General features: G+C 40.1%; 55 protein-coding genes, 4 tRNA genes and 2 pseudogenes (1 of these 61 running past the window's edge). 23 read left to right on the top strand and 38 right to left on the bottom strand.

The features are described 5' to 3' along the window. Positions 1-73: pseudogene (locus FTV04_RS03390) on the bottom strand (IS5/IS1182 family transposase); the annotation flags it as partial. Positions 74-160: 87 nt separating this feature from the next. Continuing rightward, positions 161-544 (bottom strand): DUF962 domain-containing protein, encoded by a 384-nt coding sequence (locus FTV04_RS03385; protein WP_180049401.1) that lies wholly within the window; start codon positions 542-544, stop codon positions 161-163. Positions 545-865: 321 nt separating this feature from the next. On the opposite strand from FTV04_RS03385, the gene FTV04_RS03380 reads away from it, so the two are divergent. Both FTV04_RS03380 and FTV04_RS03375 read left to right on the top strand, forming a co-directional pair. Then, positions 866-2,326 carry an inorganic triphosphatase gene (locus FTV04_RS03380; RefSeq protein WP_180049435.1) on the top strand — a complete coding sequence of 487 codons (1,461 nt, stop codon included), beginning with the start codon at positions 866-868 and terminating at the stop codon, positions 2,324-2,326. A 224-nt stretch (positions 2,327-2,550) separates the two neighbouring features. Then, positions 2,551-2,982 carry a hypothetical protein gene (locus FTV04_RS03375; protein WP_180088627.1) on the top strand — a complete coding sequence of 144 codons (432 nt, stop codon included), beginning with the start codon at positions 2,551-2,553 and terminating at the stop codon, positions 2,980-2,982. 100 nt (positions 2,983-3,082) lie between these two features. On the opposite strand, the gene FTV04_RS03370 is transcribed toward FTV04_RS03375, so the two are convergent. After that, entirely contained in the window at positions 3,083-3,253 is a 171-nt protein-coding gene (locus FTV04_RS03370; RefSeq protein ID WP_168378944.1) for a hypothetical protein, read from the bottom strand. Between the two features lie 460 nt (positions 3,254-3,713). Further along, positions 3,714-4,346, bottom strand: coding sequence for a hypothetical protein (locus tag FTV04_RS03365; RefSeq protein ID WP_168378943.1), 633 nt, complete (start codon positions 4,344-4,346; stop codon positions 3,714-3,716). 107 nt (positions 4,347-4,453) lie between these two features. On the opposite strand from FTV04_RS03365, the gene FTV04_RS03360 reads away from it, so the two are divergent. After that, positions 4,454-4,855, top strand: coding sequence for a DUF3144 domain-containing protein (locus FTV04_RS03360; protein WP_180088625.1), 402 nt, complete (start codon positions 4,454-4,456; stop codon positions 4,853-4,855). A gap of 172 nt (positions 4,856-5,027) precedes the next feature. Continuing rightward, positions 5,028-6,092, top strand: coding sequence for an amidohydrolase (locus FTV04_RS03355; protein ID WP_180007295.1), 1,065 nt, complete (start codon positions 5,028-5,030; stop codon positions 6,090-6,092). 80 nt (positions 6,093-6,172) lie between these two features. Here FTV04_RS03355 and FTV04_RS03350 read toward each other — a convergent pair whose 3' ends face one another. Continuing rightward, positions 6,173-8,941: a pitrilysin family protein gene (locus tag FTV04_RS03350; protein ID WP_180088623.1), complete on the bottom strand. Its 2,769-nt coding sequence runs from the start codon at positions 8,939-8,941 to the stop codon at positions 6,173-6,175. 149 nt (positions 8,942-9,090) lie between these two features. Further along, a complete protein-coding gene (locus tag FTV04_RS03345) occupies positions 9,091-9,912 on the bottom strand; it encodes a PhzF family phenazine biosynthesis protein (RefSeq protein WP_180088620.1) in 822 nt (273 codons plus the stop codon). A 104-nt stretch (positions 9,913-10,016) separates the two neighbouring features. Between FTV04_RS03345 and FTV04_RS03340 the strand changes: the two genes are divergently transcribed. Together FTV04_RS03340 and gloB are read left to right on the top strand one after the other, a co-directional pair. Beyond that, the gene (locus FTV04_RS03340; RefSeq protein WP_180088618.1) at positions 10,017-10,625 is read left to right on the top strand and encodes a flavin reductase family protein; all 609 of its coding nucleotides are present in this window, start codon (positions 10,017-10,019) and stop codon (positions 10,623-10,625) included. Between the two features lie 109 nt (positions 10,626-10,734). Beyond that, the gene (gloB, locus tag FTV04_RS03335; RefSeq protein ID WP_180026842.1) at positions 10,735-11,466 is read left to right on the top strand and encodes a hydroxyacylglutathione hydrolase; all 732 of its coding nucleotides are present in this window, start codon (positions 10,735-10,737) and stop codon (positions 11,464-11,466) included. A gap of 89 nt (positions 11,467-11,555) precedes the next feature. Here the strand turns inward: gloB and FTV04_RS03330 are convergent, their stop codons facing one another. After that, entirely contained in the window at positions 11,556-11,780 is a 225-nt protein-coding gene (locus FTV04_RS03330) for a hypothetical protein (protein WP_171263794.1), read from the bottom strand. A gap of 482 nt (positions 11,781-12,262) precedes the next feature. Here FTV04_RS03330 and FTV04_RS03325 point away from each other — a divergent pair, with 482 nt between their 5' ends. After that, a complete protein-coding gene (locus tag FTV04_RS03325; RefSeq protein ID WP_078188846.1) occupies positions 12,263-12,466 on the top strand; it encodes a hypothetical protein in 204 nt (67 codons plus the stop codon). Positions 12,467-12,772: 306 nt separating this feature from the next. Here FTV04_RS03325 and FTV04_RS03320 read toward each other — a convergent pair. The 6 genes from FTV04_RS03320 to FTV04_RS03295 all read right to left on the bottom strand — a co-directional run bounded on the left by FTV04_RS03320 (position 12,773) and on the right by FTV04_RS03295 (position 15,668). Then, positions 12,773-12,857 (bottom strand) — tRNA-Leu (locus tag FTV04_RS03320). Positions 12,858-12,930: 73 nt separating this feature from the next. Beyond that, a tRNA-Leu gene (locus tag FTV04_RS03315) sits at positions 12,931-13,015 on the bottom strand. A 36-nt stretch (positions 13,016-13,051) separates the two neighbouring features. Then, positions 13,052-13,125: transfer RNA gene (locus tag FTV04_RS03310), tRNA-Trp, on the bottom strand. Between the two features lie 37 nt (positions 13,126-13,162). After that, positions 13,163-13,247: transfer RNA gene (locus FTV04_RS03305), tRNA-Leu, on the bottom strand. A 107-nt stretch (positions 13,248-13,354) separates the two neighbouring features. Next, complete coding sequence (locus FTV04_RS03300) at positions 13,355-14,179, bottom strand: protein kinase (RefSeq protein WP_180088616.1); 825 nt, start codon at positions 14,177-14,179, stop codon at positions 13,355-13,357. After that, entirely contained in the window at positions 14,157-15,668 is a 1,512-nt protein-coding gene (locus FTV04_RS03295; protein ID WP_180002994.1) for a DUF3336 domain-containing protein, read from the bottom strand. The genes FTV04_RS03300 and FTV04_RS03295 overlap by 23 nt, the downstream gene beginning before the upstream one ends. A 189-nt stretch (positions 15,669-15,857) precedes the next feature. On the opposite strand from FTV04_RS03295, the gene FTV04_RS03290 reads away from it, so the two are divergent. Next, the gene (locus FTV04_RS03290) at positions 15,858-16,730 is read left to right on the top strand and encodes an ATP-binding protein (protein ID WP_180088614.1); all 873 of its coding nucleotides are present in this window, start codon (positions 15,858-15,860) and stop codon (positions 16,728-16,730) included. A gap of 120 nt (positions 16,731-16,850) precedes the next feature. Here the strand turns inward: FTV04_RS03290 and FTV04_RS03285 are convergent, their stop codons facing one another. Continuing rightward, the gene (locus FTV04_RS03285) at positions 16,851-18,317 is read right to left on the bottom strand and encodes an amidase family protein (protein ID WP_180088611.1); all 1,467 of its coding nucleotides are present in this window, start codon (positions 18,315-18,317) and stop codon (positions 16,851-16,853) included. A 114-nt stretch (positions 18,318-18,431) separates the two neighbouring features. Here FTV04_RS03285 and FTV04_RS03280 point away from each other — a divergent pair, with 114 nt between their 5' ends. After that, complete coding sequence (locus FTV04_RS03280) at positions 18,432-19,388, top strand: AraC family transcriptional regulator (protein WP_180088609.1); 957 nt, start codon at positions 18,432-18,434, stop codon at positions 19,386-19,388. A gap of 124 nt (positions 19,389-19,512) precedes the next feature. Here FTV04_RS03280 and tsaD read toward each other — a convergent pair whose 3' ends face one another. Continuing rightward, on the bottom strand, positions 19,513-20,529 hold the full coding sequence (gene tsaD, locus FTV04_RS03275; RefSeq protein WP_180088607.1) for a tRNA (adenosine(37)-N6)-threonylcarbamoyltransferase complex transferase subunit TsaD: 1,017 nt from the start codon (positions 20,527-20,529) through the stop codon (positions 19,513-19,515). A gap of 146 nt (positions 20,530-20,675) precedes the next feature. On the opposite strand from tsaD, the gene rpsU reads away from it, so the two are divergent. Further along, positions 20,676-20,891 (top strand): 30S ribosomal protein S21, encoded by a 216-nt coding sequence (gene rpsU / locus FTV04_RS03270; RefSeq protein ID WP_001136722.1) that lies wholly within the window; start codon positions 20,676-20,678, stop codon positions 20,889-20,891. 39 nt (positions 20,892-20,930) lie between these two features. Then, positions 20,931-21,377, top strand: coding sequence for a GatB/YqeY domain-containing protein (locus FTV04_RS03265; RefSeq protein ID WP_078193617.1), 447 nt, complete (start codon positions 20,931-20,933; stop codon positions 21,375-21,377). Between the two features lie 103 nt (positions 21,378-21,480). On the opposite strand, the gene FTV04_RS03260 is transcribed toward FTV04_RS03265, so the two are convergent. From FTV04_RS03260 to FTV04_RS03195, 14 genes are all read right to left on the bottom strand, one after another. After that, the gene (locus tag FTV04_RS03260) at positions 21,481-22,038 is read right to left on the bottom strand and encodes a GNAT family N-acetyltransferase (protein WP_180007304.1); all 558 of its coding nucleotides are present in this window, start codon (positions 22,036-22,038) and stop codon (positions 21,481-21,483) included. Positions 22,039-22,084: 46 nt separating this feature from the next. Then, complete coding sequence (locus tag FTV04_RS03255; RefSeq protein WP_111885700.1) at positions 22,085-22,444, bottom strand: hypothetical protein; 360 nt, start codon at positions 22,442-22,444, stop codon at positions 22,085-22,087. A 121-nt stretch (positions 22,445-22,565) separates the two neighbouring features. Continuing rightward, positions 22,566-24,005 (bottom strand): M48 family metalloprotease, encoded by a 1,440-nt coding sequence (locus tag FTV04_RS03250; protein WP_180088605.1) that lies wholly within the window; start codon positions 24,003-24,005, stop codon positions 22,566-22,568. 85 nt (positions 24,006-24,090) lie between these two features. Beyond that, positions 24,091-25,062 (bottom strand): D-glycerate dehydrogenase, encoded by a 972-nt coding sequence (locus tag FTV04_RS03245; protein ID WP_180088603.1) that lies wholly within the window; start codon positions 25,060-25,062, stop codon positions 24,091-24,093. A 20-nt stretch (positions 25,063-25,082) separates the two neighbouring features. After that, a complete protein-coding gene (locus tag FTV04_RS03240; protein WP_180088601.1) occupies positions 25,083-25,730 on the bottom strand; it encodes a hypothetical protein in 648 nt (215 codons plus the stop codon). Positions 25,731-25,904: 174 nt separating this feature from the next. After that, positions 25,905-27,794, bottom strand: a complete 1,890-nt coding sequence (locus FTV04_RS03235) for a M48 family metalloprotease (RefSeq protein ID WP_180088599.1) — start codon at positions 27,792-27,794, stop codon at positions 25,905-25,907. A 91-nt stretch (positions 27,795-27,885) separates the two neighbouring features. Next, on the bottom strand, positions 27,886-29,424 hold the full coding sequence (gene purF / locus FTV04_RS03230; protein WP_180088597.1) for an amidophosphoribosyltransferase: 1,539 nt from the start codon (positions 29,422-29,424) through the stop codon (positions 27,886-27,888). A 24-nt stretch (positions 29,425-29,448) separates the two neighbouring features. After that, the gene (locus tag FTV04_RS03225) at positions 29,449-30,036 is read right to left on the bottom strand and encodes a CvpA family protein (RefSeq protein ID WP_078188866.1); all 588 of its coding nucleotides are present in this window, start codon (positions 30,034-30,036) and stop codon (positions 29,449-29,451) included. Positions 30,037-30,041: 5 nt separating this feature from the next. Further along, on the bottom strand, positions 30,042-31,043 hold the full coding sequence (locus tag FTV04_RS03220; protein WP_078188867.1) for a quinone-dependent dihydroorotate dehydrogenase: 1,002 nt from the start codon (positions 31,041-31,043) through the stop codon (positions 30,042-30,044). Positions 31,044-31,133: 90 nt separating this feature from the next. After that, positions 31,134-31,613 (bottom strand): type II secretion system protein GspM, encoded by a 480-nt coding sequence (gene gspM, locus FTV04_RS03215; RefSeq protein ID WP_078188869.1) that lies wholly within the window; start codon positions 31,611-31,613, stop codon positions 31,134-31,136. Next, entirely contained in the window at positions 31,613-32,752 is a 1,140-nt protein-coding gene (gspL, locus tag FTV04_RS03210) for a type II secretion system protein GspL (RefSeq protein ID WP_180088595.1), read from the bottom strand. Before gspL ends, gspM begins: the two co-directional genes overlap by 1 nt. Before the next feature lie 27 nt (positions 32,753-32,779). Next, positions 32,780-33,235 carry a histidine phosphatase family protein gene (locus tag FTV04_RS03205; protein ID WP_180059042.1) on the bottom strand — a complete coding sequence of 152 codons (456 nt, stop codon included), beginning with the start codon at positions 33,233-33,235 and terminating at the stop codon, positions 32,780-32,782. Between the two features lie 79 nt (positions 33,236-33,314). Further along, positions 33,315-34,388 carry an NAD(P)H-dependent glycerol-3-phosphate dehydrogenase gene (locus FTV04_RS03200; RefSeq protein WP_180003016.1) on the bottom strand — a complete coding sequence of 358 codons (1,074 nt, stop codon included), beginning with the start codon at positions 34,386-34,388 and terminating at the stop codon, positions 33,315-33,317. Between the two features lie 60 nt (positions 34,389-34,448). Further along, a complete protein-coding gene (locus tag FTV04_RS03195) occupies positions 34,449-35,039 on the bottom strand; it encodes a nitroreductase family protein (RefSeq protein ID WP_171525909.1) in 591 nt (196 codons plus the stop codon). A gap of 212 nt (positions 35,040-35,251) precedes the next feature. On the opposite strand from FTV04_RS03195, the gene FTV04_RS03190 reads away from it, so the two are divergent. Then, positions 35,252-35,641 (top strand): hypothetical protein, encoded by a 390-nt coding sequence (locus tag FTV04_RS03190; RefSeq protein WP_078188876.1) that lies wholly within the window; start codon positions 35,252-35,254, stop codon positions 35,639-35,641. Between the two features lie 98 nt (positions 35,642-35,739). On the opposite strand, the gene rhlB is transcribed toward FTV04_RS03190, so the two are convergent. Together rhlB and FTV04_RS03180 are read right to left on the bottom strand one after the other, a co-directional pair. Then, positions 35,740-36,891 carry an ATP-dependent RNA helicase RhlB gene (gene rhlB, locus FTV04_RS03185; RefSeq protein ID WP_180003018.1) on the bottom strand — a complete coding sequence of 384 codons (1,152 nt, stop codon included), beginning with the start codon at positions 36,889-36,891 and terminating at the stop codon, positions 35,740-35,742. A gap of 99 nt (positions 36,892-36,990) precedes the next feature. Beyond that, positions 36,991-37,203 carry a cold-shock protein gene (locus FTV04_RS03180; protein WP_005014923.1) on the bottom strand — a complete coding sequence of 71 codons (213 nt, stop codon included), beginning with the start codon at positions 37,201-37,203 and terminating at the stop codon, positions 36,991-36,993. Between the two features lie 415 nt (positions 37,204-37,618). Between FTV04_RS03180 and FTV04_RS03175 the strand changes: the two genes are divergently transcribed. From FTV04_RS03175 to FTV04_RS03150, 6 genes are all read left to right on the top strand, one after another. Further along, complete coding sequence (locus FTV04_RS03175; RefSeq protein ID WP_078189214.1) at positions 37,619-37,813, top strand: sulfurtransferase TusA family protein; 195 nt, start codon at positions 37,619-37,621, stop codon at positions 37,811-37,813. Between the two features lie 143 nt (positions 37,814-37,956). Then, a complete protein-coding gene (gene rpoH / locus FTV04_RS03170; RefSeq protein ID WP_078188879.1) occupies positions 37,957-38,826 on the top strand; it encodes an RNA polymerase sigma factor RpoH in 870 nt (289 codons plus the stop codon). Positions 38,827-38,996: 170 nt separating this feature from the next. Next, a complete protein-coding gene (locus FTV04_RS03165) occupies positions 38,997-39,362 on the top strand; it encodes a DUF423 domain-containing protein (RefSeq protein ID WP_111885687.1) in 366 nt (121 codons plus the stop codon). Between the two features lie 57 nt (positions 39,363-39,419). Continuing rightward, positions 39,420-39,617 carry a sulfur carrier protein ThiS gene (gene thiS, locus FTV04_RS03160; protein WP_111885686.1) on the top strand — a complete coding sequence of 66 codons (198 nt, stop codon included), beginning with the start codon at positions 39,420-39,422 and terminating at the stop codon, positions 39,615-39,617. A 12-nt stretch (positions 39,618-39,629) separates the two neighbouring features. Then, positions 39,630-40,415, top strand: coding sequence for a thiazole synthase (locus FTV04_RS03155; RefSeq protein WP_111885685.1), 786 nt, complete (start codon positions 39,630-39,632; stop codon positions 40,413-40,415). Between the two features lie 181 nt (positions 40,416-40,596). Beyond that, on the top strand, positions 40,597-41,169 hold the full coding sequence (locus FTV04_RS03150; protein ID WP_180088593.1) for a hypothetical protein: 573 nt from the start codon (positions 40,597-40,599) through the stop codon (positions 41,167-41,169). Positions 41,170-41,236: 67 nt separating this feature from the next. Here the strand turns inward: FTV04_RS03150 and FTV04_RS03145 are convergent, their stop codons facing one another. Next, positions 41,237-41,848, bottom strand: a complete 612-nt coding sequence (locus tag FTV04_RS03145; RefSeq protein ID WP_078188886.1) for a glutathione binding-like protein — start codon at positions 41,846-41,848, stop codon at positions 41,237-41,239. A gap of 215 nt (positions 41,849-42,063) precedes the next feature. On the opposite strand from FTV04_RS03145, the gene FTV04_RS03140 reads away from it, so the two are divergent. The 3 genes from FTV04_RS03140 to trmB all read left to right on the top strand — a co-directional run bounded on the left by FTV04_RS03140 (position 42,064) and on the right by trmB (position 46,628). Continuing rightward, a complete protein-coding gene (locus tag FTV04_RS03140) occupies positions 42,064-43,506 on the top strand; it encodes a SulP family inorganic anion transporter (RefSeq protein WP_180088591.1) in 1,443 nt (480 codons plus the stop codon). A gap of 289 nt (positions 43,507-43,795) precedes the next feature. Continuing rightward, entirely contained in the window at positions 43,796-45,736 is a 1,941-nt protein-coding gene (locus FTV04_RS03135) for a sensor histidine kinase (protein WP_257220954.1), read from the top strand. A 175-nt stretch (positions 45,737-45,911) separates the two neighbouring features. Beyond that, positions 45,912-46,628: a tRNA (guanosine(46)-N7)-methyltransferase TrmB gene (gene trmB / locus FTV04_RS03130; RefSeq protein WP_180023891.1), complete on the top strand. Its 717-nt coding sequence runs from the start codon at positions 45,912-45,914 to the stop codon at positions 46,626-46,628. 103 nt (positions 46,629-46,731) lie between these two features. Here trmB and FTV04_RS03125 read toward each other — a convergent pair. The 6 genes and pseudogenes from FTV04_RS03125 to FTV04_RS03100 form a co-directional block, all read right to left on the bottom strand. Next, positions 46,732-47,439 (bottom strand): annotated as a pseudogene (locus tag FTV04_RS03125) (GMC family oxidoreductase); the annotation flags it as partial. A 39-nt stretch (positions 47,440-47,478) separates the two neighbouring features. After that, positions 47,479-48,162: a class I SAM-dependent methyltransferase gene (locus tag FTV04_RS03120; RefSeq protein ID WP_180007317.1), complete on the bottom strand. Its 684-nt coding sequence runs from the start codon at positions 48,160-48,162 to the stop codon at positions 47,479-47,481. 62 nt (positions 48,163-48,224) lie between these two features. After that, the gene (locus FTV04_RS03115) at positions 48,225-49,001 is read right to left on the bottom strand and encodes a Rossmann-like and DUF2520 domain-containing protein (RefSeq protein WP_180049378.1); all 777 of its coding nucleotides are present in this window, start codon (positions 48,999-49,001) and stop codon (positions 48,225-48,227) included. 225 nt (positions 49,002-49,226) lie between these two features. Further along, positions 49,227-49,439, bottom strand: coding sequence for a hypothetical protein (locus tag FTV04_RS03110; protein WP_180003031.1), 213 nt, complete (start codon positions 49,437-49,439; stop codon positions 49,227-49,229). A 332-nt stretch (positions 49,440-49,771) separates the two neighbouring features. Further along, on the bottom strand, positions 49,772-52,381 hold the full coding sequence (gene pepN / locus FTV04_RS03105; protein WP_180088587.1) for an aminopeptidase N: 2,610 nt from the start codon (positions 52,379-52,381) through the stop codon (positions 49,772-49,774). Positions 52,382-52,734: 353 nt separating this feature from the next. Then, positions 52,735-53,010, bottom strand: coding sequence for a hypothetical protein (locus FTV04_RS03100; RefSeq protein WP_180088585.1), 276 nt, complete (start codon positions 53,008-53,010; stop codon positions 52,735-52,737). Positions 53,011-53,501: 491 nt separating this feature from the next. On the opposite strand from FTV04_RS03100, the gene FTV04_RS03095 reads away from it, so the two are divergent. Both FTV04_RS03095 and FTV04_RS03090 read left to right on the top strand, forming a co-directional pair. Next, on the top strand, positions 53,502-53,765 hold the full coding sequence (locus FTV04_RS03095; RefSeq protein ID WP_111885040.1) for a hypothetical protein: 264 nt from the start codon (positions 53,502-53,504) through the stop codon (positions 53,763-53,765). Positions 53,766-53,914: 149 nt separating this feature from the next. Beyond that, on the top strand, positions 53,915-54,437 hold the 5' end (the start) of the coding sequence (locus FTV04_RS03090; protein WP_180088583.1) for a hypothetical protein. The gene runs 635 nt beyond the window's last position; only the first 523 of its 1,158 coding nucleotides appear in the window; its start codon is at positions 53,915-53,917; the stop codon falls past the right edge of the window.

The raw sequence follows: 54,437 nt of genomic DNA, 5'->3' as shown, positions 1-54,437 counted from the left end.
GATAAATATTAAAGTGACGGAAAATAGCAAGTAACTTGGACCAGTGTTGATCATTTAGCATTGTTCGAGGCATAGCGAGTGTAAAATTGGGTTTGGCGATTTAATTTTACTATCTCGCTATTTTTTTAATCAACAAATGTCAACAGACCCTAATAAATAGTTAACTATCAATCTTATCTAAATTACGGTCTTTTAAGCTTAAGTTCCCCTTCACAATATCAGACAGCATGCGCCAATCGGAAATAAAGCTGTATAAAGGCTGCTTGAAACTTGCCGGCTTATTTTTTTCAAAGAAAAAATGTCCGACCCATGCACAGGCATAGCCTGAAACCAGACCATAAGCAAAATACTTTGGTTGTTTTTTTAAAATTGCTTTCATGAAGAAATAGAGTCCTATACTGCTGCCTGTGGCATGTAAACGTCGGCTCATGATATTTCGATGTTCAGTCAAATAAAATCGATAAAATTGCGAGTAGTCACGAATAGGCAACTGAAATTCGGGCTTTAAATCTCGATTAAACTCGGGTTGTACTTGTGAATTCATGTTGTGCTCATCCTGAACTTATTTTAATCAACATAGCTTAAAATTCGTCCGCGTTAAAGGCGTAAAATTTTATTTTGATCCCATGAAAGTCGAACCATTGTGAATTATACAATTGATGGAATATCCATCTTTTAAAACTTTTCTTAGTCCAAAAGCAGAGTTTTCAAATCCGTCAAGTCTTACTTCTCAACTGTTTTTCGCTACAATCGATACGCGTTTAACTCATAGAAAATTTACGCACATTTTAGTTTTTCATTTTTATAAAAATTTAAAGATCGCTTCATGCCAGATCATGAAGTTGTGACATCAGGACAGAAAACCATGGTTGAAGTTGAATTAAAGTTCCAGATTCCAGAAGCACGTCGAACTGCATTATTAAAAGCACTCGATCCAAAAAAATCGGAACAAATTCAACTTAAAGCTAAATATTTTGATACCCCAGATCGAAAAATGGCACAGCAGCATGCAGCCTTGCGTCAACGTTTAGAAGGAACGCGCTGGATTCAAACCCTGAAAGCTGCAGGTAAAAGTCACATTGAACGCTTTGAACATAACTTAGATTTGGGTGAAGTTGAACAAGCTCCTGCTTTAGATTTATCGGTCTATGCCAATGAAGCTGAAGTTCAATCGGTTTTAAAAACCACTTTAGGCGATCAGCAAAATTCTCTACAACTTCAGTTTGAAACTGACATTCTGAGAACTTATCGTGTCATAGAGTTTGAAGATGCCAAGATCGAAGTTAGCTTAGATATCGGCTGTATCCGTAGCAACAATACAGAAACAGAGGTTCACGAAGTCGAATTTGAGCTTAAAAGTGGCTCTATTCAATCACTCCTTGCCTTTAGTTTTGAATGGGTTAAAAAGTACCATTTGTGGTTAGACGTTCGCAGTAAAGCGGAAATCGGGAATTTGCTGGCGTTTAATCAAACTGTGAGTCCAGCAGTTGAGGCTAAAGAATTTCAACTCAGTAAAAAAGACACTGCCGCAAAAAACTTACGACTTTTAATTGCACAGGACATGCAGCACCTTCTGCCTAATATTGCCGCAATTTCTGCAGGTGTTGCTCAGGCCGAGCACATTACACAAGCTCAAAAAGCACTCCATCATTTACAATTAACCATTTCGCTGTTTAAAGATTGGAACAGCGATATCGTTGAAAAATGGGCTGTGCAATTGGGCGCATTTAAACAGCAGTTTGAACAATTACACCATTTTGAGCACATGCAAAATACCTTGGGTGGCCTTTTACAAAACCCAACGACCTCAGAAAATTTAACCAAAGATATTTTGTATGCCAAAGAGAAGTTAGGCAATTTGGTTAAATCGACTCAAAATGTGCATCATTATCTTGAGCTTTTAATGTTTAGTTTGAAAGTCGATGAAGCACCGCAACAACATGATTTTAAATGGTATGCTCAAACTACCCTTCAAAACCAATATAAAGCCCTGCAAGAGGCTTTAAATGATGCCGACATTAACAATTTTGAAAGCTTAGATGTGCTTTCTCAGCGCATACAAGAGCTTAAATTTAGCTTCCCAATTTTGACGTCTATTTATGATGTAAAAAACTTGCAGAAATATAGTAAAGCGCTCAATGATGCACAAGTCGCGGCTCAGGAATATCAAGTCCTTTCCTCTTCTGCACAATATATTCAGCAAACAGAGCTGGAAGCTAGTGATTGGTTTGTTCTCGGCTGGTTGACTGCAAAACAAGAGGTTTATGCAGATAAGCTATTAGAAGCGACCGAGCAATTCCTTGTCAGTCGAAAACTCATTAAATAAAACCTAAGGGAGATTCAATGAGTCTCCCTTTTTTATTTGTATCCTACATTGTCATATAGATATTCATTTGTTGAACATTCAGGTTCATAGTCGGCTATTTTCAATTCATCATTTCCTTAGTTTGACTCAGTTACATTGAAATATTTTGAGAACCTATTATTTTTGTTTTCTGGATAAAAACTTTTAAAATAAGCTATCTGAAAACTTAGATTCAGGGTGGTTTTATGTTGAAAAGTCACATACCTGTAATTTATCCCCTATTTTCATTTTCACTTATTTTTATCTTTTTCCCATTACTAAGTGCTTGTAGTGAACAACATAAGCCTGTGCAAAGCACCGAATTAAGGCGCACGGCATCCTTACAAGTCGAAAAGCCGCTTTCTCCAACTCAAAACTTTGATCAGACACGAAGAACCTTTAAAGTCCTGCGCAATAATAATGAGGACTATGGTGATGAGTCTTACCAAATCAAAACCGATGCTGGCACACTGAGTATTTACAGCATGAACTTGAATCCGCAACAAGGTCAGCTACTATCTAGCGTCAAGTCTGGAGAATGTCTCACCCTATCGAGTCAAAGCGACAATTTAATTGCGGTTGACGGTTATATCAGTGTGATGGAATTGGGCGACATTAAAATTCATCCCTGCAAATAAACTTCAATATAGTATTTGCATATCAGTCATTCAAAAAAACTAAGAAAATTGCCTTAAGGCTACACTGCTATTGGGGGTTTAATTCATAATCCATACTGATTTAACCTTGTGCTAATAACCCCCATGATTTCATAGCATTACTCACCATGCGTTGTAATTGTGTCAAGGCCATACCATCACGTGCTTGCATGGTCATCCCTTGTAATAATGGCATATAAAAATCAGTCAATTGCTCTGCATGGGCCAAACTTTCAATTTCGGCATTTGCCATAGTGGCTATTTTCACATTAGGGCGTGGATTACATAATCCAAAGCATCCTTGTGCAGCGAACTAAATTCACGTTCTAAGTAATATCGTCAACATATTTAATTAACTGATGTTACGCACGTAAAAGTAATTACGCATTTTTAAAATGATTTTTAAGTCTATTCGACGGAGTCTTACATCTAGGGTTTAAATAAAGGGATTAGCCTTCGGCTGGAAGTACTTTTGTTTCGGCAAAATGAGAAGCGAAGCTTCGCAAGGAAACCATCTTGCGGAGCAATGCTCCTCACCGCAAAACTCGTTCACTAGCGTCTACTTATTCAAAGTATCGCAAAAACATCTTTAAATAGATGTAGTTCTGTCTCAAACACTTGCGGATGACGTTGCCGCGTATCGCTCTTTTATTTGAATCAAATGGCGCTTCTGATGTTACTGCGTAACATCAGTAATTAACGATATTTATTAATTAACGATATTTCCCAAAGATTTTCCACGTATTGTTATCTGCTAAAGGGTCACTATAGCTATCGCTACGGGCTTTACGTGGTTTGTCACGGGCATCCACCAATTTAAACTCGTTTTCGACACTAAGTACAATGCCATTCACATAAAAACGAGTACGGGTATAATCACTTTGTCCATGTTGAAATACATAGGTTCTGAGGTCAATAAATTCACGGTGTGCGACCAAAGCAGCCGTATCATCGCTGTCTAGCCATAGCCGCATCGCTTGAATTTGATCTGCTTCAAACTGCCCACATTTTTCAACCAAACTTGCAATACCACGAAAGGTTTTAGATTCTTTCGCACGTGTTTTGTTGATTCGAATACGATCCACATGAAAATAAAAAAGCGGCAGATTCAAATGACTCGGCAAATGGATTGCATCAAGGACTTCATCTTCCACAAAGGGTTGAAATAAGTCTTGAGCACGTTCAATTAAGCCTGTCCACTGTGCATAATATTCGGCTACTTCAGACTGTGTACCATAATAAATGGGCAGCCCTTCTACATTGGCTAAGGTTGAGGGCGGCCAAATATTTTGTCGAAGTAATGCAATATCACTTTTCAGACTTTGCACTGCGATTGCGTCTTGCATGAAGCATTCCATTTTACTTAGGCTATTTTTTAGATTAAGTCAAAGGTTTAGTTTCTGCAAGGCTTTGCCTATAATACTGCATTAGATTTTTATGCTAGGACACATTCATGGTTCAAAAGATTGAAGCTACTGATGTAACCGAAGAAGAAGCGTTGAATGCAGCTTTCTTTGAACGTGCGGATGAATTTATTAAACAAGCCAATGAATTTTGTCGTGTTGAAAAAGGTTCTCAAGTTAAACCTGCAGAAATGCGCGGCCAAGTGAGTGCTGCCATGTTATTTGGTACTGCTCGCTTTAATACTTGGGTTGCTGCAAATGGCTTCAAAGATGGCAAAGAAATGCGTGATGCCAAAGATCAAGTGATGTCTTATATTCTTCAACAATTTCAAATGATGCTTGAAGATAATTATGATGAATATTGCGAACAGTTTGAAAACTATCTTCGCTTCCGTCATAACGAAGAATTCCATGCAAATAAGCATGATCACGACAACGATCATCAGCATTAATCAAAAGCCCTTCGGGGCTTTTTTTATACAACTTCTCTTTCACAAAGCTTTGATTTAATATTCAGTCATAACGTTGTATTTTCATCATTCAAACTATTTTCAGTACCTTGCGTATTCGGAAATACAATGAAATACGCAAGAAATGGACATGGTTTTAAGGACAAGGATAGCAATGCAGACGCTCGATTTTGCCATCGTGGATTCACATATACATCAATGGGATCCATACAATACCCCACATGCCGCTTCACTTGCCGTGAAATTATTGGGTAAACATCCCTACTTGCTCGACAAAATGATGCGCTTAGTTAAGCCGCAAGAGTTAATTGACACAGTTGGTTTAACCAAACATGTGACGACACCGTATTTGCCTGAAAATTATAAGCAAGATGCAGGACATTATCTGGTCGATCAAATCGTACATGTAGAAGCGAGCTGGCATGACCATAAAGGCAAAGGGGTGGTTGGTGAAACAAAGTTTATTGAATCTTTAGACTTTAATGCTCAAAAGATTAAACTTGGCGCCATAGTCGGCACTGCAGACCCATGTGACAGTAGTTTTAAGAAAATTCTTAAAATGCATAAACAAGCTTCCCCACATTTTCGTGGCATACGAAAAATGGCAGCTGTACATGAAGACCCGAAAGTTCATGCATGGACCAATGAACCGCATCTCTATACCAATAAAAAATTTATGAAAGGTTTTGAAGCCCTCGCTCAAATGAACTTAAGTTTTGATGCATGGGTTTATTCAGACCAAATTCGTGATTTAACCGCTTTAGCACGTGCTTTCCCTGAAACATCTATCGTGCTGGATCATTTTGGGACACCTGTGGGTGCCTTTGGACCTGTGGGTTCACATACAGGCTTAACCCAAACTTCACGTGACAATATCTTGTTTCGTTGGAAAGATGATTTAGCTGAACTGGCAAGTTGCCCAAATGTTTATACCAAAATGTCTGGTTTATTCATGCCGGTGCTGGGTCATCAGTTTCATAAAGAACAACGCCTGGCTTCCAAACAAGAGATTTTCGATTGTGCCTTCCCGCTTATTTCGCATGCTCTACAATGCTTTGGGAAATACCGTGTGATGTTTGGCTCTAACTTCCCGATGGATAGTGTGAGTGCATCCTTGGTGAATATTATTGACGCCTTTTCAGATGCGGTCGCGAGTTATGATCCTGATGCGCTGACTTTAGTCTTCCAACAAAATGCGCGTCAGTTCTACCGCCTATAAGTTCATTAAGCTATTTTGCTATCAAGCTATCCATTGCGGCTCAAAAAAAATCCTCCATCTGGAGGATTTTTTTATTCGGTTTATTTTTGAGTAGATTTTACGGCTTGACCATATTGGTCAGACATCACCTCAACCAAATGTTCAGGTTGAATATATTTTGTGATGACAGCATCAACATCCGCTTTGGTCAAACTAGCAATGCGTTGATCACGCTTTTCACGATAGTTTAAATCACGACCTTTTTCTAACTGTGGAATCAACATACTATGAATGCGACGGTCATCTTCAAGTGCAGTTAAACGCTTTTTCAAAATACTGGCTTTGGCCGCTTCTACTTCCTGTTCCGTCACGCCATTTTTCAATAAGTTTTGCAACACTTTATGAACAGACTGAGAAACTTGTGCTGATTTACCCGCAGTGTAGTTTGCATCAATACTCAGTACACCTGAATTCACCCATTCATCAAAATTAATGTCTGCACTAAAACCATAAACCAGTGCATTCTTTTCACGTAACTCTTGGGCTAGACGTGAAGACAACTGTGAATCACCAAGTATGTGGCGTAATACTTGTAACGCAGGAGAATCGGTATGCTCTACACCTACAGGTAGAGTCATAATGGCTTGGTAACTACCAAACTCACGCTGTTCAGACAATGCATGCACTTTCTGTGCAGGATACGCTGTAAATGTAGACTCTAAGCGTTGATATGGCTCGCTGGTTTTCCAATCTGCAAATTCTTTTTTCAGAATTTTTTCTATTTGCTTGGTATCAAAATCACCTGTTACCGCAATTTGTGCATGCTGTGTTTTAAAGAATTTTTGATGTAACTGCTGCACTTGATCACGTGTAGCTGACTCAATTTGTTTTTTCGCAAGTTCAGGTTCGAAGTGATAACGAATATCCCCCGGCTGATAGATCTCAACAATACGCGACAGCGTCATTGCTGCAACGGTATCAGGCTCTGTATAAGGTCGATCCAAACTCGACAAACTTTGCGCTTTGATTAAATCAAATTGTGACTGTTCAAATGCTGGTGCTTTAATAACATCAATGACATATTGCAAAAATTCTGCAAATTTTTCTTTACGAGCAACCACTTGAATCATGAGGCCATTATCATTTGCACTAACCGTTGCACCGCCACCGACATCAATAATTTTATCGGCAATTTGCTGTAAGCTTTGATCTTTAGATGCACGGAACATGAGATAAGCTGTTAAATCTAGCAACTCCCCTTTATTCATTAAGCTTTGTGCTGTACCAAAATCCAATGCAATTGTTGCATAAGTCTTGTCATCACGAGTTTTGGTTGGAAACAATGCATACTGAATGCCGTTTTTAAATTTAGCTCGCTGAATCTGTTTTTCTTTCTGATTTAGATATTGCTTAGACTCAGCTACATATTGCTTCACTTCAGCTCGATAAACACTCGCATCTTTCAATGGCTCTTCTGCAGGCGCTTGCTGATCTAAAGTTTCAGCAGGTTTCGACGCTGCTTGTTGCTGTGCTTTCTTTTGATCTTCAGGTGTAGGCAGAATATTTCCTGTGACACGGTATTCAGGCTTTAGAAAATCCTTATACACCTGATTCACGTCGCTTACATTCAGCTTTTGTACTTTATCTAAGTCTCGGAAATATTGAGTCCAGTCTCCGTTATAAGCCACAGTATAAGAACTGAGACGTTCGCCAAGTGCCGTAGCGCTATTCTTAACATTGTCAGCCATATTTCGAGTCAGGCTTTTAACACGGTTTAGCTCGAGGTCATTAAAGGCTTTATTCTGCTCTACACCTTGTGCCAGACTGGTTGCCACTTTGTTAGCATCATGACTTGGGCCATATATCGCCCCCATAAACACCAAATTAAAATCTTTATCTAACCATGTGGTGGATTGAACTGCGGTTGCTGTCCCTGTTTCCACCATGCTTTGATACAAATGCCCACTTGGCTGTAAGGTATACAAAGTTGGAGATACCGCCAAAGCGGTTTTAATCGGTTCGACTGCACCATTTAAATAAATATTAAATTTACCAAAGTCACTGCCCTTATGAACGGTAAATTCGCGTTGCTTTAATTTCGTTCCATCTAATTTAGGGACTTTGGCCTGTTCAGGAATTTGGCGTGCGGCAATTGGGCTAAATTGTTGATCAATTTGTTTTAATACAGCAGCTTTATCAAACTTACCAGAAATCACCATCACTGCATTATTTGGCGCATACCAACGGCGATAGAACTGGTTTAATTCGTTCATATTGATGGATTGAAGTTCTTTCAAATCACCTATCGGTAAGCGGCCTAAAGATTGATTGCCATAGGCTTCTTTTAAAACTTGGTCGATTAACACTGAAAATGGCTGATCTAAACGAATTTCACGTTCACGCTTAACGATATCAATTTCTGTCGGTACAAATTTTTCCTGAAGTACCAATTTGTCCATCCGTTCTGCTTCTAAATGCAAAACTTGATCGATTGAACTTTGTTCAGGACGAATCACATTGGTGTATTTCGTTGAATAATAATCCGTACTGGCATTGGTCATCAGCGTGAATTGGTCTAAGCGACGCTGAAATTCATCACCTTTGACATTTTCAGTGCCTTTAAAGGCCAAATGTTCGAGCAAATGTGCCAAACCACCTTTGTCCGCAGGGTCATTTAAAGAACCCGTGAAATACACCGTATTCATAAACACTTTGCTTTCTTTATCGTTTTGCGCCAAAACCACACGAAAACCGTTATCTAATTTATATTCTTCAATGGCTTGTTCAGTTTTAACCAATACAGGTTGAGCAAAGAGGCTTGTACTTAAACCTGCAAAAAAAAGTGAAAGCGTTAAATGTTTAATACGCATGTAATTCAAGTGTCCTTTATATTTAGTATCGATCAGCGCAGTGCTGTCGATCAGATTGGTTTTGATTTTATGCTGAGCTTTTCAGGATTAATAGTTACTTTTTATTAAATACATGCCGCAGATTTCGACAGCATGTATTTGATTTATGTTCAGATATAAATGTCCGACTGCATATACAAACACGCATAGCCTGAGATTTCTATACGGTCATTTTCAAGCATTTGACAGTGTAGTTCACCACCACGACTTGATGCTTGATATGCCAAGATCTGACGCTTGTGTAGAAGTTTTGCCCAAATAGGCACGATTCCGGTATGAATAGAACCCGTAACAGGATCTTCATTGATGCCATTACCCGGTGCAAAATAGCGTGAAATGCAGTCATATTGCTGGGCTGCCGCAGTGATTGCAACATCAGTAATCGTACCCGGCGCTGTAATTGCAGTGCGGATTTTGCCGAGTCGTTTTAAAATTTCAAAATTCGGTTGTTCATCCAAAACCTGTTGAGCCGTTTCGTATTCCACGATATACGCCTGCGCATTCAGATAAACCTGCTTAAAAGGTTGACTCAACCCTAGACGTAGCTCTTCAGGATATTCGCTCACGACCTGTGCCCGACGCACAGGGAAATTCATCAGAATTTTTCCATCTTCAGCTTTATTTACACTAAAAATACCGAGATTTTTGACATGAAATTGGATGTTTTTTTCTACAGTATAAAACTCAAAAAGCACATAACTGCTGGCCAATGTCGCATGTCCACAAAAATCCACTTCAGTGGTCGGCGTAAACCAACGAATTTCATAATTACTGCTGTCAATTTTTTTCACAAATGCAGTTTCAGACAGATTATTTTCCAAAGCAATCTGTTGCATCAAGTGTTCATCTAACCATTCATCCAACACCAAAACCGCCGCTGGGTTGCCTTTAAATAACACTTGGGTAAATGCGTCCACTTGATACATTTTCATTGATAGAACTCCTGATTTAGTGATTTATATTAAAGGCTTTTGAAAATATTTCATGCGTTATATGCTATGTAGCAACACTTTTTAATAAAACATCTAAGTTTTAGATGAACTTAAATATAGGTACAATTTTGAAAACGCATATTCACCCTGTTCCTTTAGAAAAATCATACCGACTTTTAAATCATGGGCCGACTGTGCTCGTCTCTGCTCAGGATCAAACCCATACTGGTGTGATGACTGCTGCATGGGCATGCGCCTTAGAGTTCAACCCTGCAAAAGTGACGGTAGTACTGGATAAATCAACTAAAACACGTGAGATTATTGAAAATTCAGGTTATTTCGCCTTACAAGTACCAACACTGAAACAACTCAAACTGGTCTATGCACTTGGCATGATGAGCCAACGTGATGCGCCAGAAAAATTGCGCCAATGTGGCGTAGAATTATTTCAATTTAATCACTCAGATATTCCTGTAGTTGAAGGTTGTGCTGCTTGGCTACTGTGCAAACTTATTCCTGAGCCGCACAATCAACAAGCGCACGATCTGTTTATTGGCGAAGTCATTGCTGCCTATGCAGACGACCGCGTCTTCCGTAACGGACATTGGTATTATCATGAAGTAGCAGATGAATGGAAAAGCCTACACCATGTTGCTGGCGGGCACTTTTATACCATTGGTAATCCTGTATCTGTAGACGAGACACCAGACTAAAATAGTGCTATGAACTCTGTCGTTTATTTAGGGTTGAAAATCGATAATCATACCTTTTGAGCATTTTCATGCTAACTTTAACTTAATTTAAAATATTGAATGAATGGATATGACGTTTAAAATACATACATTGGATGTCAAAAATTCACTGCAAAATTATATTTGGCTGCTTGAGCACACCGAAAGCCATGATGTCATTGCAGTAGATCCTACTGAAGCCGCTTTGGTCGAGCGCTATTGTCAGGTATATCAGCTCAATCTTACGCAAATTTGGCTAACGCATTGGCATAAAGATCACGTCGGTGGTGTACCTGAACTTATTCAAAATAAAAACATTGCCGTTTACGGCCCCCGTGCAGAATTAAGCCGTATTCCATGGGTGAATTTTCCTCTCGATCATAATGACCGTTTTGAATTTCATGGTCTTGAAGTTGAAATAACAGCAACGCCCGGCCACACCCTCGGTCATATCGTATATTTTATCGATGACATTCATACACTTTTCTGTGGCGATGTATTATTTGCTATGGGCTGTGGACGTGTATTTGAAGGCACCTTTCAACAAATGTACGATTCCTTGAACCGTATAGCCGCATTCCCTGCTGAAACTCAAGTGTATTGTACTCACGAATACACCCTATCGAATGCGCAGTTTGCGCGGCATGTTGAACCTGACAACCTTGCCATACAACAGCGGTTTGATGAGGTTGAATCCCTACGCATGCTCGGGAAATGTACTTTGCCAAGCAGCATTGAATTAGAACTAGAAACCAATCCATTTTTACGTGCAGAAAGTGTTGAAGCGTTTCAGCGCTTAAGAGAACTCAAAGACAATTTTTAATTGGATTGCGAGTTATAAGCATTTAAGATTTCATCACAAATAAACTGTTTTATTTGTGATGAATATTTCGGGCCGATTCATCATTTTATTTATAAAATTTGATTGGTGGCAGCAAACTCATCCAATTCAGCTTGTGTTACAACTCGAACGGCTTGCATTTCATCGATACGTACCATCAATAAACCACCTAATGCCGGCTGATAACGTCGTGCACTACCAAATGGTGTATATGCCACTTTGGATTGCTCCGAAAAGACCAACCAATCTTCATGTCCAAGCATCACCGCAACAGGCGTCTGCCCTGCTTGTTGCATCTGTTCAATTTTTGCTTTGACAGCGTGCTCAATGTTTTGCATGCATTCAATCTATATATACCGATGGGGCATAGTATAAAAGCATTTCGACAAATCTTGATGAGAAATAGCTTTGCATGCTCACCTATCGAGTTAATTTGGCTGTGAACAAGTCTTTATTTGCAATCAATAGCGCACACCTTATCCACTATACTTTCTAAGTTAAGTCATCGCTTATTTTGCACACAGCTTCTCTATAGGCATAGGATAGATTTTAAGCCAGCAGTTAAAACCCAAATTTCTAAAATACGTTATATTTACTTACATTAAGTTTAGCTTGTTATAAAACAGCGAGTTAAATGAATTTGTACAGTTTACAAGCCGATAATCTGTTTATTTATCCATCAAAATTTCATATTTTAAATAAAAGTTTTCCATTTCCCCTTTAAAAAATATTTTGACACCCCTATTTAATATTTTAATGATTGATAAGGAGTTCGCTCGTGAAAAAAGTGGTTAAAGCAAAAAATTTAGTTGCCTTCCGTCTTTGGTTAGAAAAGTTAGGATATTCTGTTCGCACACTGGCAGATAATCGTGGATTTACATTCAGTTTTAAAAAAGAATATGGTCTAGTGACTGTAGATTTGTCTGGTAATGCTTTGGCCATGCAGCTCGGTGAAGAGTTTGAAGATCATTTAAAGGCATAATCTGCTCTATAATTTATTCGAACGATTTGAAATAAATGATTTAATTCGATTGATTCGAATCCGCATTTCAAAATTTGCCCGTTTATTCGGGCTTTTTTTAACCTTTGTTTTACCGATTCATTTTTAACGAGATAAATTTCAGACAATAAAAAAGCAAGATAAGACATCTTGCTGTATCTCTGGTTCATCATTCTTTCATTAGATTTTTTTATTAGAATTAGTCTTCAAAAAAGACCATGTTTAAGACACTGATTTTTTCGAATTTCAAAAACAAAAAAGCAAGGTATAAAACCTTGCTTAATCTAATGGTGGGGACGGAGAGACTCGAACTCTCACACCTCGCGGCGCTGGAACCTAAATCCAGTGCGTCTACCAATTTCGCCACGTCCCCAACTCGGGTGCTGACAATGTCAGACTTTAATTTGTTTTAAAAACCTGTTTATTTGGCAACTTAATAAATTAAGTGGTGGGGACGGAGAGACTCGAACTCTCACACCTTGCGGCGCTGGAACCTAAATCCAGTGCGTCTACCAATTTCGCCACGTCCCCAACAGGGTTGCTGACAATGTCAGACTTTTTAAAACTTGGCAGAGGATCAAGGATTCGAACCTTGACGAACGGTTTTGGAGACCGTCATGCTACCATTACACCAATCCTCTGTGACCTTCACTACTAAACTCATGTTTAGTAATTCAGTGGTGGGGACGGAGAGACTCGAACTCTCACACCTCGCGGCGCTGGAACCTAAATCCAGTGCGTCTACCAATTTCGCCACGTCCCCGATGGCTGTGTATATTATAGAGATCACCCCTACATGACAAGCCTTTTTTATAAAAAAGCATCTTGTTTGTTTAAATAAAAAACAATAGTGCTTTTTTTGTATTTTTCTTAAGCAAATTCAGCAACTAAGTCGCTTTTTAAGCGATAAAAATCCACCAATCTGTCATTTTTTTGCTTCATCAACATGTGTTGCAATAGCTGAGTAAACCCTTGATATTGCATTGGCAGATCAAGCTTTAAGCGTTGGCAATGTAAATAGGCCCAATCTTCATAGTTTTTCGCCTCTAAACGCTGTGATGTCAGCCATTCCAAGAAAATAATCCCCAAAGCATAGATATCACTGTGCAAAGATTTCGCTTGTCCATGGAAAAGTTCGGGAGCCATATAACGTGGTGTCGCAGTTAAGGCATCTAACTGATCAAATTCTAAAGGTAGCGCTTGCTCAAAATCGATGAGTCTGCACTGCCCTTGCCAATCCACAAAATGCTCTTGTTTTAAATCTGCATGTATCCAACCGTGCAAGCTTAATCGTTCAACCACATCGAGAGCTTGCCATAGCACCTGCCTCACCTGTTCGATGCTCAAACTCGATGCAGGCTGTAAGAACCAAGGCTCAGCATTGGGCAGTATTAATAGGCGATCAATAAGCTCTTGCTGAATACTGAGATGCGACTGTTTTATCACTTGAAAAGGTAGCGTGATACTGTTTTGTGTAGACGCTTGATTGAATAGCTGGTACAGCTCAATTTCTCGACCAAAACTAGCTACATGTTCAGGGCTGCTGTCACTGACTTGCGCCTTGAGCCAATGACGTTGTTGGTTGAATTGAAATTGATATAGACGACGGCCAAAAACCAAACTTTTGGTTTTGGTTTTTGGCTCGCAAATGGTTTGCGCTAAATCTGTGGATTTAAACCGCAATAAATTCTGCATGTCGTTGACTGGGTTCATTTTGATAATTTAATAATTCCAAACAATGCTGAATGGTCTTACCAATGCGGGCTTGCGTTTCGATTAATGAAATCTTCGGCCAAGTGGCTCTTTCACCTTCACGTTGCAATACTTTAAACAGATAAGGTCGAGGATTTTGCAACATATAACTATAGTGTCTTAAGCCATATTTCCCCACAATATTGACATCACCATAGTAACGCTGATCCACCACGCCATAACCATGATCAAGCAAACGTCTTACAGGTGGGATACTTCCTGCACGCTCACGGGCAAAATCCATCACCCCTTTACTAATCACCTTACCTTGACGACGAACGATCCGCTCAGGCCAACTCAACATGCTTTTACGAAAGCGTGAAGCATCATCCTGCATAAACGGCACAATATGCGGATTGACCTGACTAGCGATACTGTAATTAATATTATACAAACGCGCCATTTTCTCCTGTGGGAAATCACTGCGCACACTGCCATCCACCCAACGCGTTGCCGACATATATGGCGTAAATTGCCCGTCATAACGCTTACTGGTCAGTCGTACCGGTGGAAATAGAATGGGCACTGCACAAGATGCCAACACTGCACTCCAAACCAACAAATCGGGTGATGTATACGCATTCATAATTCGTGCATCTTGGGATGCATCATAAGGCGCAACTGCCACATTGATATGCAGACCAGATTGCTTATAAGCTTCGGCAAAAGTTAAGTCACCTAAGTTTTCAACCAAAAACTTTTTCAGATATTTTACATCTGCCAAACCGCCATTACCCTGCACTAACTCAGTCAATTTACGAAAATGAAATGCCTCACTAAAGAAATTTTGTCCGTTTAATAAATTGGTAAACTCTGACGGTTTAGAGACACCCAACATCCCGGTCATAATTGCGCCAGCACTGGAACCAGACAGAACTTTTGGCATTAAATCTTGTTCCATCAGTGCTTTACACACACCGGTATGAAACAAACCTAAAGTTGAACCGCCTGAAAACATCAAAACAGGTTGACCATAGGCTTTTTGGCTTTGTTCAAAGAATTCAATTTTTTGTGCAGCATCAAGACAAACGCATTCTTCAGATGCGATAAATGCCAAACTTTTACTCACCTCATCAACATAGTCTTCAATAATTTTTTTGGTGCCGACGTAGGCTTCTGTAAACAGTAAAGGATGAGCAATATTGCCAACATCATAAGTTAAACCTTCACTTAAAATGTACATCAAATCTCGAGTACGTTTCTGAGCACGATATCGTCTCAGTAACCCTAAACGATGTGTGATGATTTCTGCATCAAAATACGGTGAACTATTATCGAATTTCCATTCTTGCGCACCCGATTCTTCATCTATTTTAAGTGCGATATCTTTCCATTCTTCATAACATTCAGCACGGTCGAGCTGACGCTTTAATTTTTTTATCCGATATGCCTGATGTGGATTAATACTTTTTGAAAACCCTGTAAACAACATGACTATCCCTCAGCACACTTTAAACTGTTCACTCAGCTAGATTTATAACAACTTTTTGGTTGTTCGAATAGCGTAGATCTGCCAGAACAATCATTAAACTTTGACATATTTAGGCGATTATAACTGCATTATTGATGTACACTGCTGTCATATACCAACCAACAACAAGACACGACACGCTGACTTATCATGGCTACAATTGATTTACCTGACAATATCCTTCAATCGCTATCTACTGTACTCTTAAAACTACAGCACAGTTTGCCTGAGCTTAAACAAGCACCCGATTTTTCGAGTATCGCGTTTAAATGGCAAGATAAACAGCTTAAAGCTATTCAACAGCCCAAAGTCATGTATTTAGAAGATTTAAAAGGAATTGAGCGTCAAAAAGAAAAAGTGATTCAAAACACTTTACAGTTTATAAAAGGCTTACCTGCCAATGATGTTTTACTCACTGGCTCTCGTGGTACAGGTAAATCATCCATCGTCCGTGCCCTACTGACCCATTATGCAGATCAAGGTTTACGTTTAATTGAAATTGAGCGTGATGATTTATCTGATTTGCCAGAAATCCAAAAGTTAATTGAAAAGCGCCCTGAAAAATTTATCGTGTATTGTGATGATTTGGCATTCAATGCTGAAGATGAAAACTATCGCAGTTTAAAAAGTGTTTTGGACGGTTCATTACAATCAGGTTCAAGTAATTTTATTATTTATGCTACCAGTAACCGTCGTCATTTATTGCCTGAATTCATGCATGAAAATACACCTGTAACTAAGGTAGATGTTCCTCAATATACCGAGCTCCACCCACAGGAAGCGATTGAAGAAAAAATATCTCTTTCTGACCGCTTTGGGATGTGGCTGTCGTTTTACCCAATGGATCAAAATTTATATTTAGAAATCGTTGAACACTATTTGGCAAAAGCTGCAATGCCTTGGACAGATGAAGCGCGTGCTGAAGCACTGCGTTGGTGTCAAGGTCGTGGGCAACGTTCAGGGCGTGCTGCTTATCAGTTTTCAAAGCATTGGATTGGCTCGCAGCGGCTGCAGCACCTATAAGGGTACGCTTTTGACACTTATATGACGCGCAAGATGCGGCACAAGAATCAATCTGCGTTTAAAAAATCAATATTTTTATCTGTAAAGCCCTGACATCATTTCAGGGCTTTACTTTTACGCTTAAACTTCAGGAGGCTGAAATCCCCCTGACAGTTCTGCCAGCAATGATGCGAATTGAATAGTGACTTTATCTGCATACGGCTTAGAAATAATCTGAATATTTACAGGAAGATTATCTTCAGATAGGCCAATTGGGGCACAAGTTGTTGGTAATCCCAAAACCGTCGCAGGCGCGATCCATTTAAATAAATCCAAATAAAACCGTTTTTGCCCATCCACATTCAAGCTGCGCATCACCATCGGTTCCTGATGATTGTGTTCAAAGGCTAAAGTAAAAATCGGCGGGCACAGAATCAAATCATAATCCGCAAAGATTTTTAAACATTCCTGTTTGAGATGCAGCGCCCGTTCATGTTCCGCAGCCCATTCGGCATGCGATAAATTGGCGCCGCGGGCATATGCATATAATTGCGCAGGCATTTTTACTTTCCCTTGCAGCAATTTGGTCCAAGGCGACAGCCATGACAAAGACATTTTCTGCAATTTTGAATCAGCGATCATCATCTGACTGACCAGCTTAGAGCTGTAACTTGCATATATCTCATCAAAATCCCAGCCCTGAGGACGGCCTGTATCGACCTGAATATTGGCTTGTTTTAACTTTAACAGCAGTTCTTCATACTTTTTCTTCATCCTTGAGTCAATTGGACAGGCGTCATCGTCTAGCCAAAACAGAACTTTAAATTCCTCAAGGCTTTGTTTCTCGCACTCTTTTAACTGAAAATCCCGAAACTCTTGAGCATCCGGCTGAACCAAAATATCCAGCATTAATTTTAAATCCCGCGCTGAACGCGCCATCGGCCCGATCACAGCCAAATCCGGTTCACTCAGCTCATCTGTTGTATTGAGAATATGCCCATTAAAACTGACCAAGCCGTATGTGGTTTTATGTCCATATACACCGCAAAAATGCGCAGGGGTTCGAATCGATCCACCTATATCACTGCCCAACTCCAATGCGCTAAAGCCCATAGCCAGTGAAGCCGCCGCTCCTCCCGATGAACCGCCGGCAGTTAAACTGACATTCCAGGGATTATTGCACGTCCCATAAATCTGGTTATAGGTTTGAATATCTGCGCACTTCAAGGGCACATTGGTTTTTGCAAATGCGATCGCGCCGGCATTTAATAATTTTTGCACCGCCGCAGCATGCTCTGAAGGCATATAGTCTCGAAATAGCGGATTGCCGTCTGTACATGGCATACCCCGGACCTTAAATGCATCCTTAATGGTCATTGGCAGCCCATGCAGCGCACCTAAGGAATGCTGTTCTCTGACTGCCAAATCCGCCTGATCTGCAGATTTTCTCGCCTGCTCAAAATCAAATGCCACGCAGCTGTTGATATTAGGGTTATATTGCTCAATACGCTGAATTTGCGCCTCCAGCAAATCACGGCTGCTGCACTCTCCTTGCGCTATCGCCTGAACCAATGCCGTTGCATCTTGATAAATCCATTTATTCTGCATGATGTTCTCCTTGAATGGGCTGTGTTGATTTTGTGCGAAGTCAATGCCATAGTGAAGATCAGCAATAGACAGATCATCTGTCATTTTCGGACATAAAAATAAAAAGGACAGTGTATGTTTTTACCATCTGTATTGGTTGAAACTTACTTAGATTATGCGCAGCAACATGGCGTGCATCTTGATGATTCAAGCATTGGCTTTCACCCTTTTGAGAATGTCAGCCGGATCGATTTAATTCAGTATCTCAAGTTAATCGACACCATTCGGACACAATTGCCTGAGCATGATATTGGTGCGGATATTGGCTGGCGCTTCAGCCCGCAATTATTTGACCCCTTGGGCACAGCCATTGTTTCAGCGCCAAATGTACAGAGCGCTTTAGATACAGCCCACAGGTTTTGGGATCTGTTTGGCTTGGGCCTAGCGCTCAGCGTGCATGAACATTCAGATAATATTGAACTAGAAATTCAGTCGGTTTTTTGCATTGACCAAGCTTTGCAGCGCATCATTTTAAAATCCGCTGTCATTTGCCTATATAAAATACTGGTTCAATTGCTGCCGTATCATCAGGCAGATTTTATATTGTCTTTTAAAGATTCCCTGCAAACCGCGGATTTTTTAAACCGCAGAATCCAAATTCAGATGAATGCTGAGCGATGGCAAATTTCATTTCCGAAAGACCTAATGCATGAAGTGAATTTCTGCGCCAATGCGCTGCGCTTTGATCAAGCGATTGCGGAATGCGAATCCAGTTTAAAGCTTTCTCAAGCCGCTGATCTGCATTATTCACTGCATGAAACACTGAGCACTCTTGCTTCACAGCAGATGGTCTCAACTAAAACCATTTACCGCCGGATGCAGCAGAAAGGGCAAAATTTTCAGCAATTAAAACAGCGTAAGAAATATGCGGCTGCATTAAATCTGCTGAATAATCCTGAGATATCTATTGAGCAGATTGCAGAACAGCTAGGCTATACCAACCCCTCAAATTTCAGCCGCGCTTTCAATCGCTGGGCCAATATGTCACCTAGTCAATTCAGAGAAAAAAGCTTTAAGCCGGAAGAGTCTTAATCCGGCTGATTGCCGCATTAGGCTACGCATATAAAAAACGTATTTAAAATAAGCTTTGCAGGATCAGATAAAAAAAATCCGGCCTAAAGCCGGGATTTTTTAATAGTTCAGCTGAACACGATTTTCACGCTTCGTTTGGATTACTTAATTCCGTCATCGGCCAACGCGGTGTCGTCGTAACAGACAAACCATCATGTTGCCCTGCTTTTAAACGCTGATAACCAGCAAACGCAATCATTGCACCATTATCTGTACAAAGCGCAGGTTCTGCATAAAACACATTTGCACGGATTTTTGCCAAGTCAGTTTCTAAGCGCTCACGTAAACGTTTGTTCGCACTTACACCACCAGCAATGACTAAACGTTTTAAACCAGTTTGTTTTAAGGCCTTCACTGATTTTTTCACCAAAGTATCAACTAACGCTTCTTGGAAAGATGCAGCGATATCCGCCTCACGACCTTCGCCTTCAACTTTTTTCAATTGAACTGAAACGGCAGTTTTTAAACCACTAAATGAAAAATCTAAACCTTGGTGTAGCATTGGACGTGGAAATTCAAAGGCATTGATGTCGCCATTGATCGCCAATTTCGAAATATTTGGACCACCTGGGTATGGTAGACCCATCATTTTAGCGACTTTATCGAATGCCTCACCTGCTGCATCATCAATCGACTCACCCAATAATTCATATTGACCAATTCCATAAGCAGCCATCAATTGAGTATGTCCGCCAGAGACTAAAAGTGCCACAAATGGAAATTCTGGTGGAGTTTTAGACAACAGCGGCGCCAACATATGACCTTCCATATGATGTACACCAATTGCAGGTTTATTCAGTGCAAATGCCAACGTACGACCAAACAATGCGCCTGTCATTAATGCACCCATCAAGCCCGGCCCGCGAGTATATGCAATGGCATCAATTTCTGATTTATCAACTTTACTTTCTTCAAGCAGTTGTTTTAATAACGGAATTAACTTACGCACATGGTCACGTGAAGCTAATTCAGGTACCACACCACCATATTCTGCATGCAGTTTGATTTGGCTATACAATACTTGTCCGCGTAATCCTTGCTCACTATCGTAGAGTGCGAGTCCTGTTTCATCACACGAAGTTTCCAAGCCTAAAACGATCATTAAACTGCCTTTTGCCCATTTCAAAATATTGCGAAACCTATTATAGACTTGTGATATGAGATGTAAATGAGTAAAATACTGACCTTCACTTGTGATCAAGGGTAATTCGACCCGAGATCTTATCCATAACTTAATGAGGATTCTTCATGCCACAAGTTAAATTGAAAGAAGGCGAACCAGTAGACGTAGCTATCCGTCGTTTCAAACGTTCATGCGAAAAAGCGGGTGTTCTTGCTGACGTTCGTAAACGTGAATTCTACGAAAAACCAACTCAAGAACGTAAACGTAAAAAAGCTGCTGCTGTTAAACGCTACCAAAAGAAATTGGCTCGCGAATCAGTACGTACTACTCGCCTTTACTAAGATTAATTTGTGATTGATTGACTAACCTGGACAAGATAAATGACTACTTTAAAAAACCAAATAACTGAAGTTTTAAAAGCCGCTATGCGTGCTAAAGAAATGGACAAGTTAACGGTAATACGTAGTCTACAGGCAGCAATCAAGCAAATCGAAGTCGATGAGCGCATAGAGCTTGACGATAAGCAAGTTCTTGCGGTCATTGAAAAGCAAATCAAACAACGCAAAGAATCGGTTAAAGCCTTTTTAGGTGCAAATCGAGATGATTTAGCTAGTAAGGAACAAGCCGAGATTGAGGTGTTATCTCAATTTCTACCAGAAGCTATGACTGAGGAAGAACTTGATTCCATCATTGCGCAAACAATTACTGCGCAAGAAGCTACTAGCATGAAAGATATGGGTAAGGTGATGAACTCTCTACGTCCGCTCATAGCCGGACGTGCCGATCCTGCACAAGTTTCAGCTAAAATTAAAGCGAAACTCTCTTAATCTTTCATCTATATTGTTTGATTTGGTCTATTTAAGTACGCTGATGACTTAAATAGCCAAATTATCCAAATTCAAATTTATTCATCATTTATAATTTTCTTTCTTATCTAACGATTTCATACTTACAAATATCTCGCCAACTTCCATCTACTGGATTTTGAATTGCAGCTTGTTCGATTTCAATCAATTTAAAATTTGCTCGTTCACATAGACGTCGTGCTTGCTTGTTTTCTACATCTACAAAAGCGTTTAATTGCTGAAATCCTAGATCATTCAATAATTGATCCACAAATAACTGCAAAGCTTCTGTCATCAAACCCTGCCCTTTAAATTCAACATTTCCCCAAAACCCAACGTTAGCTTGGTTTTCCATCCAATTGATTTGATGAATATCCATGACACCTAGAAAGTTATGCGACTGTTGCTCACGAATCACATAAACAAAATTTTCCTGATTTAACGCAGCCAACACTCTCGAATCACAAAATGCCAATGAAGCATCTAAATTAGGTTCTTGTAAGGACCAAGCCAAACTTGCAGGAAACATTCGTAAGGTCTCTATACTTTGACAGATCGCTTCATAAAGTGCTTTTGCATCGTGACGCTGAATCAACTGAAGCGTGATTCTGCCATGACTTATATCAAAATCATCGAGTTTCATTTTTTTCAGTTTCTCGCAATGATTTAAAATGTTTGTAAAACCAATTTTAATTTAGGGCACACTGCACATTATATTTTTTTAATAATTGCATCTCTTTTGATGCGATCACCTGCTGAATCACATCCTGCTTATTCATATTACGGTACTCACGATCTAAAAATGCACGATTTTCGTCTGCAGCACGATAAAGATCATTCACATAAGTCTGAACAATACCGCAGTATTTCACTTGCTGGTCTGCTTTAAATCCCTGTTGCTGCGGGTCTAACTGACTAAAAAATTGGCGTACATCAGTTTTATATTTTTCGTTAATATCATTCACAGCAATCACATATTGTTCTGCGCTAGCTGCTGCAATATTCGTTGCTAAGCCCAACAGACAGGCCGCCAAAATCATATTTTTCATTTGTAAGTTCTTAATCATAAACATTTTACATCCAGCTAGTTTACACTGATTAATCTAAGCCACTAAAACTACAATTTGCACTTTATAATCGACATAGATAAGTGCATCACAGTTGAAATCTTTATATTTTTAATTTCCGTTCATTTTGCATTTCGTCTACACGCTGCTTGATTTTTGCAGAAAGACTTTTCGAGTCTTTGGTGATGCGCTGCGCCTGTAGCAAAGATTTAATCGCACGTTCTTCATCCCCGCCCCAATACTCTACTTCAGCTCGATAGCGCAGCACATTAATAGAACGGAAGCTTGCGTCTTTGTCTGCATCAGCCATTTGCAACATCAGTCGCCAACCACTCAAGTCACGTGGGTTCGCTTGTAAAAATCGCTGTAGAATCAGTTGTGCTTGCGCATATTTTTTGTTTCGAATCAAAGCCTCTGCATATTTATAATTTAATGCACGATTTTCAGGCATGATGATTGCCGAACTTTTCACAGCGTTCACGGCATCGGCTGCTTTATTTTGGCCCAACAGCACATCGGTCTGCAAAATAGTAAAAAGTGCATGCGATGCATTTTGTTTTGCTGCTTCATTTAATAACTTTTGAGCAGCACTAAAGTCACCTTGTTTAATATGCAAGCTCACCAAAGCCAACTCAGCTGCATAATTCTTTTGTGCCACCATTGTATTTAATTGCAATTCAGTTGCCTGACCTGAGAGTACTCGACTATACCAGCGCAGAATTTCAAAATCTTGATCAACCAAACTAGTTTTAACTTGAGGCAACTGATTGGCACGTAAGCGCGCCTCGCTCATACGTTCCGTGGTTAAAGGATGTGTCAACCAAAAATCAGGCAGAAAGCTCACTCGACTCGTAGAGCGATGCATCACTTCAAAAAAGTCAGCCATGCTTTGCGGATTGTATCCTGCACGGTACATATACTGCATCCCGATGCGGTCTGCTTCACGTTCTTGATTGCGGCTATAGGTTAGCTGTTTATCCATCAAAGCGGCTTGTGAACCCATCATTACAGCCGCACCGACATCACCATCTGCCTGTGAGGCCACCAAGGCTCCGACCAAAATACCGGCTAGTGACAATAAACCTTGCCCTTTAAAAGCTTCTTGTGAACGACTGTAATGACGTTGTGAGACATGTGCAATTTCATGCGCCATCACCCCTGCCACTTCATCCATGTTGCGAGCTGAATTAATTAATCCAGCATTTAATGCAAATAAACCTCCCGGCACAGCAAAAGCGTTAATTTGTGGATCATTAATTAATAACAAACCGACCGGTTGGTTGAGTTGGGTTTGGCTCAAAATATGCGTAAAGACAGATAAAAGACGATCTTCCATCCACGGATTTTCAGTCACAGGAAGTTGACGATGCACCTCACGATACACCTTCTCGCCAATGGCACGCTCTTTTTGTTGATCCAACAAGCCGACGCCACTACCTATTTCAGGCACAGAAAATTGTGGGGATGAACTAAAATCTACGGACTGCGTCTGCGCCAATGTCGAACAAAGCCCGAGACCACATGCCAGTAAAATCTTTTTCAAAGTCTATTCTCTAAATTTCATATTCGTACTTCATCGAATATAGCATTGAATTTTGGTGAATTATGGAGAAAACTGTTGTGATTGTTTATTCAAATTTTGGATTGACCACATAGCGTGGCGCGCGCTCATGTACCAAAACATCCACTAGATTTTGATAAGCCAATTCCGCCATACGTTTACGAGTTGCCGCTGTTGCTGAACCCACATGGGGTAATGTCACGACATTGGCTAATGTAAATAATGGCGATTCTTGAAGTGGCTCTTGCTCATAAACATCTAAGCCTGCTGCAAAAATTTGACCACGACTTAATGCATCGATTAAAGCGGCTTCATCAATCACTGAACCGCGTGAAATATTGACCAATACCGCATGCGATTGCATCAAGGCCAACTCACGTTCACCAATTAAAGCTTTCGATTCTGCATTTAAATCCACTGCAACGACCACAAAGTCAGCACGTTGCAACAAATCATCCAAATCACAATATTGCGCTGATAACGATTCAGCCAATTCAATTTTTTCTCGGCGATTATGATAGAATACATTCATATTAAAGCCGTAGCGAGCACGACGCCCAATCGCTGCGCCAATATGTCCTAAGCCAATAATACCAATAGTTTTAGCAAAGACATCCATACCAAATTGCTCAGGACCCACTGTACGCTTCCACTGCCCTTGTTTGGTCCATTGATCCAATACAGGCACTTTACGTGCTGCACTCATCAACAAAGTAAATGCTAAATCTGCTGTAGTTTCCGTCAATACATGCGGAGTATGGCTCAACCAAATATTTTTTTGATTTAAAAATGCTAAATCATAGTTGTCATAACCGACACTTACACTTGAGATGACTTTTAATTGTGATGCATGGGCTAAATTTGAGGCATTCAACAAACGTCCTGCACCAATCATGGCGTCAGCATCTTTTGAATGCTCAAGAATTTGCTGATTCACATCGCCCAATTTAGGACTAATTTGGAAAACTTTAAATTGCTGTTCTAAACGTTGGATTATTTCTTGATCTATTTGACTAAAAACCACTACTTTTTTTTGCATAAATTTTCCATTTACGTAATTTAAGTATTTTGTCCTGCCTTATTTTGCATAAATTGCCATAGGCGTTTTTTTAATAAAGGCTGTTCAATCATCTGCTGTAAAGATGCCAATGGATACACCTTCGCATGCTCTAAATGCGGAATGTCGCCTAGACAAATGACATTTTTATCCAAGCTCATCGCATCGATAAAGCCCTGTACATAAGATGCTGCACCACGACCATCTTGCAAATTCACCCAGCCAAAAGGCCACTGTAAAGCAAAGAAATCGGCACTGACTGCGCGCTGAATATTGCTCCACAAAACTTGCTGCTCTGCCGTTAATTCTGTGGCATCAATAACAATGACACAGTGCATTAAACAGATGGCTTCTAAGTTAAACGAAGGGATTTGAACAATTGGACGAACTTCAACAGGTTCAACAACCTTTGGTTCATCTTTTGGTGCTTCTACAGGTTGATTTACAACAACATCAACGTTTTTTTTAAGCTCAGTCTGTGATGGAACAGGCGTTGGCTGAGGCGCATTTTTGAGTAGGATTTCAGAGACTATTTCAGGAGCCGCCTGATCTCGCCAAATATTTGAGCTAAATTGCTGACACGGTGCTACCTGAGGAATCCATATATCAATTCCCATTGCCGCCATTATGCTTCGCTGATGCCCAATCATGCTTTCATTTTCACCTATTCAAGGCTTGATATTCTAACGGGATTCACTCTGTTTTGCTGAACTTTTATAAATCAATTAGATCATAATATTTCTTTAAAGATTCTGTAGACTTGCTCAGACTAATTTTGACTTAAAATTAAACAAATTATTCATAAATCAAGCCGCTATAAATAATTATACGATCATCAAACTATTTTTCTTTTGCATTAGTTCAACTATCTCAGCTGATTCAAATCCAATACGCCAATATAATAGTTGCAAAACATCCAACTCATCTTGCGTGATAATTCGATCATTCCATAGACATACTTCTGCAACCCCAAGGATGCTTAAACGCTCACGCAGCAACAATCCTGAAATATCATTCAGGATTTCAGCCAAATCAATTGGCTCATCAGAAATATCACGATAAAACTCTAGTTCTTCTTTCGTTAAGATTCGATTGAGGATTTTTTCACGTACTTCGAGCTGGTTATCACTGTTAATTTGTTGCACATGCAACAAGGCATCAATCAAACGCACAATACTCGGTTTTACATCTTCTAATGATGTAGGTGTATGTGCAGGCAAAAGATTTAACTCATATTTCACTGTTTCAAGTAGCAAGGCATCGAGTAGACCAATTTCACCATCTTCTTGAATAATCTTGGCCAGCTTGGTTAAGAACTGCCGTGAAATTGTCGCAGGCATGGCACCAATATTTTTACATGCTTCATGAAAAATTGAGATATGTACACGACCATCAAGATTCAATAAGGCATCTACAATCGCACGACTCACCTCAGCTTCAGTCGGAATAAACTCTCGATACTGACGAATCATTAAAATCGCCACCATCACTTCACGCGAACCGGTTGCTGTTTGTAAGGCACGTTGGATTAATTCAGGTCGCTGCCAATTTTCACGAATCTCCGGGTTTAACGGTTTAATCGCATCTCGTATCGCAAAACTAATCGGTGATAAGCGCAGTAAAGGCAATGGTTGCGGCGAGTTCCATGGTGTCACAACATCTGGATTGGCTTCTTCCAACGAACGGAATAAATAAAATAGCGGTTGGTTTCGCAGTTTTTTTAAATTTTCAAGTTGCAGATCATGAATAAGCGCCGGATTTAATTCAAAAATACGCTGCTCAATACTCGGATGAATGTTCATCCAGTTTTGCGGACTGAGTGAGTTTGCAAAACACATATGAGAAATCGATTCCGCATATTCACTATGAATCTGCGAACCTGAATGATGCACATAAATCCTTAATAAGGTTTGAATATTGGCATCATTTTGAATCAGACGTTTGGTTTTCTGGTCATTACGATAGGTTCGAGAACCCAAAGAGATATATTTAATAAAGCGTGAAATCAACACACCTAAACTGCCGATCAACCAAATGACCGCGCCAATCGCAACAAAGAGGGTTTCAAACTTATTGTCCCGTGCTTGACCATTTTTATAGAAGCCACGTTTTGCAATTTTACTACCCCACTGGCTAAAGGTCGTCAACCCACTATATAAGATTTTCAAACGGGTATTTTCCGCAGCCTCCCCTGACAAGATCTTGTTAAACTCATGGCTCAGCAAACCATACATTTCCATCTCATCTAGGGTTTGTAAGGCACCCCAAGTTAAAATGATCGATGTATCTCGAGGGCTAAATCCTGCGGTGAGCGCATTTACACCCACTTCATCAGGTAGGACATAAAGTGCGGGAGTATCGATTAAAAAGGTATCAGCCAGCTGCTCAGTCATACGCAGTGCAACACTTTCTTCAGGAATACTTTCAATGAGACTGAGACGTCGCGCGCCTAACTGTTTGGCAAGAGAATAACCACCTAAACGAAAGGTGTAAAAATCATAGAGAACTGAAACCAACATAATCAGCAGCACAGCCGCCACTAAAAATGGGCTAAGCACATGCCAATAGATAGACTGAGTGGAATCATAATAACCCACAATTAAACCGACAATTACATTAATAATTGCGACGGTCAAAAACACTGCCGCCATACACATGGTGACAGGCCAAAACATATTTTTGTTTTTTATAAAATCATAACCCACACGTCTCAATGTAATACCCTTAAGCTACATTGTCTTTTGTTTGCTCATCATAAATGAAAAAAGCGGGAAATTCCCGCTTTTTCAGTGTGTTTTCAGCAGATTATTCTTCGCGAACACCTGTTAAATCCACAGAAGCTGCATCAATGTTAACATCGATATAAGCTGGCTTTTCATTTTTTGCTGAGTCATTACGCTTACGCTCTAATGCTGCCAAATATTCAGCATCAATACCGCCTGCCACATATTTACCATCAAATACCGAGCAATCAAAGTCTTGCAACTCAGGGACTTTCTTGGTGCGTACTGCAGATTTCAGATCTACCAAGTCTTGGAAAATCAAGCGATCAGCACCAATAATTTCACGGATTTCTTCAACGCTACGTTCTGACGCAATCAGTTCAGATTTGGCTGGCATATCAATCCCGTACACGTTTGGATATTTCACCATCGGTGCTGCAGACGCAAAGAAGACTTTTTTCGCACCCGCATCACGCGCCATTTGAATGATTTCGTTACAAGTCGTACCACGTACAATCGAGTCATCGACCAAGAGTACGTTTTTGCCTTGGAACTCTAGCTCTACAGGGTTGAGCTTTTGACGCACAGATTTCTTACGAAGTTGCTGACCCGGCATAATGAAGGTACGACCGATATAACGGTTCTTCATGAAGCCTTCACGGAATTTCACACCTAAGGTATTTGCAAGCTCGAGCGCAGAAGTACGTGAAGTATCAGGAATTGGGATCACGACATCGATATCGTGCTCATCACCCCATTCACGTAGAATTTTCTGAGCAAGTTTTTCGCCCATTTTCAAACGTGCTTTGTAAACTGAAATACCGTCAATGGTTGCATCTGGACGCGCAAAATATACGTATTCAAAGATACAAGGACGATATTCAGGGGCTACTGCACACTGCTTGGTCGACATCACGCCATCAGCAGTAATATAAATTGCTTCACCCGGTGCAATATCACGCTCAACCTTAAAGCCGAGCGCTGTAATTGCGACAGATTCAGACGCAATGATATATTCCATACCATTTTCAGTCTCACGCGAACCGTAGATCAATGGGCGAATACCATTTGGATCACGGAAACCAACAAGGCCCTGACCGGTGATCATAGCAACAACCGCATAACCACCTTTGCAACGTTCATGCACACGTGAAACCACGTGGAATACATCTTCAGCGCTTGGTGTAAGTTTTGCGCGTTTTTGCAATTCGTGAGCAAATACGTTTAATAATACTTCTGAGTCTGAATCGGTGTTCATATGACGTAAGTCAGTCTTGAACAAGTCATCATGAATTTCAGCAGCATTGGTTAAGTTACCGTTATGTGCAAGCGTAATGCCATAAGGTGAGTTTACATAGAATGGCTGAGCTTCAGCACTGCTAGAAGAACCCGCAGTTGGGTAACGAACATGGCCAATACCATAATTACCCTGTAATGCACGCATATGACGTGTGTGGAACACATCACGTACCATACCCGTATCTTTACGCAGGAATAAACGACCATCCTGACAAGTTACGATCCCGGCTGCATCCTGTCCACGATGTTGTAACATCGTTAACGCATCAAACAACATTTGGTTAACAGGTGATTTACCAGCTATACCAACTACTCCACACATAGCAACCTCGCAGACAAGCTAGGGTTAATAAAAAGGATTATTTGTTGACTCACCCGATCCAGAACGTCCGTGCTTGTTCTGCGACTCAGATGGTAGGTCTGAAGATTTCTGAGCATCTTCAGACTGAATATGATGAAGTGCTTGATTTGCAGCATCTTTGGACAATTCGGTTGCCCAAGGCGCATATGGCAATAATGACTGAACCATTTTAGATTGTTTCCAATGTGGTGAACTTTCTACCCAAGGACCTAGCCCCTGCATAGTGATCAGCACCACCAACAATCCTTTTAAGCTTCCAAAAACACCACCTGCTAGTCGATTTAACGGACCGAGCTTTAATGTTTTCAAAATACTGTTCAATAACCATGTCGCGACCCAAGTCATGACTACAATCAACAATACAATAAATGCGAACGCGGCAATCTTCTGTACCACTGGATCTGTACTTAAAGATGTCATCGAAGGTGCAAGGACGGTTGCATACTTTGCCGCAATGACAAGTGCAAGAATCCATCCAATGAAGTTCGCAAAGGCTTTTACAAATCCTTGACGCAAACCGTTAAGCCCTCCAATGAGCAAAATAATCAGTATAAAGATATCAATGGTATTCATGATATTTACAATGCGTCTACGCAGTCTTTTACAAGTGTCGGACCTGTATATATGAGGCCACTATACACTTGTACAAGGCTAGCTCCTGCTTTTTGTTTCGCAACAGCATCCGCGCCCGACAAAATACCACCTACACCGATCAATGGAATTTGACCGTTTAATACTTTAGCAAAAGCCGCCAAACATGCCGTACTTTTTTCAAAGACTGGCGCACCGGATAGACCACCAGCTTCATCACCAAATGGAAGGCCTTCAACACCTTCACGTGACAAAGTCGTATTGGTAACAATCAGACCATCAATTTTAAATTTTAACAATTGTTGGGCAATAAAATTAATGTCTTCTGGTTCTAGATCTGGTGCAACTTTAAGTACTAAGGGTACATAATGTTGATTTTCATCCGCCAACTCGAGTTGACGTTTCTTGAGTGTCTCTAACAGTTCAGTCAAAGCATCACCGCTTTGTAAGCTGCGAAGATTTTTTGTGTTAGGAGATGAAATATTAACCGTAATATAAGAAGCGTAGTTATAAACTTTTTCTAGACAAATCAGATAATCGTCAACTGCTTTTTCAACAGGTGTGACTGCATTTTTACCGATATTGATCCCAAGTACACCCTTAAATTTTGCAGCTTTGACATTTTCGATCAGCTGATCCACGCCATCATTATTAAAGCCCATACGGTTAATAATGGCTTTTGCTTTCGGTAAACGAAATAAACGCGGTTCAGGGTTACCTGATTGTGGAAGTGGTGTAATTGTACCAATTTCAATAAAGCCGAAGCCCTGGCTCGCCAGCGCATCGATATAAGCACCGTTTTTATCAAGACCGGCTGCTAAACCAACTGGATTCGGAAATTCGATTCCCATACATGTCACTGGTTTAGACGCCACGTTTTGACGCATCATTCCCATCTTGTGAGAAGATTTCAACAGCGATAATGTCAGCTCATGTGCACGCTCTGGTGCTAAAGTAAACAACAAAGGGCGGGCTAGAGAATACAACATATCTATAAAAGTCTACTGCTTTTTAAGTCGGCATATTATAGGCACAGCACAAATAAAACACCATGCTTAGCAGATCTTTATTTTTACCGATTATTGTACACTCGCTGTTAATTTGACCTGTCCCGCTTCAGAACTTAATTCCATCTTTTCAATACTTAAGCCCATTTGAACCAATTGAGTCAAAAAATTGGCCAGAATTGCATAATTTTCATGCATCACTGCAATCTGTATTTGCTCACCGACTTGTTGAGATGCCACGGATAAACCCTGTTGTTGCGATACACGCTGAACTTTTTCCAACGCGCTCAGTTGTGTATCACCTGCTGGTTTCATCGTGACGGCATTACTTTGCATCCAAACAACAGTATCTTTGAGTTCATTCACGCGCTTTTGTTGAAAATTTGCAGCTTTGTTCATATAAAACAGTGCCGAACCAATCGCTGCCACTACAACAAAAATCGTGGTAAAGATCACCATGACTCGTTCACGTGTTGACAGTTGGTCTAAATAATCAGTGATGCGCTCAATTTGCCCATCTATACGTTGCTGTAGGTTTTCCATTTTTGTCATTATTGTATTTTCACCAATCCAATCGCGCCGTTGGCACCTGGTTGAATATTCCCTAATTCAACTTTAAAACCTTGTTGTTTTAATTGATTGGTTAGGGTTTGTAGTACTTCTGCCGAATTGGCTTTTAGCTCCATATTTAACATCGAGGCTTCATAACTCACACGATTTGCAGAAATTTGGTTTTGCATTAGAACAGGACCAACACGGCTCAGTAAAGACAAAGCCTGTGCATTGCCCGTTTGACTCTGACGCAATTGTGATTCGAACTGGCTTTTCAGCGTTTGTTCAGTGACAGGATAGCTTTGGCCAAACCAATATTTAAACTGATCAATCGCTTGTGCCGCAGTGATATTGGCCACTTTTTTGTATTGATACCAGCGAACTGCATCATAACTAAACTGAGTAATTAGAGCCGCAACCAAAACAGCTGCACATGCTTTCCAATAGCCACTCACACCCGTATTGGCTTTGGCTTTCGGCAAAACATTGAGTGGATGTTGTTTCGGTTTTTTTATATTGGGTAATTCATAATGAAAAGATTCAATGTGATCATGCGTTACAGCGGCTTCAAGACTATGCGTCTGATCTGAACTTAGATTTGAAATCTTATAGTTCGGCTGACCAATTTGATAATCTAAATACAATGCCAAATCATCAACAGACTGACCGACAAATTCACTATTTCGGACCAATAAATGACCGCTGACATTTGCCAAAACATGTTGCCCAGCTTCTGGGCTTGGCAAGACCAAAAAGTCAGGTAATAACGAAATGACTTTTACAGGAATTAGCGTCAAAGCATGCTGCATCGTTTCAACTGTACTATGCGCAATCCCCATGACCGTTAATTCATCCGGACTTTGAAAATGATGCAATACTTTCATTGCATCTAAAGGCAAAATGACATATTCCTCAAGTAAATATTTTACGCCGTCTGGGCCAAGTTTTTTATATTGGTTTTTTGGAAAATTTTGCTGAATGATTTGTACATCACGACTCGGAAAGAAAACAACCGCTTCCTTTCCCGCATGTGGCTGAATTTCCTGAATCAACTGTTCAAGTGTCGATGACTGCTTCCAGAAATCCCCTTCTGACCATTGCCAAACCCCATTGGCTTCGGGCATCCATAAATACAACATTAATTTTTCTGCCGTTTTAATTGGTTTTTATGTTGATGGTATAAACGTTTTAATTTGAGTTGATAACCCTGGAGCAATGACCGCTTGTTCATAAATGCGCGCTTCTGCCAAAGCATAGGGATTAAAATATTCTGAGACCAAAACACTGGCCATATGTGCCACAACGTTCATATGGCACACCACCACAATAGACTCATACGGTAAATGTGACAACCATTCCACTGCAACTTTGGCATCATCTTCCGGTTTGATGGCATTACAAATAACCACAGGTACATGTGGAAAATGTTTTTGCAAAAATGAAAGTGTTTGCTGCGCACGCAGTAACGGACTCACCACAAAAACGTCTGGTTGAATTAAATCTTTCAAATATGCTGCAGTTTCTTCCGCTTGAGTTTGTCCACGCGCTGTTAAAGGACGCTTTTCATCATTCCCCATTACAGGTGGAGCAGCTTCGCCATGCCTAACCAATGTCAGTTGCATAAAATTTCCTTATTCTATTCCGCACATTATATACAGCCAGTATGACAAAGCTATGTGTATTGCATATTAATCAGCAAACTTAAACTTGCTGATGTGGCAAGACAAATTCAACGTCACTGCGATGTCCATTTTTCATCAATGACAAAGCAATGTTCAGGGCCGGCGCACCTTCAAAAATCACTTCATACAATGCACTGGTAATTGGCATATATACACCCAACTCCTCAGAGCGTGCGCGTACTTGCACAATGGTATTAATCCCTTCCGCAGTTTGTCCCAGTTCTTTGGTGGCTTGTTCTAAGCTTTTACCACTACCGAGTGCAAAGCCGACTTGGTAATTGCGGCTGAGTGGACTACTACAAGTTGCAAATAAGTCACCGACACCAGATAAACCTAGGAATGTTAATGGGTTTGCGCCTAATTTCACTGCAAAGCGGCTCATTTCTGCCAAAGCACGTGTCAAAATCATACTCTTGGTATTTTCACCGACACCATAAGCCGCAGCCAGACCCATCGCGACTGCATAGATATTTTTCAGAGCACCGCCCAATTCCACGCCATGCACATCATCACTTGCAAATACACGGAATAATGCACTGTGCAGCGCTTGTTGAACTGCATAACGAACCAGTTCAGATTGGCTTGCAATCACAGTCCCCGCAGGTTGCCCCGCAACAATTTCCTTCGCCAAGTTTGGCCCTGAAAGCACACCATAAGGGACTTCAGGAAGTTCTTCACGAATAATATCGCTCATAAAGCTAAAGGTATTGGCTTCAATACCTTTGGTTAAAGACACCACTGCTTGTGACGTGATAAAAGGTTTGATCTGCTTTAAAACACTACGGAAAGAATGGCTCGGAATAGCCACTAAAATAATGTCACGATTACATACTGCTTTTTCTAAATCTGAAACAGCAAGCAAACCAGCTTCTAATTGAAAATCTGGCAAGTAACGTTTATTGATATGTGTTGCATTGATATCCGCAGCCACCGCCTCATCACGAATCCATATCATGGTGTCACAGCCATTACGTACTGCGGTATTGGCCATCGCAGTACCAAAACTCCCACCACCCAACACCGTAACACGTAGTGCAGTTTTTTGATCGACTGACACAGGGCTAACAAGACTTGCAAAATCAAGTTCTGACATTGTTCTTTTATCCTAATTTCTTTACTGATCGAACTTCATTAATCGATCTATTTTTCACTTTTATTGGTTTGCTTTATGCCAATGGCTTACAAAGTCAGCAGACTGTATTTCAGCACGAGGTGGAATTGCTTTCACAGCTGTACCGATATAAATAATGCCTGAAATCAAATCGTTTTCCGTTAAGCCTAAGGCTTGTTTAAACAATTTAGATTCAACCACCGCCCCACTACGCCACATGGTTGAAAAGCCCTGTGCTTGTAAAGAGAGCAAAAAGTTTTGTACTGCTGCGCCTGAACTTAAAATTTGTTCGAAATGCGGAACTTTGGGATGATCTTGTAATTGAGTTAAAGCCAAAACCAATAGTGGCGCACGAAATGGATGGTGTTTCACACGTTCCAACTGCGCTTCTTCTGTTTGTCCAGTATCGGCTAAAGCATGTGAAAGCAACTCACCAAATGCTTCACGTTCAGTTTCAGGAATAATCACGAAACGCGTAGGCTTAAGACGATGATGATCTGGCGCCGTTAAAGCGGCTTGAAACGCATTTTCCAATTGCTCAGCATTCGGCGCAGGTTCAATTAAATGACCAATCGACTGACGCTGATGAATATTTTGATGAACTGTATCAACTGCTGATTTTAGAATTGACATCTATACACTGTACTTTAAAACGTTTGCTCAAGATTAGCATATTCTCAATAACTTACTCTAGAATGTTTACATCAGACTCGGTGCTTATTTGTTAAGTCAGCTTTATTCACAGATTTACTATAAAAAAACCGCATAACTTGTACAGCAGTTCCCTGTTCTATAAGAAATTTTATGTTCAAATAAATCAAATTGTTTCTAACTCGGGGCACCGTATGAAAAAATTCAATAAAACTGTTGCCATTGTTAGCACGCTAAGCGCAACTGTGCTTTTAGCTGCATGTACATCTACGCCAACAAAATCTTTAGCGATTCAAAAACCAAATAATCAATATGAAGTGACTGCCGTAGGTAAAACCAGTTTAGCGGCAAAAAATAATGCAATTGCAGCTGCAAATAGTACCTGTGGTAAAAATGCGACCCCTGTCGTGGTGGATGAAAAGCAAGAATACAACGGAGTTTTAAAAGGCGTGGTCGATGAAAAGACAGGTCAAATGATTCAGGCGGCGGCTGGCGTACTTGGCACCATTACTGGAAATAGCGGTAGCATCAGCAAAGATGATGATTACCAAACCGTACTAACCTTTAGTTGCCGTGCAAACTAAAACGCTAGTCTGTGATTTTGTTTTGTCATTAACTCAAAATGAAATAGTCGACATGAAATAAAAAAGCCTGCAAATCTGCAGGCTTTTTAGAAGCAAAATTAGCAATAACCGTCTAAACGGGTTAAAGGTAATTTTTGACCAATGGCTTTTTCAATTTCAGGCAGTGAAAAAGCATCATCTTCAGACAAGAAACTAATACTCACACCACGAGTACCTGCACGACCTGTACGACCGATACGGTGTACATAATCATCAGACTGTTCAGGAAGTGTGAAGTTCACGACATGAGAAACACCATCGACATGGATACCACGACCCGCAACGTCTGTTGCAATCATGATGTTATGTTGACCATTTTTGAACTGATCAAGCATTTTCAAACGCTTATCTTGAGCGATTTCACCTGACAACATCACCACTTTATAACCGTCTTTTTTGAGATGATCATAAAGTTTACGCACTTGATCACGACGGTTGGCAAAGATCATGACCTTTTCAATTGGTTCATCACGTAAGATGTCTTCCAATAATTTATATTTATCAGACTTCGCCACCATGTAGACACGTTGCTCTACATCTGCATTGGTTTTTTTCTCAGGTTCAATTTCAACAGTTACTGGTTCAAACAACCATTGCTGTGCCAAATTTAAAACATCATAACTAAATGTTGCAGAGAACATCAAAGTTTGTCGTTGTTCTTTACGTGGTGAAAAGCGCACGATACGTTTTACAGATGGGATAAAGCCCATATCTAATAAACGGTCAGCTTCATCAATCACTAAAAATTCAATTTGATCGAGCCAAACTTCTTTTTGTTCCACAAAGTCAATTAAGCGACCTGGGGTTGCAACCATAATGTCGACAAAATTACGATTTAATAGATTTTTTTGCTTATCAAAATCTACCCCACCGAGCAAAGTCATGACATTGAGATCAGTGTATTTCACTAATTCTTTAGCATCACTTTCAATTTGCAATGCAAGCTCACGGGTTGGTGCAAGAATCAATGCACGCGGTTCACCACGATAACGCTGTTCCTTAATTGGATTATTCAACAAGTCATTGATCACACTGACCAAGAAAGCCGCAGTCTTCCCAGTACCAGTTTGAGCACGACCAATAGCGTCATGTCCAGCCAATGTAAATTTTAAAACCTTTTGCTGAATAGGCGTCATATCCTTAAAACCCAAAGCATCAATGGCTTTTTTAAGGTTCGGATGTAAATTTAAGGTTTCAAAACCTGATGACATATAGATGTGCCCTAATTGAATAATCACAAAATTGCTGAAGCATTATAAACAAAAAACGCCCCAATTTACATTGGAGCGTTTTTGAGTACATTCAGACGATTAGTCTAAAGGTTGTACTTCTTCAGCTTGGAAGCCTTTTTGACCTTTAACAACGCTGAATTCTACGCGTTGGCCGTCACGAAGTGAACGGTGGCCTTCGCCCATAATTGCGCGGAAATGAACGAATACGTCGTCGCCGCCGTTACGTTGAATAAAGCCAAAGCCTTTAGTGTCGTTGAACCATTTAACAACGCCTTGTTCACGAGCTGTCATAAGTTAATCCTTATCGTATTTAAAAAAGAAGGACCACCCGGTGTTGCAAACAGCAGACCAAACAAGGTTAAAAAAAATATTTTTATTTCTAAGCTTGTAATCATTCTGTAAAACTATCAACAAAATCCCGGTTACATCCAAATATATCAAGAGTTAAGAGGCTTCACAGCCAACAAAAATCTTAACAACGCAACGAGCTTAACACGGGTTTACCGCAATTAATAGATTTTTTTGATCTATTTTCCTTTTGAATATTCTTATTTTTTCACATCGTTTGAGTTATAAATCACAAAGGATTTTTACCTATTTTAGGTTGGGATTTGGCACTGTATTTGCTAATATTTCCATTGAAATGTAAACATGTTGGATCTGCTTCGTGAGTGACAGCCAAAATTCGCTTTTAACTGTAGATGCAATGGGTAAACCCTGCCCGATGCCACTATTGATGCTCAAAAAAGCTTTAAAGAAAAGTCCAGACCAATCTTTATTGTTAAAGTCATCCGATCCGCACAGCCAACAAGATGTATCACGATACTGTCAAATACATCAGTTAAACTGTGAAATGCGCAAAATTTCAGATTCTGAGTTTCATTACTTAATTGAATCTTAAAAAGATTCAGTTAAACTAAATTGCTTCATAATTGAATAAAAGTTTACATTTCTATACCCAATTTTCCATAATTTACGGAAATATTGGATTAAGATGAATCTTAGTTATTGGGCTTACCCATTTTTAGTTCTCAAGGAGAAAACATGAGTGACAGCAGCAATCAATTGATGCCCCTGTCATTATCGGCACCTGGGGTGAATCTTGGTGCTTATATTAGTACTGTTAATCAGATTCCAATTTTATCGGCCGAACAAGAAAAAGAGCTGGCCGAGCGTTATTATTATGACCAAGATTTAGACGCAGCTAAAATGCTAGTAATGTCGCATCTTCGTTTTGTTGTGCATATCGCACGTAGCTATGCAGGCTACGGCTTGCCACAAGGTGACCTGATTCAAGAAGGTAACTTGGGCTTAATGAAAGCGGTAAAACGTTTTGACCCAAACATGGGCGTACGTCTCGTATCTTTTGCTGTGCATTGGATTAAAGCAGAAATTCATGAATATGTGATTCGTAACTGGCGTATTGTCAAAATTGCGACCACTAAAGCGCAGCGTAAATTATTCTTTAATCTACGTAGCTTAAAAAAGTCATCTAAAAAATTAACTTTGGCTGAAGCACAGTCGATTGCCAATGACTTAAATGTAACACCTGAACAAGTCTTGGAAATGGAAGGCCGTTTAACCGCTTATGATGCTGCCTTTGAAGCTCAAGGTGATGACGACGATGAAGGTTCGACCCATGTCGCTCCTGCCCTTTATCTCGAAGATAACCGTTACGACCCTGCGCGTTTAGCGGAAGATGAAGATTACGAAGAACAAAGCACTTCAGCTTTACATGAAGCCATGGATCAGTTGGATGACCGTTCACGTAACATCTTACAACGTCGCTGGTTAGATGACGAAAAGTCGACGCTGCATGAATTGGCGGCGGAATATAATGTATCTGCTGAACGTATTCGTCAGTTGGAAAAAAATGCGATGGAAAAAATTAAAGTCGCAATGTCCTCAAACTAAGTTGAAGGCTTTTCCAGTCATTCTTAAAAAGAGCATTTCGATGCTCTTTTTTTTATGTCTAAATAGTATTGAATGACAAGCTACAACACAAAAACTTTGGGCATTTTTGCTTTAACCCTGCGTGCTAAATATGCTATGGTTATGCGCAAATTTTGTTAAGGTGAATGCACATGTGGATTGCTATTTCCGCACTTAACTTAGCTTTTGCTGTAATGCTTGGTGCCTTTGGTGCACACGGATTAAAAGCTCGCGCGACTGAAGCCCAATTGGCTTGGTGGCAAACTGCAACGGACTATTTCTTTTATCATGCACTGGGCTTACTTGCCCTCGCGATCTTATCCAAAGTCATTCCCCAACTTCCAATAAAAGCCAGTTTCCTACTTATACAAATTGGTATTTTCTTCTTCTGTGGTTCTTTATATGTGATGGCTCTAGGTTTACCACGCAGTCTCGGTGCCATTACTCCAATTGGTGGAGCGTTAATGATTGCTGGATGGCTTATATTGGCCTGGAATGCATTTAAATACGCAAAATAATTAACAACAGATATTGGCCTTACTCAATAGGTAAGGCAGCAAGAACGGAATCCACAAATGCAAATCTATTTAAACGGCGAAGCTACACAAACCGAATGTGTCAACCTCTTGCAATTGGTTCAACAATTACAACTGGAAGGCAAACGCTTCGCTGTTGAAAAAAATGAAATGATCATCTCGAAAAGTAAATTGGAACAAACCCCAATTGCAGAGCAAGATCATATTGAAATTATTCATGCCGTAGGTGGCGGCTAAAATGGAGCTCCCATGGAAGATACACCCCTAATCATTGGTTCACGTACATTTAATTCACGACTTTTAGTTGGTACAGGTAAGTACAAGGACTTAACGGAAACTGACCAGGCCATTCAAGCCAGTGGTGCTGAAATTGTGACCGTTGCCATTCGCCGTGTGAATATTGGTCAGCATCCAGACCAGCCGAACTTGCTTTCAGTGGTTCCACCTGAGAAATATACGATTTTGCCAAATACAGCAGGTTGTTTCGATGCGAACAGTGCGGTCCGTACTTGCATGTTGGCGCGTGAACTATTAGATGGTCACAATCTGGTTAAACTTGAGGTTTTAGGGGATGAGAAAACCCTATATCCAAATATTACTGAGACTTTAAAAGCTGCACGCACGTTGATTGACGATGGCTTTGAAATCATGGTTTATACCTCAGACGACCCAATTGTGGCACAAGAACTCGAAAGCATGGGCTGTGTAGCGATTATGCCTTTAGGTAGCCTTATTGGCTCAGGTTTAGGTATTCTCAACCCACACACCATTTCGATCATTAAAGACAATGCCAAAGTACCTGTTTTGGTCGATGCTGGTGTGGGTACTGCAAGTGATGCAGCGATAGCGATGGAATTGGGCTGTGATGGCGTATTAATGAATACAGCAATTGCAGCTGCACAAAACCCTGTTCTGATGGCTTCAGCGATGAAAAAAGCAGTTGAAGCAGGTCGTGAAGCTTTCCTAGCAGGACGTATGCCTCGTAAACGCATGGCAAATGCCAGTTCACCTGAAACTGGATACTTCTTTAAATAAGAACTCATTCACGGTATAAAAGAGGACTCTATTGAGTCCTTTTTTTGATTTTGCAAACCTGATAATAATGAAAATATCCCATATATTTTGTACTTTGAGTCTTTGTGCCGCATCTAGTTGGCTGTCAGCCCAAGTGCCCTGCACAACCAAATCACTTGCACCGCAAGGTTGGAACATTTTGATGGCTACGACTGGCGACCTAAACAAAGATCAAAAGCCAGATATTGCGATGATCGTGGAAAAACAAAAAGTCGATGTGGCGACCTATGATGACGATGGCAAAGTCGTTCACAACCATCCACGAAAACTCATCGTGTTTTTTAAAACCGCAAAGGGATATCAACGTATCGTTGAAAACAACAGCATCCCTGTCGCTCAGCAGCCCAATTCATGCTTACTTGACCCACTTGCTGAAGCAGAAGACATCCAAATCAGTAAAGGCAATTTACTCGTTCATTTTAGTTATTTTATGGCTTGTGGTGGCTGGGAATGGCCCCGACATAGTTATACCTTCCGTTGGCAAAATCAACGCTTTGATCTGATTGGTTTTGATTACAATAGCTTTCACCGCGCTTCTGGTGAAGAAACATCGAAAAGCTATAATTTTTCGACCTTAAAACGTAAAGAAATTGTAGGCGGCAATATGTTTGAAGATGCCAAAACTCAAATCAAATGGTCAACCTTCAAAACACCACAGCAACTGACGCTTAAAAATATTAACTTTGATGATTTCTATACACAGTTCGAGTACTAAGTTGAACCCGAGCAATAAAAAACCGCCAATTTCGGCGGTTTTTTTTAATTCAATTTGAATACACAACTTAAGGAATTAATCCTTCATCACGCATCGCAATTTGAACTGATTGACGCTCTGCAACTTTGTTACGCAATGCAATGATATTTTTATATGGCGTTAAATCATGTCCGATGCCATTTGACCAATTTGTCAGTACAAAGAGATAGGCATCTGCAGGGCCAAAGTTATCATCAACTAAATAGTCGTTATCCGATTCACCAATCGCTTTATCGATGTATGTCAATAAACGATCAATTTCTGCATAAGCTTTTTCTTTAGCGTCTGCATCTAGTGGAGCACCAAAGAATACGGCATAAGCATCATGTAATTCTGAGTTCAAATAGCCAAGCCATTCTAAAACTTTGGCACGACCTAAACCTGATGGCGGAATTAAATCTTGTTTTGGATCATGCTGTGCAAGAAACGGTAAAATGGCCACGTTCTCGGTCAGGATCAAACCTGGGTTAATTTCTAATGCAGGTACATAACCTTTTGGGTTGATCTCGTAATAATCCACCCCTTTTTCTGTTTTATGGTTTTTTAGGTCAACACGGACCAAATCAAAATCGACATTAATTTCATTTAAAATTATATGTGATGCTAATGAACATGCACCTGGAGAATAATAAAGCTTCATATCTGATCCTTGTTATGTACTATTCAATGTTTTAAATCTCTTCTGTCAAACTTTCAAGTGATCAAACCTGTAAATTGCAAAAAAGCGTAAATGCTGAAACACATATACTCATTGACTATTGTCCATAATCAAGAAGATTTCAAGTCAATCTGTTATGCATTTTTATACTCAGTTGTTTTAACATAGCCGCGTTTAAGATTTGATGAAAAGTTACCGTGTTACAACTTAAAAAAGAACAATGGTTTTCCAATATTCGTACCGATGTGCTCGCTGGCTTAGTAGTTGGACTGGCGCTAATTCCAGAATCGATCGCCTTTTCAGCTATTGCTGGGGTTGACCCTCAGGTTGGTTTGTACGCTTCGTTTTGTATCGCCGTGACCATTGCCTTATTTGGTGGTCGTACAGCAATGATTTCAGCTGCTACGGGTGCGATGGCCTTACTTATGATCACATTGGTCAAAGATCATGGTTTGCAATACCTTTTGGCTGCCACGGTTTTAACTGGTGTCATACAAATCATTGCTGGTTATTTTAAAGTGGCAAAACTTATGCGCTTCGTCTCGCAGTCAGTAGTGTATGGTTTTTTAAATGCACTCGCGATTTTGATTTTTGTCGCACAGCTACCTGAAATGTCAAAGATGGATAGTTTGGGCTATATCTTTATGCTTTTAGGGCTTGCGATTATTTATCTGTTTCCTCACCTACCGGAAATTGGCAAGGCCATTCCATCACCACTGATTTGCATTATTGTCCTCAGTGGTTTGGCATTATTTTTAGGTGCAGACCTGCGTACTGTGAGTGATTTGGGTAAGTTCCCAGAGACTTTACCTATTTTCTTGATTCCTGACATTCCTTTTAATCTTGAAACCCTCACGATTATTTTCCCCTATTCCATCACCCTTGCAACAGTTGGCCTATTAGAAACCATGATGACCACGACAGTGATCAATGAAGTCACTGGAACTGAAGGAGATCGTCATCAGGAATGTCGTGGTCAAGGGATTGCCAATATTGTCAGTGGCTTTATGGGCGGCATGGCTGGATGTGCCATGATTGGGCAGTCGATTATTAATGTTAATTCTGGCGCGCGAACTCGCCTTTCCACTTTGGTTGCAGGTATATTTTTGTTGTGTTTGGTGGTGTTCTTAAAAGACTGGTTGGCCTATGTCCCAATGGCTGCCTTAGTCGCAATTATGGTCATGGTGTCATTCACTACGTTCCAATGGAATTCAGTCAAGCAATTTTCAAAGCATCCAATGTCTTTTAATGTCGTGATGATTACTGTGGTGATCGTGGTGCTTGCAACACATAATTTGGCGCTTGGCGTATTGGTTGGTGTGCTCCTCTCTGCGTTGTTTATTATTAATCAACTGGAAAGCTCGGTAAAAGTTACATCAGAACTTAAAAACAACATCCGTAGTTACACGGTCTATGGGCAAATTTTCTTTAGTAGCTCTGAGAGTTTTTATCAATTTTTTGATTTTCAGGAGACGGTTAGTCAAGTGCGAATTGATCTGAGCCATGCCCATATTTGGGATATTACTTCCGTTAATATTTTGAAGAATGTCGTACAAAAATTTGAGTCAAAACAGATTCAAGTAGAGGTTTTTGGCTTAAATGAAGCAAGTAGCACTTTACTTGACCGTGTCAGTGACTAATGGGTTTTTGAAATATTCACTTTGAATCAAATCAATTTTCAATAAAGTGTGACCTATTGAAACCCTATGCAGGATGTATATAGCAAAGGGTTTCAATAATCAAAGTCTCATTTGTAATGACATTACATCAAATACCAAGCCTATAAAAAAGAGAAAAATTCACCATTCATTCGATTTAACTGTATAATTCATCTCATAAAATTATAACTATCAATAATAAAACAAAGATTTGATGTGACTTTCTATTTATTTTTTTAAATTGTGGATACACAAAATTGGGGGAATTTTGATGGTATGGTTTTGGTCACAACACTGCATTCAAGCAAATCGGCTGCTGGTCTTAGCGAGTCTATTTTGCCTGCTATGTTGTATCGCTATACCCAGTTTTGCCAATGCCACCCCACAGATCTCAAGCAGTCATTGTCCTGTTGAAATTACCCATATTGCCACAGCTAAAAGCGCTGTCGAGCAAGAGCGCCCACGTACAGGTTGGCAAAATCTGCAAAAGCTTCCAGACACTTGGAATAAACGTTGGCCGGATTATCATGGTATCGCTTGGTACAAAATCCAATTTAAGTTGAACTGTGACCTCCATCAGTTAAATCAACCCATTGCTATCGCTATACAAGGCATCACCCAAAGTGGTCGGGTTTATATCAACGATGCCCTACTTTGGCAAGATTACATTTCAGCAGAACATTTTTCACGAAGCCAACATCAACCAAGAATTTTGAACTTGCCTAGCTCGAGTTTAAAGCAAGGTGTTAATACCATTTGGGTGCAAGTGTATGGTTCAGTGACCCAAAAATCAGGACTCAGTTCAGTTCGAATTGGGGAATACCAGCAAGTCTATGACACCTTTAAAATTTGGTTACTCGAACAACGACAATTAGTCGAACTCAATACGATGATTAATTTCGTCGTGGCTGTGTTCTTTTTTTTAGCATGGCTCGCCAATCGTAATGAAAGAGCTTACTTATGGTTAACCATCACAGGCATGGCTTGGGTATTTTATAGCCTGTGTATTATTTTTAATGGACCAATTTCATTTCTAACCACCGTACAGGTCGACCGCCTACAAAATATCATTTTCTGTTTTTATACGGTTTTTGGCTGTATTGGTGCGTGGTATTTTGCAAACCATCCTTTCCCGAAAATTCAAAAGCTGTTATTAAGCCTTGCCACTATCGCAGCACTCTGTATCGGTTTTGCACCAGAGGCTTATTTAAAGACCGTCATCCAAATTTGTTTTAGCTTCTTTGTTTTGGTCTTTGTGGCCAAATGTATTAGCTACCCCTACTTGGCGTATAAAGCCAAAATGGCTGAAACCTATTTGCTTGCAACGCTGTATCTGATTTATTTGCCGATTGCGGTACATGATGCGCACTTTATGATGACCATGGAAGGCCATGCGCTCTCACCATATACTGGCCCACTAACCACCCTCGTTTTGGGCGGCGTACTGGCTTTGCGTTTAGCTCGACACACCCGTCAAATTGAGCGTTTTAATAAGACCTTAACTGAAAATGTACAACGAGCTGAACTGAAACTCGCTACCTCACTTGGTCAACAACATCAACTCGCGCTTGAAAATGCACGACTTCAAGAACGAATTCATTTATCTCATGACTTACATGATGGTTTAGGCGGATCAATTGTCCGTTCAATTTTACTGTTAGAACAAAATGACAAAATTGAAAAACCACAAATCATGTCGATGCTTAAACTGTTCCGTAATGATTTAAGACAAGTCATCGATTCGGGTTCAAGTATAGGGACGAAAGTTCCAGACACCCCGATCGAATGGGCGGCGCCGATTCGCCATCGCTTTGTACAGCTCTTTGAAGAATTAGACATGAGCTCAAGCTGGAAATTTGCTACCGAATGGATTCACTCACCCTCTGCGACCCAATGTCTCAATTTGACTCGTGTCGCAGAAGAAACCCTGACCAATATTCTAAAGCATAGTCAGGCAAGCAAAGTTCAGGTCAGTTTGTGCGAAACAGAGACTCAACTGATATTACGTATTGAAGATAACGGTATCGGCTTCAACCCTGACGAAGTTGAGCAAGGCCTACATGTCGGCCTACATAGTATGCAAACACGAATCCATCGTATCGGTGGTGAATTTAAAATACAGTCACAGCCGGGTTGTACCGTTATTGAGGCCATTTTGCCATTTAAACCTGATGGTGCTGACAGTGAAGATCTTGATGAAAAAACAGCCTAGATTAATGTTAATTCATGACTTTTGAGCTAAGTAATTCACTGTACATGGCAAATGCTCAGCACGGCTTCCGTCGGTGAGATTGAGCAAAAAGCGGATATATTCACGGTAAAAAATTTGACTTGTGCAACTCAGGACTTAAAATACCGCATTCGAATTTTTTACATTTGCCAAAGTTATGTCGAACGATCAATTAGACCAGCACGCTGTAGATCTGGATAACCTAAACGAACACCGTGAAATCGTGACGTTTATGCGCCGCTCTGCGCCACTTAATACTTCGCAACGTACTGCGCTGGAACAATATGGTCATCTAATTTTGGAATATCCTGTTGGGGATTTGCGTCAGCATTTTGAACACCCTGAACGTCCATTAACTGTTGAGATCGGTTTTGGTATGGGTCGCTCTTTGGTACTGATGGCAAAAGCAAACCCAGAACGTAACTTTGTCGGCATTGAAGTACATGTTCCGGGTATCGCTCAATGTGTGTATGAAGCAGGTCTTGCAGGTTTAACTAACCTTCGAGTATTAGATGCTGATGCCATCCAAGTGCTACGTGAAATGCCAGATAATAGTATTAACACTGTGCAATTATACTTCCCAGATCCATGGCAGAAAAAACGTCATTTCAAACGTCGTTTTGTATCTCATGACCGTATGCCATTGGTTGAAGAAAAATTAGAAATCGGCGGTACATTCCACTCAGCGACTGACTGGGAACCGTATGCTGAATGGATGATCGAAGTACTTGAAGAACGTCCACGTCTTGAAAACCTTGCAGGTAAAGGCAATAGCTACCCTCGTCCAGACTGGCGTCCGCAAACTAAGTTTGAACGTCGCGGAATTGAAGCAGGCCATAAAATTAATGACTTCATCTTCAAAAAAGTATATTAATTTTTGAATAAAGCAAAAAACCACCGTTAGCGGTGGTTTTTTATTGCTGTTTTTGATCTAAGATTTATCTGTATTGTATCAAATCACATAAAATGAATAACCACTAAGCTACTTGCGCTTGGAGCTGACTTTGTCGAATCATATCCACGGCTTTTTCAGCAATCATCACTGTCGGTGCATTGGTATTGCCATTCACCACAGAAGGCATGATAGATGCATCGACGACACGAAGGTTTTGAATCCCGTAGACTTTCAATTCAGGGTCAACCACAGACATCTCATCCACACCCATCTTACAACTACCGACAGGGTGATAAACCGTATCCACACGCTGACGTAAGATTGCACGTATATCATCATCTGTTTTGACCAGTGAGGTAAATAAATCTTGCTGATAATGACTCGATAAAGACGGCGACATCATTAATTGCTGCGTCAACTTAAAGCCTTGTACCAAATCTTCTAAATCCTGTTCATCCCCTAAAAAGTTTGGATCAATCAATAATGGATCATTGACACTAGAACCACTTAGTTTAATCGTGCCGCGACTTCTTGGATTGAGCAGACACACATGACACGACAAACCATGACTTGCATGAAATTTCCGTGCATGGTCATCTACTAACGCCACGACAAAGTGTAATTGCAAATTTGGAATGGCTAAATCGGGTGAAGACTTTAGAAAACCACCACATTCTGCAAAATTTGAAGCAATCATACCCCGTCGTTCCTTACGATAGCGACTGAACTGCTTGAACATATCAATTGAGCCAGGTAAGGACACGCCAAATGTGCCTTGGTATTCAATGATCGATGGATTTAATACACTCAAAACTTGGTCTTTATTCTTTTAATCCATAGACGTTTTAAAAGCACTGTAAGCCGCATAGCTAAAGATTTGACTGAAACAATAAATTTGATCAAAGCCTATTTCCGTCAGTAAGCTTTGATAGTGCTGCTGGCTAATCAGTTCAAAATCATCTTCTAAACGCTGCATCATTTTTGTCGCTTGCGCAGCAGATAAACCTTGCATTTGGCAAAATTCAGGCAGGACACGCTGCTCAAAATTCGAATGAGTTTGCATCAAGTCAAAACTTAAAAAAATGCCCTGCGGTTTAAGCAGCTCAAATGCTTTTGCTAAAAAATTCGTTTTCTCTGACAACGCAATGAAATGCGTCACCAAGATACTCAGCACCGCATCAAAACAACTTACTTCCTCAAAAGCAGTATGACTGCCCAAAACAAAATTGACGCGATGCAACTGTCCAGCGGCTTCAACGCGTTGCCGTGTTTGATTCAGCATATTTTCAGACAATTCTGTAACGGTAAATGACCATGTTGGATTCAAGGCCATGAGATAGCCCAATTCATAGCCCGTCCCACATCCAATGATCAGTACATGGGCATCTTCAGCGACATGGCAATTCAACACCGCCTGAATCTGTTGATGGACAAGTTCATAGCCGGGAATTAATTTTCGTATATGTGCATCATAACTTTCGACCACTTGCGGACTATTAAAATCTTTTGCCATGTAACATCCTGTTTGACATGTATGTCTAAGCTAATAAATATTCATTGTTCTATATGGATTATTTATTTCTGATGAAGTTCAAAAATCTGCTGACTCAACATTTCATAGACCGCTTTCAGGTCGACTTGATCAGCTTGCTCAAGCATATTGGCATGCATCTGCATGATATTTTGATCTCCACGCATTGCAGGGCCTGTTTGCATGTTCCGTGGTTCAGCCTGAGTGGCTTTCTTCGCTGTCTCTAAAATCAATGGATAAAGCAAGCTAAAATCGACGTATTTTGCATCGACAACCTGCTTTGCCATGTCATAACAATAATTACTAAAATTACATGCGAACACCGCAGCAAGATGCAGACTTAAACGTTGTGCCGAATCATATTGATAAACCCTTTGACTCATGCTGTTTGCTAAATCTGTTAGTGTCCTCAAATCTGTAGAATCCGCGGCTTCTACAAAGATCGGTGTAGACGTCCAGTCCACATCTCGATCTAAACTAAAGGTTTGTAAAGGATAAAACACCCCTGCTCGCAAATGTTGCTGGGTCAGTACCGTGATATTGGTGCTACCTGAAGTATGCACGATCAAAACCTGTGGCAGATAGGCTGTAACTTGCTGAATAACGGTTGCAATCGACTGGTCGCTCACCGCAATGATCAAAAGATCAATCTCAGCATTCAACTTATTTGGGGTATGAATGGCTTCTGCACCTACACTTGCTGCAAGTTTTTCTGCCTTTTCGAGATTTCGTGCATATACTTGCACAATGTGATGTTGTGGATGAAGTACTTTGAGCAAATGATGTGCAACACGACCTGCACCCACAATACTGATTCGCATATAGTTTTAACTCATTTTCGATGGCTACAGCATGTCAGGAAAATATCGGACGTGCAAATCGAGTTGTATCGATAGAATGATTTATTTTCAATTCTTCACATTAGTTTCGCTCAGATAAGCACAAAAAAAGGGATGCGTTTCATCCCTTTTGCTAGACGTCAATCTAAGTCTAATGCATATCATATCGCTTTCAATCTAGACAATATTCGATATGCACTTTAGCTTTTACGATTTACCAATGATTTGATTCAGAGTCTGTAGGTATTGTTCTGCGTCACGGCGCGCATTGAATTTCTTTTCAAATACACCTGTGTTTTGCACACTGTTCGGTGTGTATTCTACCGAAACAACAAAGGTATCAAGCAAATCTCTATTAATCCGAATTGCAATAATATGATGTGAGTTTAAATAAAAACCATCATCAACCTTAACTAACATGACTCGCCTCAAAAATCTTGCATAATGAAATAGATAAAAATATCTAAACATTCATAAACTTGGATGCCTTACCGCATACAGTTATAAATAGGATAAACCGAAATCATTGTAACGCCATTATGTGATTTGTATTGCAATTATTATGCAATTTAAATGAATAATTAGAGAAAATCATTCAGTTCCAGTCATCTAAACATGATTGATTTTCAATCCTAGCTAAAGATTGGATAAAAAGACTGGATATAAAAAAGCCTGCTGCCATAGCCATGGCAATAGGCTCATTTCAGTACGACTGATTTAACTCAAATCAATCGTACAATGTGGTTGAACGATTAAACACTCAACATACTGTTTAATGTTTCTGACACATTCTTCGATTTCACAACAGGTTTAAGTGCTTCAAGTTTTGCTTTGACTTCACTACGCTGCGGTTCTGCCAAAGTGTACCAACGGGACAAAATTTGCAGTAACCGTGAACCGACAATTGGATTCTTCTCATCGAGGAATTTTGCCAATTCAACAATGTGCTGCACACCAAAGCTCCATGTATTAACAGGATTGCTATTTAAACCGCCTGTAACCGCACGAATACGGTTCGGTACTTTCAAGTCATAGTCAGGATGAGCAGTAAGTGCTTTGATGGTTTCCGCAGTTGCTTTCGGATGAGCCGCTTGCAACATAAACCATTGGTCCATCGACAAAGCTTCATTTTTAAAGCGTGTATAGAAGGTTTCTAAAGCTTGCTGTGCTTGTGGTGCATCATTCCAAACCAATACTTTTAAAGCACCAAGGCGTTCAGACATATTGCCTGTTGAGCTGAATTGTTCATAAGCCAATTCAAATACAGAAGCATCGCCTTGACGTGCCATCATACTCAACATGATGTTTTTCAATGCACGAACACCCATGGCTTGTGAAAATTCTTGCTGCGCATCTGGGTCTAAAGTTGCATAAGTCTCTTTAAAGAAAGCACCTAACTCACGTGCCACACGACTTAAAAGTGCTTCACGCTGTTCTTGCACTTGGGCAGGACTGTAGTCGGCATCAATACGGCTACCTAAATAACCCTCTGTCGGTACATCGAATAAACGTGAAGCAAGTAGTGGATCACGCTCAACCAATGCTGGTAATGTATTTTGAATAGCTTGAACATAGATGTCGGCATCATGGCCATTTAACAAAATACGTTCTAACAAGGTTTGGCTGGCTTGCCATTGGTTAAAACCATTCGGCTCGTACTGCATCAGGAAAGCAAGCTCTTTATCTGAATAGTTAAATTCAAGATTAACGGGTGCAGAGAAATTACGCAGTAAAGACACAACAGGCTGGGTTTTTACACCGCTAAATGTAATCATTGCAGTATCGGTATCAAATAAATACACGCCATCTTTGATGCCATTTTCAACCAATGCATCTGAGCTGAGAACTAACTGTTCACCACTCGTCGCATCAAACAATGCCAAAGCCACAGGAATAGGCACAGCTTTTAAATTTGGATATTTCGGATGAGCTTTTAAGCTTTGTTTCAAGCTTAAAGTATAGATTTGATTTGCAGCATCGTACTCACCTTTTGCTTCAAGTTTTGGTGTGCCGGGTTGGTTATACCAAATTAAGAAACTCGATAAATCTACACCTGAACCCGCTGTTAGTGCTGCTACCCAATCTTCAACAGTCACAGCTTGACCATCGTGGCGTTTGAAATATTCGTCAGTACCTGCACGGAATTTTTCTTTGCCTAGCAATGTCGCCATCATGCGGTTAATTTCCGCACCTTTCTCATACACAGTTGCGGTATAAAAGTTATTAATTTCAACAAAATGATCTGGACGCGGTGGATGTGAAAGCGGGCCTGAATCTTCTGGGAACTGATGTGCTTTTAACACAGCAACATCATCAATTCGTTGTACCGCAGCAGATTGTAAATCTTCTGAGAACGACTGATCACGGAATACCGTCAAACCTTCTTTTAAGCATAGTTGGAACCAATCACGACAGGTAATACGGTTACCCGTCCAGTTATGGAAGTATTCATGTGCAATCACCGATTGAACGCGCATGATCGCTGCATCAGTGGTGTATTCTTCATCAGCAAGCACACAAGAGGTGTTGAAAATATTCAAGCCTTTGTTTTCCATTGCACCCATGTTAAATGCACTGGTTGCCACGATCATATAATTGTCTAAATCATAAGGACGACCATAATGCTCTTCGTCCCAACGCATCGAGTGCTTTAAAGCTTCCATCGCAATATGACATTTTGGAATGTCTTTTTCTTCTGCATAGATTTCTAAAGCAACATTACGACCTTCAGACGTTACGTAAGAATCTTTGAGTACCGCCAAATCACCAATCACACAAGCAAAAAGATACGATGGTTTTTTGGTTGGATCTTGCCAAACGGTATAATGACGACCTTCACCGGTTTCACCCGCTTCAATCAAATTACCATTGGCAAGTAATACAGGGAATTTTTTATCCGCTTCGACACGTGTGGTAAATACCGATAGCACATCAGGACGGTCAGGATAATAGGTAATTTTACGGAAGCCTTCAGGCTCGTTTTGGGTAACGAATAAATCGCCTGCCGCTTGGTACAAGCCTTCGAGTTGAGTATTGCTTTCAGGATGAATCACGACTTCGGTTTCAATGACAGCTTGGTCAGGTGCATTTGAAATTACCAGTTGTTCTGCATCTACAATATAGGCATCTGCTGGCAAAACTTGACCATTTAAGCGAATTGACTTGAGTTCCAAATCACGACCCAATAACACCAAATCCCCAGCAGTTTGACGCTGCATCACTAATTTTGCATTTACATTGGTATGCTTATCAAAGACTTGAATATCAAGATCGATACTATCTACGACAAATGATGGTTTTTGATAATCTTTTAAATAAACAGTTTGGTCTGCTTCGACCACTGGATTTGCCGCAATGTTCATATCTCGTCCTATTCCTTAGTTATTGCTTTATCAGCTTTTTGAACACATTGTGAATGACTTGATCATACGACAAGATGCATAAGCTGTCTTCGCATTTACAATGATTTATATATGGGCTCAGCGCATGTTGTTTTCAATCATCTTTATAGAATAATTTAAAGGCTGGCACATATTTTCGCCATGTTTAAGCAAAATAAATGCCTGAGTTGAGCACAGCTACTTCAATATGCAAATTTTATATCTACCTCAAATAAATAAAGCACCTATATACTAGAAAGAGAAAGTACAGGTGCTTAATCCATCTGTACGTTCAAATTATTGCGCTCAAACTTTCCTGCTTAAGACTTAGAGGATTATTGATTTTCGAAAATTAAATCGAGCGCGCTGTCATAGTCTGCAGCAAAGTAAAATTGAAATGCCGTGACTTTTGAGCTGAGGAATTGCTGAATTTCTTCCGTCGCACCCGCCACATAAATTTTTGATACTTGATGTTGCTGCGCCAGGCCCAGTAACTCGATCGTCTTTTCTAAAGTTTGATCATGCCCAATAATCAGCGCACCAACCGTACCCTGTGGCTGCTTATATAATTGCATGCGAGTGATATTGCTGTTTTTAAGTGCGTCTGACATGTGTATTCCATACAAAGAAAGGATAAAAAAGATCAAAACCTTAAGAAATTAAGCTGATATATACTGTCTATCAATTTCAGTAGATTCCGCTTTGTTTCAGTCCTGCAAGTTAAGATCATTAAAATTATAAGCTCAATATATACAAATATACTTTTCAAATCCAATCGCTTAGGTGATTCCTTCCAAAAGTACCTTAGCTCTCGAATTGTATCAATCTTCTAATTTGATTTGATTGCATACTTCTGTTTAAACCTTGCACCAAGATGTTTCTTTTTCAACAGTTTAAGCATTTTGAGAATGCATCTAGGATAAAAGGATTCATCATTATTATTTTGTTACCTTTAGATTAATATTTTATTTTCAATATCTTATCAAATAAATTTACAGTTTATCTGCTTTAAAATGTCTACTCAAAACATTTGAGCATGCGTTTTGCATCTACTTAATTGCCAAAAGCAAAATCATCAGGCTAAAACAAAAAGAGGTGCATTATGTTTATTAAAGAACACATCATCCGTATTGAAAATATGAAGACCCTGCAAGCGCTTGATGCTGCAAATATCGACCATCAAGTAATTGCAATGTTTATGACTTGCGAAGGGATTCCACTCAAAGCCTTTGAGGTCAGTTCATTACTTAACTCATATAGTGCATTAGGCACTAAAAAAGTCGCGTCTAAAAAAGTGCAAGCCTTAATACAAGCCAAACAAGTTGGAGAGGAGGACGAATCGATCCCATGCCCAGCCGCCTATTAATAATCCATTCTAACTAAAAGCTGCATCATCACTATGCAGCTTTTTTTATTTGTCGACTTCTCGCCTGAGCTGCTGCAACTGAAATTGCAAACCCGTCTTTAAACAGAGATGTGTATAATCAATTTAACCTTTCAAGAAACGCTGGCAACATGTTCAATATTCTACGCAAACAAATGGATGAAAGTACGCAATGCCCATTGTGTCGTGCATCTATGTATTGGGTAGATGCTGAAAAATTAGATGAGCAAGAATTTAATTTTTACCAGTGTAGCCACTGTCATCATCAAATATTTCCAGAACAGCAATACAACTGTCATTGTGAAAACTGTCAGGCCGCGCGAAAAAAACTACTGAAAGAAACCCGCTTACAAGAACAGCGTAAACTCAAAAATAAAGATATCGTTGAACGTGAATTAAGTGAACTGAGTTTTTTACAGAAACTCTTTTTGTTGGCTTTATTGGATAATCACGTCCAAGAACATACGGCACATCAAGAATTTATCGACTGGGACGCTATTAAATACCACAACATCAGCCCGAATTATCTCTTCCAACAATCACTCAAAAAGCATCTCGTGCATGAGCAAATTTTGATTGTGAAAGATGATGCACTACAAGCTGAACAGTATTATATCAATGTCCGTTTGGATGGATATTCAGAGCCCAGCCTTT

The sequence above is a fragment of the Acinetobacter sp. YH12219 genome (assembly GCF_013417875.1).
Taxonomy (GTDB): Bacteria; Pseudomonadota; Gammaproteobacteria; order Pseudomonadales; family Moraxellaceae; genus Acinetobacter; species Acinetobacter amyesii.
The sequence above is the reverse complement of the archived record's forward strand: the minus strand, read 5'-3'. Positions and strand labels throughout refer to the sequence as shown.

What these genes read in the sequence shown, in the direction of transcription:
- FTV04_RS03385 (WP_180049401.1), bottom strand. Translation starts at nt 544, where the DNA reads ATGAATTCACAAGTACAACCCGAGTTTAATCGAGATTTAAAGCCCGAA.
- FTV04_RS03380 (WP_180049435.1), top strand. Translation starts at nt 866, where the DNA reads ATGGTTGAAGTTGAATTAAAGTTCCAGATTCCAGAAGCACGTCGAACT.
- FTV04_RS03375 (WP_180088627.1), top strand. Translation starts at nt 2,551, where the DNA reads ATGTTGAAAAGTCACATACCTGTAATTTATCCCCTATTTTCATTTTCA.
- FTV04_RS03370 (WP_168378944.1), bottom strand. Translation starts at nt 3,253, where the DNA reads ATGGCAAATGCCGAAATTGAAAGTTTGGCCCATGCAGAGCAATTGACT.
- FTV04_RS03365 (WP_168378943.1), bottom strand. Translation starts at nt 4,346, where the DNA reads ATGCAAGACGCAATCGCAGTGCAAAGTCTGAAAAGTGATATTGCATTA.
- FTV04_RS03360 (WP_180088625.1), top strand. Translation starts at nt 4,454, where the DNA reads ATGGTTCAAAAGATTGAAGCTACTGATGTAACCGAAGAAGAAGCGTTG.
- FTV04_RS03355 (WP_180007295.1), top strand. Translation starts at nt 5,028, where the DNA reads ATGCAGACGCTCGATTTTGCCATCGTGGATTCACATATACATCAATGG.
- FTV04_RS03350 (WP_180088623.1), bottom strand. Translation starts at nt 8,941, where the DNA reads ATGCGTATTAAACATTTAACGCTTTCACTTTTTTTTGCAGGTTTAAGT.
- FTV04_RS03345 (WP_180088620.1), bottom strand. Translation starts at nt 9,912, where the DNA reads ATGAAAATGTATCAAGTGGACGCATTTACCCAAGTGTTATTTAAAGGC.
- FTV04_RS03340 (WP_180088618.1), top strand. Translation starts at nt 10,017, where the DNA reads ATGAACTTAAATATAGGTACAATTTTGAAAACGCATATTCACCCTGTT.
- gloB (WP_180026842.1), top strand. Translation starts at nt 10,735, where the DNA reads ATGACGTTTAAAATACATACATTGGATGTCAAAAATTCACTGCAAAAT.
- FTV04_RS03330 (WP_171263794.1), bottom strand. Translation starts at nt 11,780, where the DNA reads ATGCAACAAGCAGGGCAGACGCCTGTTGCGGTGATGCTTGGACATGAA.
- FTV04_RS03300 (WP_180088616.1), bottom strand. Translation starts at nt 14,179, where the DNA reads ATGCAGAATTTATTGCGGTTTAAATCCACAGATTTAGCGCAAACCATT.
- FTV04_RS03295 (WP_180002994.1), bottom strand. Translation starts at nt 15,668, where the DNA reads ATGTTGTTTACAGGGTTTTCAAAAAGTATTAATCCACATCAGGCATAT.
- FTV04_RS03290 (WP_180088614.1), top strand. Translation starts at nt 15,858, where the DNA reads ATGGCTACAATTGATTTACCTGACAATATCCTTCAATCGCTATCTACT.
- FTV04_RS03285 (WP_180088611.1), bottom strand. Translation starts at nt 18,317, where the DNA reads ATGCAGAATAAATGGATTTATCAAGATGCAACGGCATTGGTTCAGGCG.
- FTV04_RS03280 (WP_180088609.1), top strand. Translation starts at nt 18,432, where the DNA reads ATGTTTTTACCATCTGTATTGGTTGAAACTTACTTAGATTATGCGCAG.
- tsaD (WP_180088607.1), bottom strand. Translation starts at nt 20,529, where the DNA reads ATGATCGTTTTAGGCTTGGAAACTTCGTGTGATGAAACAGGACTCGCA.
- rpsU (WP_001136722.1), top strand. Translation starts at nt 20,676, where the DNA reads ATGCCACAAGTTAAATTGAAAGAAGGCGAACCAGTAGACGTAGCTATC.
- FTV04_RS03265 (WP_078193617.1), top strand. Translation starts at nt 20,931, where the DNA reads ATGACTACTTTAAAAAACCAAATAACTGAAGTTTTAAAAGCCGCTATG.
- FTV04_RS03260 (WP_180007304.1), bottom strand. Translation starts at nt 22,038, where the DNA reads ATGAAACTCGATGATTTTGATATAAGTCATGGCAGAATCACGCTTCAG.
- FTV04_RS03255 (WP_111885700.1), bottom strand. Translation starts at nt 22,444, where the DNA reads ATGAAAAATATGATTTTGGCGGCCTGTCTGTTGGGCTTAGCAACGAAT.
- FTV04_RS03245 (WP_180088603.1), bottom strand. Translation starts at nt 25,062, where the DNA reads ATGCAAAAAAAAGTAGTGGTTTTTAGTCAAATAGATCAAGAAATAATC.
- FTV04_RS03240 (WP_180088601.1), bottom strand. Translation starts at nt 25,730, where the DNA reads ATGATTGGGCATCAGCGAAGCATAATGGCGGCAATGGGAATTGATATA.
- purF (WP_180088597.1), bottom strand. Translation starts at nt 29,424, where the DNA reads ATGTGTGGAGTAGTTGGTATAGCTGGTAAATCACCTGTTAACCAAATG.
- FTV04_RS03225 (WP_078188866.1), bottom strand. Translation starts at nt 30,036, where the DNA reads ATGAATACCATTGATATCTTTATACTGATTATTTTGCTCATTGGAGGG.
- FTV04_RS03220 (WP_078188867.1), bottom strand. Translation starts at nt 31,043, where the DNA reads ATGTTGTATTCTCTAGCCCGCCCTTTGTTGTTTACTTTAGCACCAGAG.
- gspM (WP_078188869.1), bottom strand. Translation starts at nt 31,613, where the DNA reads ATGACAAAAATGGAAAACCTACAGCAACGTATAGATGGGCAAATTGAG.
- gspL (WP_180088595.1), bottom strand. Translation starts at nt 32,752, where the DNA reads ATGTTGTATTTATGGATGCCCGAAGCCAATGGGGTTTGGCAATGGTCA.
- FTV04_RS03205 (WP_180059042.1), bottom strand. Translation starts at nt 33,235, where the DNA reads ATGCAACTGACATTGGTTAGGCATGGCGAAGCTGCTCCACCTGTAATG.
- FTV04_RS03200 (WP_180003016.1), bottom strand. Translation starts at nt 34,388, where the DNA reads ATGTCAGAACTTGATTTTGCAAGTCTTGTTAGCCCTGTGTCAGTCGAT.
- FTV04_RS03195 (WP_171525909.1), bottom strand. Translation starts at nt 35,039, where the DNA reads ATGTCAATTCTAAAATCAGCAGTTGATACAGTTCATCAAAATATTCAT.
- FTV04_RS03190 (WP_078188876.1), top strand. Translation starts at nt 35,252, where the DNA reads ATGAAAAAATTCAATAAAACTGTTGCCATTGTTAGCACGCTAAGCGCA.
- rhlB (WP_180003018.1), bottom strand. Translation starts at nt 36,891, where the DNA reads ATGTCATCAGGTTTTGAAACCTTAAATTTACATCCGAACCTTAAAAAA.
- FTV04_RS03180 (WP_005014923.1), bottom strand. Translation starts at nt 37,203, where the DNA reads ATGACAGCTCGTGAACAAGGCGTTGTTAAATGGTTCAACGACACTAAA.
- FTV04_RS03175 (WP_078189214.1), top strand. Translation starts at nt 37,619, where the DNA reads ATGGGTAAACCCTGCCCGATGCCACTATTGATGCTCAAAAAAGCTTTA.
- rpoH (WP_078188879.1), top strand. Translation starts at nt 37,957, where the DNA reads ATGAGTGACAGCAGCAATCAATTGATGCCCCTGTCATTATCGGCACCT.
- FTV04_RS03165 (WP_111885687.1), top strand. Translation starts at nt 38,997, where the DNA reads ATGTGGATTGCTATTTCCGCACTTAACTTAGCTTTTGCTGTAATGCTT.
- thiS (WP_111885686.1), top strand. Translation starts at nt 39,420, where the DNA reads ATGCAAATCTATTTAAACGGCGAAGCTACACAAACCGAATGTGTCAAC.
- FTV04_RS03155 (WP_111885685.1), top strand. Translation starts at nt 39,630, where the DNA reads ATGGAAGATACACCCCTAATCATTGGTTCACGTACATTTAATTCACGA.
- FTV04_RS03150 (WP_180088593.1), top strand. Translation starts at nt 40,597, where the DNA reads ATGGCTACGACTGGCGACCTAAACAAAGATCAAAAGCCAGATATTGCG.
- FTV04_RS03145 (WP_078188886.1), bottom strand. Translation starts at nt 41,848, where the DNA reads ATGAAGCTTTATTATTCTCCAGGTGCATGTTCATTAGCATCACATATA.
- FTV04_RS03135 (WP_257220954.1), top strand. Translation starts at nt 43,796, where the DNA reads ATGGTATGGTTTTGGTCACAACACTGCATTCAAGCAAATCGGCTGCTG.
- trmB (WP_180023891.1), top strand. Translation starts at nt 45,912, where the DNA reads ATGTCGAACGATCAATTAGACCAGCACGCTGTAGATCTGGATAACCTA.
- FTV04_RS03120 (WP_180007317.1), bottom strand. Translation starts at nt 48,162, where the DNA reads ATGGCAAAAGATTTTAATAGTCCGCAAGTGGTCGAAAGTTATGATGCA.
- FTV04_RS03115 (WP_180049378.1), bottom strand. Translation starts at nt 49,001, where the DNA reads ATGCGAATCAGTATTGTGGGTGCAGGTCGTGTTGCACATCATTTGCTC.
- FTV04_RS03110 (WP_180003031.1), bottom strand. Translation starts at nt 49,439, where the DNA reads ATGTTAGTTAAGGTTGATGATGGTTTTTATTTAAACTCACATCATATT.
- pepN (WP_180088587.1), bottom strand. Translation starts at nt 52,381, where the DNA reads ATGAACATTGCGGCAAATCCAGTGGTCGAAGCAGACCAAACTGTTTAT.
- FTV04_RS03100 (WP_180088585.1), bottom strand. Translation starts at nt 53,010, where the DNA reads ATGTCAGACGCACTTAAAAACAGCAATATCACTCGCATGCAATTATAT.
- FTV04_RS03095 (WP_111885040.1), top strand. Translation starts at nt 53,502, where the DNA reads ATGTTTATTAAAGAACACATCATCCGTATTGAAAATATGAAGACCCTG.